General features: G+C 45.8%; 37 protein-coding genes and 3 tRNA genes (1 of these 40 cut by a window edge). 11 read left to right on the top strand and 29 right to left on the bottom strand.

Annotated elements, in window-relative coordinates; all coding sequences use genetic code 11:
- Positions 1-65 precede the first annotated feature (65 nt).
- From HMPREF1548_RS17525 to HMPREF1548_RS17480, 10 genes are all read right to left on the bottom strand, one after another.
- Positions 66-557, bottom strand: coding sequence for a tRNA (cytidine(34)-2'-O)-methyltransferase (locus tag HMPREF1548_RS17525; RefSeq protein ID WP_021637728.1), 492 nt, complete (start codon positions 555-557; stop codon positions 66-68).
- Between the two features lie 176 nt (positions 558-733).
- Positions 734-1,909: an aminotransferase class I/II-fold pyridoxal phosphate-dependent enzyme gene (locus tag HMPREF1548_RS17520; RefSeq protein WP_021637726.1), complete on the bottom strand. Its 1,176-nt coding sequence runs from the start codon at positions 1,907-1,909 to the stop codon at positions 734-736.
- Complete coding sequence (locus tag HMPREF1548_RS17515; RefSeq protein ID WP_021637725.1) at positions 1,906-2,397, bottom strand: Lrp/AsnC family transcriptional regulator; 492 nt, start codon at positions 2,395-2,397, stop codon at positions 1,906-1,908. The genes HMPREF1548_RS17520 and HMPREF1548_RS17515 overlap by 4 nt, the downstream gene beginning before the upstream one ends.
- Before the next feature lie 18 nt (positions 2,398-2,415).
- Positions 2,416-3,417 (bottom strand): AIR synthase family protein, encoded by a 1,002-nt coding sequence (locus HMPREF1548_RS17510; RefSeq protein ID WP_021637724.1) that lies wholly within the window; start codon positions 3,415-3,417, stop codon positions 2,416-2,418.
- A 37-nt stretch (positions 3,418-3,454) separates the two neighbouring features.
- Positions 3,455-5,044, bottom strand: coding sequence for a VanW family protein (locus HMPREF1548_RS17505; protein WP_021637723.1), 1,590 nt, complete (start codon positions 5,042-5,044; stop codon positions 3,455-3,457).
- A gap of 368 nt (positions 5,045-5,412) precedes the next feature.
- Positions 5,413-6,144: a 3'-5' exonuclease gene (locus HMPREF1548_RS17500; protein ID WP_021637722.1), complete on the bottom strand. Its 732-nt coding sequence runs from the start codon at positions 6,142-6,144 to the stop codon at positions 5,413-5,415.
- Entirely contained in the window at positions 6,141-6,818 is a 678-nt protein-coding gene (nth, locus tag HMPREF1548_RS17495; protein WP_021637721.1) for an endonuclease III, read from the bottom strand. The genes HMPREF1548_RS17500 and nth overlap by 4 nt, the downstream gene beginning before the upstream one ends.
- Before the next feature lie 13 nt (positions 6,819-6,831).
- On the bottom strand, positions 6,832-8,727 hold the full coding sequence (locus HMPREF1548_RS17490) for a B12-binding domain-containing radical SAM protein (RefSeq protein ID WP_035322700.1): 1,896 nt from the start codon (positions 8,725-8,727) through the stop codon (positions 6,832-6,834).
- A gap of 242 nt (positions 8,728-8,969) precedes the next feature.
- Entirely contained in the window at positions 8,970-9,506 is a 537-nt protein-coding gene (locus tag HMPREF1548_RS17485) for a zeta toxin family protein (protein ID WP_502690637.1), read from the bottom strand.
- Between the two features lie 131 nt (positions 9,507-9,637).
- Positions 9,638-10,240 carry a GNAT family N-acetyltransferase gene (locus HMPREF1548_RS17480; protein WP_021637715.1) on the bottom strand — a complete coding sequence of 201 codons (603 nt, stop codon included), beginning with the start codon at positions 10,238-10,240 and terminating at the stop codon, positions 9,638-9,640.
- 219 nt (positions 10,241-10,459) lie between these two features.
- Between HMPREF1548_RS17480 and HMPREF1548_RS17475 the strand changes: the two genes are divergently transcribed.
- The 6 genes from HMPREF1548_RS17475 (at position 10,460) to HMPREF1548_RS17450 (ending at position 17,572) form a co-directional block, all read left to right on the top strand.
- A complete protein-coding gene (locus HMPREF1548_RS17475; RefSeq protein WP_035322698.1) occupies positions 10,460-12,271 on the top strand; it encodes a cache domain-containing sensor histidine kinase in 1,812 nt (603 codons plus the stop codon).
- Positions 12,249-13,463: a response regulator transcription factor gene (locus HMPREF1548_RS17470; protein WP_021637712.1), complete on the top strand. Its 1,215-nt coding sequence runs from the start codon at positions 12,249-12,251 to the stop codon at positions 13,461-13,463. The genes HMPREF1548_RS17475 and HMPREF1548_RS17470 overlap by 23 nt, the downstream gene beginning before the upstream one ends.
- Before the next feature lie 102 nt (positions 13,464-13,565).
- A complete protein-coding gene (locus HMPREF1548_RS17465; protein ID WP_021637711.1) occupies positions 13,566-14,999 on the top strand; it encodes an extracellular solute-binding protein in 1,434 nt (477 codons plus the stop codon).
- Positions 15,000-15,075: 76 nt separating this feature from the next.
- Complete coding sequence (locus HMPREF1548_RS17460; protein WP_021637710.1) at positions 15,076-15,966, top strand: carbohydrate ABC transporter permease; 891 nt, start codon at positions 15,076-15,078, stop codon at positions 15,964-15,966.
- Between the two features lie 2 nt (positions 15,967-15,968).
- Positions 15,969-16,811: a carbohydrate ABC transporter permease gene (locus HMPREF1548_RS17455; RefSeq protein ID WP_021637709.1), complete on the top strand. Its 843-nt coding sequence runs from the start codon at positions 15,969-15,971 to the stop codon at positions 16,809-16,811.
- A gap of 47 nt (positions 16,812-16,858) precedes the next feature.
- Positions 16,859-17,572, top strand: coding sequence for an MBL fold metallo-hydrolase (locus HMPREF1548_RS17450; protein ID WP_021637708.1), 714 nt, complete (start codon positions 16,859-16,861; stop codon positions 17,570-17,572).
- A 497-nt stretch (positions 17,573-18,069) separates the two neighbouring features.
- On the opposite strand, the gene galT is transcribed toward HMPREF1548_RS17450, so the two are convergent.
- The 4 genes from galT to HMPREF1548_RS17430 all read right to left on the bottom strand — a co-directional run bounded on the left by galT (position 18,070) and on the right by HMPREF1548_RS17430 (position 23,055).
- The gene (gene galT, locus HMPREF1548_RS17445) at positions 18,070-19,596 is read right to left on the bottom strand and encodes a UDP-glucose--hexose-1-phosphate uridylyltransferase (protein ID WP_035322713.1); all 1,527 of its coding nucleotides are present in this window, start codon (positions 19,594-19,596) and stop codon (positions 18,070-18,072) included.
- A 112-nt stretch (positions 19,597-19,708) separates the two neighbouring features.
- On the bottom strand, positions 19,709-20,872 hold the full coding sequence (locus HMPREF1548_RS17440; protein ID WP_035322696.1) for a galactokinase: 1,164 nt from the start codon (positions 20,870-20,872) through the stop codon (positions 19,709-19,711).
- A gap of 138 nt (positions 20,873-21,010) precedes the next feature.
- Positions 21,011-21,913, bottom strand: a complete 903-nt coding sequence (locus HMPREF1548_RS17435; protein WP_021637704.1) for an AraC family transcriptional regulator — start codon at positions 21,911-21,913, stop codon at positions 21,011-21,013.
- Between the two features lie 8 nt (positions 21,914-21,921).
- Positions 21,922-23,055, bottom strand: a complete 1,134-nt coding sequence (locus tag HMPREF1548_RS17430; protein ID WP_021637703.1) for an aldo/keto reductase — start codon at positions 23,053-23,055, stop codon at positions 21,922-21,924.
- Positions 23,056-23,482: 427 nt separating this feature from the next.
- On the opposite strand from HMPREF1548_RS17430, the gene HMPREF1548_RS17425 reads away from it, so the two are divergent.
- Both HMPREF1548_RS17425 and HMPREF1548_RS17420 read left to right on the top strand, forming a co-directional pair.
- Positions 23,483-24,139 (top strand): trimeric intracellular cation channel family protein, encoded by a 657-nt coding sequence (locus tag HMPREF1548_RS17425; RefSeq protein ID WP_021637701.1) that lies wholly within the window; start codon positions 23,483-23,485, stop codon positions 24,137-24,139.
- A gap of 112 nt (positions 24,140-24,251) precedes the next feature.
- Complete coding sequence (locus tag HMPREF1548_RS17420) at positions 24,252-25,094, top strand: helix-turn-helix transcriptional regulator (RefSeq protein ID WP_276946383.1); 843 nt, start codon at positions 24,252-24,254, stop codon at positions 25,092-25,094.
- A 101-nt stretch (positions 25,095-25,195) separates the two neighbouring features.
- Here HMPREF1548_RS17420 and HMPREF1548_RS17415 read toward each other — a convergent pair.
- The 11 genes from HMPREF1548_RS17415 to HMPREF1548_RS17360 all read right to left on the bottom strand — a co-directional run bounded on the left by HMPREF1548_RS17415 (position 25,196) and on the right by HMPREF1548_RS17360 (position 35,639).
- A tRNA-Gly gene (locus tag HMPREF1548_RS17415) sits at positions 25,196-25,268 on the bottom strand.
- A gap of 84 nt (positions 25,269-25,352) precedes the next feature.
- Positions 25,353-25,423 (bottom strand) — tRNA-Gly (locus HMPREF1548_RS17410).
- 281 nt (positions 25,424-25,704) lie between these two features.
- A complete protein-coding gene (locus tag HMPREF1548_RS17405; protein WP_021637699.1) occupies positions 25,705-26,853 on the bottom strand; it encodes an immunoglobulin-like domain-containing protein in 1,149 nt (382 codons plus the stop codon).
- Between the two features lie 90 nt (positions 26,854-26,943).
- Entirely contained in the window at positions 26,944-27,480 is a 537-nt protein-coding gene (locus HMPREF1548_RS17400) for a zinc-ribbon domain-containing protein (RefSeq protein WP_021637698.1), read from the bottom strand.
- A gap of 582 nt (positions 27,481-28,062) precedes the next feature.
- Complete coding sequence (locus tag HMPREF1548_RS17390) at positions 28,063-29,658, bottom strand: hypothetical protein (RefSeq protein WP_021637695.1); 1,596 nt, start codon at positions 29,656-29,658, stop codon at positions 28,063-28,065.
- Between the two features lie 52 nt (positions 29,659-29,710).
- Positions 29,711-30,052 carry a hypothetical protein gene (locus tag HMPREF1548_RS17385; protein ID WP_021637694.1) on the bottom strand — a complete coding sequence of 114 codons (342 nt, stop codon included), beginning with the start codon at positions 30,050-30,052 and terminating at the stop codon, positions 29,711-29,713.
- 79 nt (positions 30,053-30,131) lie between these two features.
- Positions 30,132-30,204, bottom strand: a tRNA-Phe gene (locus HMPREF1548_RS17380).
- Positions 30,205-30,484: 280 nt separating this feature from the next.
- The gene (locus HMPREF1548_RS17375) at positions 30,485-32,002 is read right to left on the bottom strand and encodes an alpha-amylase family protein (RefSeq protein WP_021637693.1); all 1,518 of its coding nucleotides are present in this window, start codon (positions 32,000-32,002) and stop codon (positions 30,485-30,487) included.
- A gap of 12 nt (positions 32,003-32,014) precedes the next feature.
- Entirely contained in the window at positions 32,015-33,721 is a 1,707-nt protein-coding gene (locus HMPREF1548_RS17370; RefSeq protein WP_021637692.1) for an extracellular solute-binding protein, read from the bottom strand.
- 58 nt (positions 33,722-33,779) lie between these two features.
- Positions 33,780-34,685, bottom strand: coding sequence for a carbohydrate ABC transporter permease (locus HMPREF1548_RS17365; RefSeq protein WP_021637691.1), 906 nt, complete (start codon positions 34,683-34,685; stop codon positions 33,780-33,782).
- A gap of 12 nt (positions 34,686-34,697) precedes the next feature.
- The gene (locus HMPREF1548_RS17360) at positions 34,698-35,639 is read right to left on the bottom strand and encodes an ABC transporter permease (protein WP_021637690.1); all 942 of its coding nucleotides are present in this window, start codon (positions 35,637-35,639) and stop codon (positions 34,698-34,700) included.
- 229 nt (positions 35,640-35,868) lie between these two features.
- Here HMPREF1548_RS17360 and HMPREF1548_RS17355 point away from each other — a divergent pair, with 229 nt between their 5' ends.
- The gene (locus tag HMPREF1548_RS17355) at positions 35,869-36,927 is read left to right on the top strand and encodes a response regulator transcription factor (RefSeq protein ID WP_021637688.1); all 1,059 of its coding nucleotides are present in this window, start codon (positions 35,869-35,871) and stop codon (positions 36,925-36,927) included.
- An 18-nt stretch (positions 36,928-36,945) separates the two neighbouring features.
- A complete protein-coding gene (locus HMPREF1548_RS17350; protein ID WP_021637687.1) occupies positions 36,946-38,709 on the top strand; it encodes a sensor histidine kinase in 1,764 nt (587 codons plus the stop codon).
- 153 nt (positions 38,710-38,862) lie between these two features.
- On the opposite strand, the gene HMPREF1548_RS17345 is transcribed toward HMPREF1548_RS17350, so the two are convergent.
- The 3 genes from HMPREF1548_RS17345 to HMPREF1548_RS17335 all read right to left on the bottom strand — a co-directional run bounded on the left by HMPREF1548_RS17345 (position 38,863) and on the right by HMPREF1548_RS17335 (position 42,399).
- Positions 38,863-39,909, bottom strand: a complete 1,047-nt coding sequence (locus tag HMPREF1548_RS17345) for a hypothetical protein (protein WP_035322692.1) — start codon at positions 39,907-39,909, stop codon at positions 38,863-38,865.
- A 360-nt stretch (positions 39,910-40,269) separates the two neighbouring features.
- Entirely contained in the window at positions 40,270-40,872 is a 603-nt protein-coding gene (locus HMPREF1548_RS17340; protein ID WP_021637685.1) for a GNAT family N-acetyltransferase, read from the bottom strand.
- 87 nt (positions 40,873-40,959) lie between these two features.
- Positions 40,960-42,399, bottom strand: a complete 1,440-nt coding sequence (locus tag HMPREF1548_RS17335; RefSeq protein WP_035322690.1) for a phospholipase D family protein — start codon at positions 42,397-42,399, stop codon at positions 40,960-40,962.
- Between the two features lie 421 nt (positions 42,400-42,820).
- On the opposite strand from HMPREF1548_RS17335, the gene HMPREF1548_RS17325 reads away from it, so the two are divergent.
- Positions 42,821-43,633 (top strand): TraX family protein, encoded by an 813-nt coding sequence (locus tag HMPREF1548_RS17325; RefSeq protein WP_035322689.1) that lies wholly within the window; start codon positions 42,821-42,823, stop codon positions 43,631-43,633.
- A gap of 29 nt (positions 43,634-43,662) precedes the next feature.
- Here the strand turns inward: HMPREF1548_RS17325 and HMPREF1548_RS17320 are convergent, their stop codons facing one another.
- Positions 43,663-43,797: the end of a sulfatase family protein gene (locus HMPREF1548_RS17320; protein ID WP_276945658.1), read on the bottom strand. Its footprint extends 1,353 nt past the window's final position; the window shows 135 of its 1,488 coding nt (coding positions 1,354-1,488); its start codon lies off the right edge, out of view; its stop codon occupies positions 43,663-43,665.

Genomic DNA, 43,797 nt, shown 5'->3' with positions numbered 1-43,797 from the left:
GCGGTGCGTAACAGAGCGGTGGGCAGGAATCCCGCGGGGGAGAACTATAACGGGAAGGCGTCCCACTACCTCCAATAGAGTCTGTGGAGGTCGCCTTCGAGGAGCATTCCTTCGAAGCTGTTCTGGCGCAGGGCCTCATAAAGCACAATCGCAACGGAATTGCTTAAATTCAGGGAACGGATTTTATCCAGCATGGGGATACGGATACAGGTATCTTCATTTTCCACCAGGATTTCTTCCGGGATTCCCGCGCTTTCCTTGCCGAACATAATATAGTCGTCCGGGCCGAAGGCAACGTCAGTGTATACATGCTTTGCCTTGGTGGTGGCCATCCATATTTTCGCCCCGGGATTTTTCTCCAGGAAGTCTTCATAATTGATATAGCGCCGCACGTCCAGATCCTTCCAGTAATCCATGCCCGCCCTTTTGATTTCCTTTTCGTTCAGACGGAAGCCAAGCGGCTCTATGAGATGCAGGACGGAACCCGTGGCTACGCAGGTCCTGCCGATATTTCCGGTATTAGCCGGGATCTCCGGCTGATGCAGTACAATATTCATTTCAATTCTCCCCGATGTCTTTCGTTATATTTTTACAAAAGCGGCAGCCCCGTCTCCTGAATTATACAGGATACAGGGCTGCCGGAACCGCCGGCGTCCGGCGGCAGTATTACAATGCCAAAATGATAACTGTCAGCTCTTTCCCCACTGCCTGGAACAGCAGGCGCCACTGGCTGTTACCTTGCCTGTTCCTTCTTCAGCCTTGCCACGAAATCCGCCAGCCTGCCGATGGCAACCTTCAGATTTTCGAGGGAATAGGCGTAGGAAATACGGATAAAGCCTTCTCCGCAGTCCCCGAATGCGGTTCCAGGAACCACTGCCACTTTTTCCTCCTGCAGGAAGCGTGTGGCGAACTCATCGCTGGTCATGCCGAATTCCCTGATGCAGGGGAATACATAAAAAGCGCCGTAGGGTTCAAAGCAGGGCAGCCCCATTTCCTTGAAGGCATACATCAGGTAGCGCCGTCTCTGATTATAGGCTTCCCGCATCTCCACCACATCGTCGTCGCCGTTGCGCAGGGCTTCCACCGCCGCATACTGGCTTGTGGTGGGCGCGCACATGATGGCAAACTGATGAATCTTCAGCATCTGCTCAATGATGATCTTCGGCCCGCAGGCATAGCCCAGACGCCAGCCGGTCATGGCATAGGATTTGGAAAAACCATTGATCAGGATGGTTCTTTCCTGCATGCCCGGAATGCTCGCAATGGAGACATGATCCGCTTTATAAGTCAGTTCACTGTAAATTTCATCAGAAATAACGAACAGATCCTTTTCCAGAATCACCTCCGCAATCTCTTCCAGATCCTTCTTTTCCATAATCGCCCCCGTGGGGTTGTTGGGGAAAGGAAGCACAAGCACCTTGGTTTTGTCCGTAATGGCATCCCGAAGCTCCTGTGCGGTGAGACGGAATTCATTCTCAGCCTTCAGGTTGATGATGACCGGAACGGCATCGGCCAGCACGGCGCAGGGCTCGTAGGATACGTAGCTGGGCTGGGGAATGAGCACCTCATCCCCCGGATTGACCATGGTACGCAGGGCAATGTCAATGGCCTCCGAACCGCCTACGGTAACCAGCACCTCATTGGCATAGTTGTATGTAAGATGAAAACGGCGTTCCAGGTAATTGCAGATTTCAATCTTCAGTTCCTTCAGACCTGCATTGGAGGTGTAGAAGGTTCTTCCCTTTTCCAGGGAATAGATACCCTCATCCCGGATGTGCCAGGGGGTATCGAAGTCGGGTTCACCAACACCGAGGGAAATAGCATCATCCATTTCGCTTACGATGTCAAAGAATTTCCTGATGCCCGACGGTTTGATATCGACTATTTTATCGGACAGCGGATTTCTCATGGCGTAATTTTCTCCCTTGTATCTTCATTTTTCTTTGCAAGAATGGTTCCGTGGTCTTTGTATTTTTTCAGGATAAAATGAGTGGCCGTGCTCAGGACTCCGTCCAGCGCAGACAGCTTCTCAGATACAAAGCTGGAAATTTCCTTCAGGTTCCTTCCCTCCAGGGTTACCAGAAGATCAAAGCCGCCGGAAATCAGATATACGGCGTTCACCTCCGGATACTTATACACGCGCTCGGCAATGTTGTCAAAGCCCTGGCCTCTCTGAGGGGTTACGCGCACCTCTATCAGCGCGGATATTTTATCCAGGCTGGTCTTATCCCAGTCAATCAGCGTATGGTAACCGCAGATGATTCCTTCCGATTCCATGGCCGCCAGTTCATTCACCACATCTACTTCTTCCACGCCAAGTATCACAGCCAGCTCTTTTAAATCAATGCGGCTGTTTTTCTCAATAATTCCCAGTAATTGTTCTCTTAAATCTCTCATAATGACTCCCTTCCTGGTTCAGCTTTCGGCTTCTCCAAAGCTTATTTTGTAAAGCTCATCCGTTTTGGGCGGTTCAAGGAAGCGTTTTTCTTCCCCGTTCCGGATAACCCGGTCGTTCCCTCCGGTCGCTTTACCCACGATCGCGGCCGGGATATTTTCTTTTTCCAGATTCCGTATAAGATCTGTTCCATTATCCGCTGCAATCAGAAGACAGCCTCCTGATATCAGTTCATAAGGGTTGAGATCCAGCTGATTGCAGATTTCAACCGTTTCCTGACGGATGGGCAGCTTTTTAAGATCGATTTCCAGTCCGACGCCTGAGCTTTCCGCCATTTCCCAGAGTGCACCGAAGATGCCTCCTTCGGTTACATCTGTCATGGCACAAACGCCGGACTTGCCGGCGACTGCAGCCTCCGGGATAACAGAGAGATATTTGTCAAAGCCCTTCGCCTCCTCCACCAGGTATGCGGGAAAACGCTCCAGAAGCTCCTTCTCCTTTTCCCTGGCGGCGATGGAGGTTCCTTCCAGGCCGATCCATTTTGTCACTACGATATCGTTCCCCGGTTTTGCGGTCCCGGTGGCAACGGTATCTCCTTCTTTGGCCCTGCCTATGGCTGTTACAGTAAGGACAATACGGTTTACCGCGTCAGTGACCTCGGTATGCCCTCCTGCGATCTGAATGTGCAGGGAGGCGCAGACCGCTTCCGCCTGGGCCATCAGTTCCTTCAGCTCCCTTTCCTCACAGTCCGGGGGCAGAAGAAGGGTGAGGAGGACCGCCACCGGCTCCGCGCCGGCGGCTGCTATGTCATTGGCGGACGCATGTATCCCGTAAAGGGCGATATCCTTACCGGTGCCGGTTACCGGATCCGAGGAAAAAAGTACAACTTCTCCCCCGCCGGGTGCCAAAATGGCGCAGTCTTCCCCCAGACCTGCGCCAAGTACGATTTCATCCCTTCGGGTTTTCAGTTGTCTTAATACAGAGCGTTTTAAGACGCTCTCGGGCACCTTGCCGATTTTCATGCGCGTTCCCACCTGTATTCACACTGGTTGGCAGACATTACTGTCCTGCCTGCTGTTGCTGCTGTGCCAGCTGTTCATTGTACTGCTGGATCAGCGCCGCCTGTTCTTCAGGCGACTTTCCTGCCAAAATGGCCGCGAGCGCAGGATCCACACCGGGATTACCCGCCGGGGCACTACTCTGACCGTTCTTCAAAGCCGCTGCCACGCTCTTCACCTGGTCGATGCTTCCGGTGGCAATCGCCGCCTGCATTTCATTATAAGCGTTTGTGTCGTTCGTGGCAACACCTACCGTTGCCGTACGGGGAACCATCTTGTAGCTGCTGCTGTTGATCTGCTCTCTGCTGACCTCAACGCCGTTTTCCGTTACCACCTTCCACAGCCTTGCCTTGTAGCCCACATGCGCGGACTGTACATCCACGAAGCCTATGGGCTGGGAGGTAGTCTGTACGATGCTTTCAGAGGCAGGCTGGATGGTTTCCAGGACTTCGCTTTCATAGGTTACCACATGGCCCGGATCCCTTGTTTCCACGCCGTAAATGGTAAACGTAATATTTTTATTGCTTGTATAGCCTTCAATATATATGGGATAGCCCGTATTGTTGGTAAACCGGAAATCCTTCCCTGCGGATTCGGCGATGGCCGCGTCCATGGAGGGCTTTACATATCCAACAATCATGGAGTGGTTGTGCCTTTCCTCCACCTGAAGCTCCGCCTTCAGAACCGCATTGTAAAGGGTCGTGGATACCTGGCAGATACCGCCTCCGATACTGTCCACCACCTGGCCATTCAGGTAGGAACCGGCCATATAGTATCCGTTATCCGCAGTAAAGGGGCTGACGGTCTCATAGGTGGAGAAGGTTTCTCCGGGGTAAATGGTCGTTCCGTTAATCAGGCTGCAGCCATTGGTCACGTTGGCGCTCCTGTCCTTTCCTGAGGAAGAAAAGCTCGTGGTATAGCTGCCGAGCACATCCTTAACCTTCGCCAGCTCTTCTTTGTTTCCCTGGGGAACCTCTTCGGTAACCGCCAGATCCACGGCGGCATCCCCGCCCTTCCACTGGGTGGTCAGATAGTCATATATCGCATTCTCGGAAGCTGCGTTGTCAACTACAACGCCGGTCTGTCCGTCTTCAATCACAAAAGCGCCGTCCACTCTCTTCAGATGGGCGTTCACCGCCTCCACGTTAAAGGCGTCGCATTTATTTTCCACAACCGATGCAATCGCTTCCCGGTCAAAGGAAAAGGCGATATCATAAACCTTATTCTGATGCTCCAGATCCTTCAGGGCCTTATAGCGTACCACCACGTTGCCGGATTTCCCAAGGTTCACCGCTTCCTCAACAAGCTCCGGGTTAGCCCAGCCAAGTCCAAGCTCGGAGGCGGTTACATTCACCGTATTGCCTTCCACTACGTTCAGGGTAATGGTGCTGGCGGCCAGTGAATCCACATAGGACTGTATGGCGGCCTTCGCCTCTTCCCTGGTCATTCCTGAAAGTGAAATATCTCCGGCGTACACGCCTTCCAGTATCGTATCATCCGGCTTTGCCTGTGCCCGGGAGTGAAGTCCCGCGGAAAGCGCTGCGGCTCCTATGGCCAGTACAAAGACAAGTGTCCAAATCCATTTCTTCATAAGCTGCTCCTATCCTTACAGAAAATACAGCAGTGTCGGTACGACCATTGCCAGCACCAGTATGATGATGATGACTGAGGAAACAACTCTTCTCGTTTTTTTATTATTGAAATTAAACATTTTCTTATGCCTCCCGACATTTCCATGCTTATCCTACTTGTTCAGATGCTTATTATATATGAAAGCTTCCTGTTTTGCAAGCAAAGATAAGCCGAAAATCAACATCAAAGTAACAGTTCACCCTTCGGACAAACTGTTACTGCATCCACCCATAAAAGCCGACTTCGGCGAGGGGCGGATGCCTGCTGCCACCACGTTTTCTCACGGTTTGCGCAGTGAATGCGCAAACCCGCCTGGACTGTTACGCGTCAAAACTTCTCTTTCCCCGGGATTTTTCCGTATTGAGCCAGAATTTTGTCTATGGTGCGGCTGGCTTCGTTTTTCGTCATTTTTTCAATATCGGCGTCCAGTTCCAGTTTATGAGCCGCAGTCAGTTTATATAACCGTTCCTTCTGCGCGCTGCTGGCGGGGCCTTCCTTTTTCACCCGGTAAATAAGCGGCTGGGGCGCGAAATCCTTTTCATTCCCTTCCAGGAAAAGCCCGCACAGTACCTCATACAGCCGCTGCGTCGCCAGGGCATCCCCCAGCGCCCTGTGGGCCGTATGGCTGATTCCAAAATGCCTGCATAAAAACCCCAGGTTTTTGCTTTCCAGCTCCGGCAGGAATTTCCTCGCCAGCTTCAGCGTATCCACGCCTGTGCGTTCAAATGTCAGTCCCTGGTTCACCGCCGCTTTTTTCATAAAGGAATAGTCAAAAAGGACACTGTGCCCCAGAAGCGGGAGCTCCCCGGCAAAGGCCAGGAACTCAGGAAGCGCCTCCTCAATATACGGGGCCGATTCCAGATCCCGATCCGTAATCCCCGTAATTTCAGACGTATGCCCGGACAGCTTACGCCCCGGATGGACAAACGTCTGGAAACGCTCCGCAGCTACGCCGCCCAATACCTTAACCGCGCCTATTTCAATAATTTTATCCAGTCTGGGATACAGCCCTGAGGTCTCCAAATCCAGGCAGACATAGTCCTTCACCGGCCCGTTCACCTCGCACCTTCCGTCTTTTTGTTTGTTGTTTTCTTACCGCTGTTCTTCTTATAGTATGGACAGAACTCCGTTAAAAAACACGCCTCACATTTTGCGGTGGGCGCTTTGCAGATTTCCCGGCCCAGCGCGATAATCTGCAGGTTGTAAAGTATCCAGTGGTCTTTGGGCAAAACCTTCATCAGGTCATATTCCACCTTGACCGGATCCTCCTCCTTCGTCAGGCCCAGCCGGTTGGAAATTCTTTTTACATGAGTGTCAACCACAATGCTTGGCTCATTGTAAATATTCCCGCGGATTACGTTGGCGGTTTTCCGCCCCACACCCGCGAGAGAGGTGAGATCCTCAATGGATTCCGGCACTTCCCCACCGAATTTTTCAACCAGGTCCTGACAGCAGGCGATAATATTTTTTGCTTTATTATGGTAAAAACCGGTGGATCGGATATCCTGCTCCAGCTCCTTCAAATCTGCCCGGGCAAAGTACTCCACGCCCGGATATTTCCGGAACAGGTCTTTAGTCACCACGTTAACCCTGGCGTCCGTGCACTGGGCGCTGAGAATCGTGGCTATCAGTAGCTGCCATGCATTTTCATGATCCAGATAGCAGATGATATCTGTGCCATAGCGCTCGTCCAGAAGCTTCAGTATATTTTCTATTCTTTCTTTTTGTCTCAATTTCCATTCTCCTTTAAAGCGGAAGCAGGATGGTATGGGCTTCCTGATTCAGAGGGTTTCTCTTTCTGTAATCAAACAGCAGGAAATAAATTTTTTCTTCCGGGAATGTTTCCATCATCCCGGGGACAGGGCTTTCCCATACGGACAGGCGGAAGCATTCGATGTGGGTCATTCTTGCCATCTGCCGTGAATTAAAGCCATCGTCCACATAATCCTGCAGGAAAAGAGGTTCTTTTTCCTCTTTGCGGTAAAATCCGTTTATTTTTTCCTTGATTTCGGGAATCTCCTGTAAATTCAGGGCAAAATCCGGGCGGCTCTTCAGATTTTCCCTCAGATACATGTCCAGCGTCAGGAGCTGCCTGTAAAGGCTCTCCCTCTCCGGGTCCACAGAAAGGGCAAAGTCCAGAAGCACCTGGTAGCGGTAGCTTCTTGCGGGATTGTTGATAAAGTATCCCTTCTTTTCATAATAGGCCGCCAGCTCTTCGTAAAGACGGAAGGGATTTGGAAAAACAGCTTCCAGAACCGGCAGGGTATGGGTGAATTGGGCGCTGTTGTAGTACAGCTCAACCATTTCTTCGATTTTTTTAAGGGAAAGGACATCCCCATAGGGGAGCCAGCGGGTAAAAAGGACTTCATAGGGAGGCTTATCCGTATAATGTATCCCATATTCCGAAGCCTTCTCATGCATATAAGAGCCCTTCAGGACCTTCAGGAAGCCCAGCTGCAGCTGTTCCGGGCGGCAGGCATAAACATCATTGAAGGAACGGCGGAAGCTTTCCAGATCCTCGCAGGGAAGGCCGGCAATCAAATCCAGATGGATATGGATATTCTGTCCCTCCTGGATGGAGGCCACTATTTTTTTCAGCTTCTCCCAGTCCATGGCGCGCCGTATTTCCCGGATGGTCTGCGGATTGGTGGACTGCACGCCGATTTCCAGCTGCACCAGTCCCGGGCGCAGGGAGCGCAGGAGCCGAAGCTCTTCTTCGTTCAGGATATCCGCGGATATTTCAAAATGAAAATTGGTGACTCCGTTGTCATGTTCGCTGATGTAACGCCAAATCGCCTGGGCATGGGCATGATTACAGTTGAAGGTACGGTCTACGAACTTGACCTGAGGGACCTTTTTATCCAGAAAAAACTGAAGCTCTTTTTTCACCAGCTCCAGGCTGCGCAGGCGGACCGTTTTATCTATGGAAGAAAGACAGTAGCTGCAACGGTAAGGGCAGCCGCGGCTGGATTCGTAGTAAATGATACGGTTGTGGAAATCGCCAATGTCCTCTTCGTTGTAGAAAAAAGGGATGTCACTGATATCCGTGAGGCTGCGGGGAGCGGTGCGGCAGACGGAAAGGGCTCCTGCTGCTGTGCAGGTTCCCGGGGGTTTGCATGCAGCGGCGTAGGCCTCCGGAGTTTCGTCCGGCTTTTCCGGGGCTCTTCGGAAAACAATGCCGGGGATTTTCTGCAGTGTATCCTCTTCATCTGTATCCGGCTGCCCCGTTCCGGAGGAAAGCTTATCCTTATAAAATACAAGCAGCTCGTGGAAGGTCACCTCTCCCTCACCCACCATAACCCCGGTGAGAAAAGGCATTTTCCCCAGGATTTCTTCCGGATTGTAGGATACTTCCGGTCCGCCCAGCCAAATCGGCACATCAGGCAGGATCTTGGCAAGCTCCCGGGTGATATCCTGAATCATTTCCCAGTTCCAGATATAGCAGGAAAACGCAATACAGTCCGGCTTTCTAACATAAATGTCCGCCAGTATCTCCTGGAAGGGCTGGTTGATGGTGTATTCGGCCAGCTCCATATGCTCCTCAAGCGCCGGCTCCTTCCGGATGCTGTAGGCGCGCAGGCTGTAAATGGCCGGGTTGGAATGGATATATTTTGCATTCACTGCTGTGAGTAAAAATTTCATAGGTTATTCGTCTTTCTTCTGACAGGCTTTCTGCCGGATTGGTGATCCTTAAGGTGAACCTCAGCCTCAACGTAAGCTTTGCCGCATAAAGGCTTCTGTGGACCGAACCCCTGCTTTACACAGGATACCGCGAAAACGGTGTTGCGGCAAGAATGAAACTGCTTCCAGGAGGCATTCCGGCAGAACGCGTTATCCCGAAAGATACAGGGCTGCTCCGGGGGATCCGGCTGCTTAACAGTGCCTTACGGCTGCGGCCTCCAGGTAATTTCATATGTTTTATCAATTAGAACATATTCCAGGCCGTATGCCCTGCACTGCTCCAGGTTTTCCCTGTTCTTGTCAACCAATGGCTCCAGCTCCAGATATTCATCCTCCATGCGGTCTTCAATATCGCTTCCATGGGCCCTGATGTCAGCGAAATGGGCGCGGATATAGTTTTCGCTGAAAACAAGGCAGACATAACGGATCTCCTGCAGATATTCCGGTTCGAAATCCTTTTTAAAATCAAAGGGGATATAGCAGCCTTCAACTATCAGGTTCTGTTTGTTCTCAATGGCAGTTTTGATCATCTCCCGCACAACAGGCCACAGATAATCCGTCAGCAGCCTGCCATCGCTTTCCGGCGTCAGGGATGTGCGGCCGCTGCGGATCAGGCCCATTTTCAGGTGATCGATGGACAGATAAGGATAGGAATAGACTTCCAGAAGTTTCTGGGCAAAAAGGGTCTTTCCGGCGTGAGTGCTCCCGGCAATCAATATAATCATAAAACTCCTCCGTATATGGAACCGATTTTCATCGTCGTCCCGGCTTTTCTTTAGGATACAGCGAAAGCCAGCGGGTGGCAAGGGGTTCCGGGACAGCAGTGAAAAGAACTGCGGCCGTTTTTTGACTTGATGCGGTAAAAAAGGGCTTATACATCCTTCTCAATATAATGGACAGGGTAACGGTTCCAGTACTCCATGTATACCCGATCCTTCCTGCCGTCAAGATTCAGCTGGTACATTCGGAAGGTGACCAGGATATTTTTAGGCTGCCACGGTTCCTCGTAAGAATAGCGGTAGGTCATGCCCATGCGTTTCATCACGTTTCCGCTTGCCGGGTTCTTTACATCATGTGTCGCCGTTATGTATGGAATTCCGGCTTTTCTGATTTCCTCCAGCACCGCGAGGGCAGCTTCTGTCATAATGCCCTTATGCTGGCAGTCCCTTCTCAGGGCATAGCCGAAATCATGGCTTTCCCCCGCGTCCACGTTGATATAGCCAATGGGGATATTATCTGTCTTAAGACATATGGCATAATGGAAGCCGTCAGGTTCCTCACTGCGGCTCAGATAACGTTCTTCAAGGAACTGCTCCGCTTCCGCTCTTGTCTGTAAGGGGAACCAGGGGAGGAAGGTGTTTATCTCCCGGTCGGACATGAGCGCAAAAAACGCATCGGTGTCTTCAGGGGTGAAGGGGCGGATGAGCAGACGGTCTGTGGTGAGCTGGGTGGGGGTTTTGTGGATATTTACCATAGGGATGCCTTTCTTTTATATTGATGAAGATTTATATGTTTGTGTTGTAAATATTTTACTTCCATTTCATTAAGAATACCGGGAATCACTATTGGTGGCAAGTTTTTCCTGTTTTTTATCCTCAGAAAAATTTTATTTTATTTTCCTGTATGCTATACTTAACCCAAGCACTACATTTATGTTGTTTTCGCTTTTATTTTATATGCAGGGGGCTTTTCCATGAAACATCTGCTCAGAAAATATTTTCATGTCACCTCACTCCGACGTAAAATGATATTATCCTTTTCCTTGTTAATCATCTCCGCTCTGGCCGTGCTTCAGTCCGCCAATACCTACCAGACATATATTATCCTGGAACAGAATCTGACTGATTCCGTTCATGAATCACTGCGGTTGGGGCTATCAAATATTGATTATTTTTTTGAAGATATCAACAACCTGGCATCCGGTATTCTGCCCGAAGCTGAAGTGCAGACTGCTTTATCAGAAAAAGTGGATTACAGCAGTCTGGAAACAAAATCTACCCTCCGCGCGCTGGAACGAACCATTAAGAAATATTCTGCTACAAGGCCTTATGTTCCTAAGGTGTATCTTGTTAATCTGGATAACCAGATTCTGGACAACTCTCTGCAGGGAATGGCCGCCCCTGAAATAAATTGTGACCCGCAAACCTCTTCTCTGTGTTTATCAGACGTTCATTATGCACCATATATCAGCCAGCATACTCCTGTAATTTCCTTTGAGAAGAATATTTATTCTCTTTATACCGGGAACCAAAAGCTGGGCAGGCTTATTGTAGATATGGATACCCGCGTAATTAACCAGGTTCTGTATGACTTTTCGCTGCCCATGAGCGGTGAGACATTTCTTATTAACAATAAGAAAACCGTCCTGTGCCGTTCCGGAAAATATCCTCTGTCAAATGAAGCATTTGTTAATGCCCTGAACTTTTCAATATCAAAAAAAGATGGCTCCATAAAAATAAATAATGAGAAATTCTTATGCCTTACGGAAACCTCCCCTCTCACAGGCTGGACATTGTGCGCGCTTATTCCTTATAATCTGTTCGCCCGTTCAATTGTAATTCAGATGAATCTGACCCTGATTTTGTTTGTTATTTGTATTCTTGCTGCGATTATTATCAGCCGCCCGATTATTAATTCCATGTATAAGCCAATTGGCATGCTGATTACATCCATGAAGGAAGTTGAAAAAGGTAACCTGAACAGCTTTGTTTCCTACCATAATCAGGATGAACTCCTCTCTCTGGTAGAGGGTTACAATTCTATGCTTACCCAAATACGGAATTTAATTGAACAGGTAAAAAATAAAGAACGCAGTAAAAGGCAGGCTGAACTATATGCCCTTCAGGCACAGATTAATCCTCATTTTTTATATAATACCCTGAATTCAATACGCTACCTTGCGAAACTCCACAACACTCCTGACATTCGGGATATAACTGTGTCTTTGATACATCTGAGCAGCGCCAGCCTGGCTTCTGACGAATTTATTACGATATCCCAGGAGCTGGAACTGGCCAATGATTATTTACATATTCAAAAGGTCCGTTATGGAGAGGATGTTGTGGATTATGAGTGTCAAATTACATCACCCGATATTATCAATTACCTTATCCCCCGCTTTTCTATCCAGCCACTGATAGAAAATGCCCTTTTTCACGGCATACTTCCTAAAGGCAGCGGGAAAATTCATACCATGCTCACCAGGATGAGCAACGATATTATAATAGATATTTATGATAACGGCATAGGTATGTCCCCGGAAAAAATAGAGGAACTGAACTGTCTTCTGGAAGCAGATCAATATCAGGAATATGGTAATAACTCATTTGAGGTAAGAAAGTTGAAAAATATCGGCATAGAAAATATTAATCACCGTGTCAAAATCAATTTTTCAGCAGAATATGGAATCCTGCTAAAGGCCAACCCTGCCGGGGGAATTCATGTCCGGCTTAAAATACCTGCAATCAGGGAGGATAAACGATATGAAAAAAGTATTCATAGTTGACGACGAGCTGCTGTCACGGCAAAGCCTGAAATCCGGTATTATATGGGAAAATTTCGGATACCGGCTATGCGGGGAGGCCGCTAATGGAAAGCAGGCGCTTGAGCTAATAGCTACCCTCCGCCCTGATGTTGTCTTTACCGATATTAAAATGCCTGTCATGGATGGGCTGGAGCTTCTTCGTCAGCTTAAGGCGGTACAGAATCCTGCCAAGGTCATTGTTTTAAGCTGTTATGACGAATTTGACTATGTAAGGGAAGCGCTTCGCCTCGGCGCTGTTGATTATCTATTAAAGCATACCTGTGAAGAAACTGATCTCGCCGCACTTTTGAAAAGGCTGGATTCCATTTTCCGTAAGGAGTTGACTGCAGGAGAGGGGCTCAGGGTTTTGCGGCAGGAAATCCTCCATAAATTGATTCACAATGATTTGAGTGATTCTGAAATTCATAACCACATAATAAACGGCATCATTCCAGATCTTCAATCCTGTTATATGACAGGCTGTTTTCAACTTTCCTCATCAGGTAACGAAAACTTATCAGAAACAGATGCCCAGGAACTTTTTCGCTATATCAATAATTGCTGCCCCGAAGCTGCTTCCGGCCGTCTTCTGCTATTCCGTGAGGAAGCGAATATTTACTGTCTGATTCTTACAAATGACACACAAAGCAGCATTGCCGATCTGAAAACGGATTTGAAAGCTGTCCTTACTATGGTATATCAGTTCTTTGAAAGCAGAAATATCAGCTGGATTGCCGGTATCAGTACCCATGCCTATTCACACTGGAAAGATTTACAGGAAGCTTATGGTGAAGCATATGAAATGCTGGGGGAAGAAACAGAGTTTCTCGGATGCAGTTCAAAAATTTTGTCAGCAATTGACTATATGAAGACCAATTATTCCAGAGCTATTACTTTAGAAGACATTGCCGAATACGTAGGGATAAGCCGGATTTATCTCAGTCAGATTTTCAAAAAGGAAACCGGAATAAATATCAGTGATTTTCTGATTCAGTACAGATTAAAAAAAGCAAAAAAACTTTTACTGACCAGCAATCTCAAGGTATATACCATCGCAGAAATGTGCGGATTTGGAAGTGTTCAGTATTTTGGTCAGATATTCAAAAAAATGACAGGCTTCAGCCCTTACCAATTCAAGGATAATCAACTTGAGCAGCATCATAATATCTCTTAAAAAATAATAATATCTTCATCTATAAATAAATCCGGCCTTAAGTATAATAAAAATATCAACAGGGCGCCTTCACTTTTTACATATTTCTTAAGGAGGGATTGTATGAAAAACAGTATTTATAAACGTATTCTGGCCTTTACTGCGGCATCGCTTTTAATGGCTTTCTCCTGCATTGGCTGCGGAAGCAGTCCTGCTCCGTCAGTTCCTGCAAGCACCACTGCAGAAGAGGAAAAAACAGAAGCAGCCCAACCGGAATCTCCGGCGCAGGAAAGCACTCCTGTTGCCTCCGAAGCCTCAGCCGATACAGCAAGCTACATTCCGGCAGACGATGAATATTTTTACGTAAACGGAAAGTCACCGGAGGAAATTACAGGAAATATCTTATTCTGGAGCTGGGATCCCAATTTCTTTACCATGGTTGAGAAAATGAATGACATTTATCCTAACGTAACCTTCGAATTTGTTACTATAGCCTCTGCAGAGGACTATCTCCAAAAGCTCCAGACAGCCCTTACCAGCGGCGGAGAAATCCCTGATATTCTTGCGATGGAAATCGGTATGGTTGGCAAATTCTATGAAATGGGAATCTGTGAGGATATCAGCGCCGAACCCTATAATATTGATAAGGATCTTCTTATCCCTTATCTGGTGGATATCGGCACTGATAATGAAGGAACTTTTATCGGCATACCTAATACCGCTGCTCCTGGCGGACTCTTCTATCGACGGGATTTGGCAAAGGAGTATCTGGGTACGGATGATCCGGAAGAAATAGCAGCCATGATGCCCACCTGGCAGGATTTCATTGAAGTCGGCAAGGATGTGGTCGCAAAGTCAGGCGGCAGCGTGAGCATGATCCCCGGCATGGACTCCCTCGTTTATCCCATGGTAAACCAGACAGGGTTAAGCTGGAAGGATGGGAATAAGCTTATGGTTGCTGAAAACTTCACGGATACCTTCGAATTACTGAAAGAGGTTAAAGCGGCTAATATTGACAGTGGTATGGACATCTGGACTCCCGCCTGGAATGCTTCCTTTGCCCAGGGAAATGTATTATGTTATCCCGGCTCCTGCTGGTTCCAGAGCTTCGTTATAGAACCTAACGATCCTGACGGTGCAGGCAACTGGGGTGTTACCTCCGTACCCGGCGGCGCTTATAACTGGGGCGGCATCTGGTGGGGAATGTATAACCAAAGCCAGAATAAAGAGGCGGTGGCAGCCTGGATGAAATATGAGCTTTCTCCTCAGGGTGCACAGAATAAATATGAACTTATCCATTTTTATCCTGGAGTTAAAGCAGCTTATTCATCCGAATACCTATATAAGCCCAACGAGTTCTTTGCCAACCAAAATGTAACGGATTTTTATCTGAAGGAAATGGATGAAATGACGGTTCTCAGACCTTTGTCTGATGATTCCATGTTCTACAGCAGCATGTCCTTCTTTGCCCAGTCCCTGGATTCAGGAACGGCGCAGGAGCTTGCAGATAAGGTGGAAGAAGATTTGATTTCATCAAATCCTGATTATCAGAAGTAACATAAAGGGCCTGCCGCCGGTAGCATTCCGGCCGCAGGCCTCTCTTAAACCATATATACATCTCGGGAGGACTTATATGAAGAAAAAAAGAAAGACAAACTGGCCAGTTATTTTTATCCTGCCTTTTTTTGCAACCTACTTGATTTTTAATCTGTTTCCTATTTTGTTCAGTTTTTATATCAGTCTGACAAAATGGAAGGGGTTTGGTCCAATGGAATTTATAGGGTTCCGGAATTATTCCTCCCTTTTAAGAGACACCGCATTTTACCATTCTTTATTTAACAGCTTAATTCTGGTTCTGGAAGCAATGATACCGATACAGATCCTTGGACTGATTGTAGCTCTTCTTTTAAATTACGGCTTTATTAAATGGGGCAATACCTACGTGCGCAACGCCATGTTTCTGCCTTATGTAACCGCGCCGATTGCCATAGGAATTATTTTTTCCACAATGCTTGACAAGAACTTTGGCATAATCAATGTAATGCTGCGGGATTTGGGAATTATAAGTAAAAACATAGATTGGCTCCACAATCCTGCCATTTCCAAACCACTCGTGGCATTTATTACCAACTGGCGGTATATCGGTTATGTAGCAGTCATTTATCTTTCAGGTCTGCAGGGAATTTCAAGTGAAATTTATGATGCGGCAAAGGTTGACGGTGCCTCTGCTCCTAAAGCCATCCTATATGTCATACTTCCAATTATGAAACCTATTATCGTGTTCCAGACTACCATAGGGATCATTGGATGCCTGAAAATATTTGAAGAACCGCTGATGCTTTTCGGAGACTACAAGGGCGGAGTAGGAAATGCGGCACAGACGATGAATATGAAATTTCTTGACACTGCCTTTATATCAGGCCAAAGTGGTTACGGCGCTGCCACCGGATATGCAATGTTTGTCGTTATCCTGATTTTTTCTTTCCTGTATTTTTCCATTATAAACAGGAATAAGGAGGAATAGTTATGCAGAAATCAAACCAAAAGCAGAAAAAAATAAAACCGGTATCCGTCATAGTTAATCTTTTCATGGTATTGATTGCAACTATCAGTATCTTGCCTTTCATTTTAATGTTTGTAATGTCTACCCAGGATAACCAGATGATTTTCTCAGGGATAACCTTCCGTATTGGTACGGCTTTAAAGGATAACTTCCGGACAATCCTTGAGGCAGATTATTTTCGTTCCGTCATAAACAGTCTCATTGTTGCCGTATCCAGCACTGTGCTTACTGTTATCTTCAGCGCCATGGCAGGTTTTGCCTTCGCCAAGTATGAGTTCCGAAATAAAAAAATATTATTTCAGGTTGTTCTCATGACCATGATGGTTCCAATGGAAGTAGGGCTGGTTGCCTTTGCGTGGGAAATGCGCATTCTTCATCTGTCGAAAACCTTTCTCCCGCTCATTCTTCCCAACATAGCTAATGCTTTCGGTGTATTCTGGATGACACAATACATGAAGGATGCTTTCCCGTATGAACTGATTGAAAGCGGAAAAATTGATGGCTGTAACGATATGGGAGTATTTATACGACTGGTCCTTCCCATTATCCGTCCGGCAGTCTTTACCCTGAGCATTATTTCCTTTCTGCAGTCCTGGAACAGCTATCTGCTTCCTATGATCATGATAAATAATCCTAAAATGTATACGGTACCGCTGGTTATTGCATCCATTGGGAATATGTTCGTTGCAAACTACGGCGCCAGAATGCTGGGTGTTGTCATTGGGATCCTTCCAATCATACTTATTTTCATTATCTTTTCACGGCAGATTACCGAAGGTCTTGCTGCCGGCGCTGTAAAAGGTTAGAATAAAAACCACACTTACTCGCTCTAATATTTAACGGAGGAACAACTATGCTGCTTTTACCCGATCTCTACCAACTATGCGGCTCCTGCTATGGAAGCTATCAGAATGTATTTGCCGCCGCTTTCCCCATGGAAAAGCAGCTGATATTGTTTGATACCGGTCTGGACGCGGCAGATTTGGGGATAATCCGGGACAATCTTCTGCTCTGGGGCCTTGACTCCTTTCAGATTTCCCATGTATTCCTCACCCATTCCCATTTTGATCATACCGGAAATGCGCGCAGCTTCTTAAAAAACGGTACGCAGCTTCTGATAGGCGAAGAGGATGCAGATGCGGTGGAAAACGGCTCCGCCGGAACGATTCCCTATTGTTATGGTGTCCCATTTCCGGCCTGTCCTGTTTCCCACAGGCTTGTGGACCGCGAAAAAATCAATGTTCACGGTATTGTTGTGGAATGCCATCAGGTTCCCGGACATACCAGGGGAAGCATGGCCTACAGTTTCCTGTGGCATGGGAAAACGGTTCTTGTAACCGGTGACTTTCTTCAGACAGGAAGCGATATTTATACACCTGTGCTTGGAATCCGTGTGGACGAGGAGTATTGCTATGAGGAATACCGGAAATCCCTGAAAAAAATGGCCGTGTTTTCCTGTGATGTCATTCTTCCCGGACATTTCCAGGTATGCATGAAGGGCGGAAAAAGATTGCTTGGAGCCGGATACCGGGAGATATTGGTTAACCGGGGACTGTATAAGGATTAAATTAACTAATCAGTTAACTGATCAATTATATAAAACTAATATATTTTAGCTTTTAGATAATATATTAATTTTTAGCCGCAGGTTTTCCTCTGATTTCCATCGATTATTCATATATTCTTTATCAAAAACAGGTGATTACTACCATAATTATCATTGTAATCGCTATCCTTTCATGATAAAATGTCTGTGTTTAATCGAAAAGAAGTCAGAGGATAGTCTGGTGATTTCCTTCGGAAATAAACGAAGGAGGAAATGAAGCATGAATACACTTGAAGTGTTGACATTGGTGCTGGTAATTTTTGCAGCACTGGCTTACATAGATAATCATCAGGACAAAAAATAGCTATCCTCTACGGCCAATAGAGGATAGCTTGAAACTAAAAATTATACAGTTATCCGAAGCGCAATCATCGGACCCGAAATATCCTTTGATTACTTCTAAATAAATTATGCACTGGGGACTTGAATCTTTCAAGTCACTTTTTATTTTCGCTGCCTTACTGGTTCAAAACCGCCGTAAACCTGTCAAATGCCGCCTGACCTTCCGCCGTTCTCTTATAAACGCCGGCATCCTCCAGAACTTCCATGAATACCTGGCCGATTTCTGTCTGTATGATTTCATGGATGTTGTCTGCCGTCACATTCTCATATCTGGGAAGGAATTCCTCCACCCAGTCCGCATGCTTGCCAAGAACCTCATCGCCGCGGATATCCGCGCCTTCCAGTATTGCTTTTTCCAGAGCGGCCATTTCACCGTCCAGACGAGAAGGAAGCACAGCAAGACCCATAACCTCAATCAGGCCGATGTTTTCCTTTTTGATATGGTGCAGCTTTGCATGAGGATGGTAAACGCCCATGGGATGTTCTTCTGTGGTAATGTTGTTGCGCAGCACCAGATCCAGTTCGTAGTTGTCACCGCGTTTTCTTGCGATGGGGGTAATGGTATTGTGAGGCTCCCCATCTGTTTCAGCATAGATAAATGCCTCTTCGTCTGTGTAGCTGCGCCATTTATCAAGAATCACGTCGGCAAGGGCAATAAGCCTGTCGCTGTCAGGACCGGAAATACGGATAACGGACATGGGCCAGTTCACAATTCCCGCTGTTACATCTTCAAAGCCTTTTACCGTGAAGGTTTTGTCCACGCCGGCTTTGGCCATGGGGAATTCATAGTGACCGCCCTGGAAGTGGTCATGGCTTAAAATGGAGCCGCCTACGATAGGAAGGTCCGCATTGGAACCAAGCATATAATGAGGGAACAGCTTCACAAAATCAAACAGCTTCACAAAGGTGTTGTGTTCGATTTTCATGGGAATATGCTGGGAATTGAAAACAATGCAGTGTTCATTATAGTAAACATAAGGGGAGTACTGGAAGCCCCACTGACCGCCGTTGATGGTGATGGGAATAATCCTGTGGTTCTGTCTTGCGGGATGGTTTACGCGTCCTGCATAGCCTTCATTTTCCACGCACAGCTGGCATTTGGGGTATCCGCTCTGTTTTGCGTTTTTGGCGGCTGCAATCGCCTTGGGATCCTTCTCCGGCTTGGACAGGTTGATGGTGATATCCAGATCTCCGTACTTTGTATGGGCAATCCATTTCTGGTCACGGCATACGCGGTAGCGTCTGATATAGTCTGTATCCTGGCTGAATTTGTAAAAATACTCCGTTGCAGCTTCCGGGGACTGGGCATAGTAAGCATTGAATTTTCGAATAATTTCACTGGGACGCGCCACAAGCACGCTCATGATTTTTGTATCGAACAAATCCCTGTATACAACGCTGTTGTTTTCAAGAAGTCCGTTCTGTGCCGCGTAGTCAAGCATATCCTTAAGGATGCTTTCCAGTTCGCCTGTCAGCTGTGCTTCTTCGCTTTTGTCGGCTGTAATCGGCGTATCCGCATCCTCAAGCTCCTCCAGGCCGAACAGCTCCAAAAGGCGGTTAGCGGTGTAGATGGTATCCTCCGGCTCCACAAGTCCGGTCGCAAGACCATATCTTACTAATTCCCTGATACTTTTCTGAATCATATTCTCCCTCATTTCTGCGGTAATCCCGCGCAACCTGTATCTGTGTAACTCCATAAGCCTGCCGGCTCTGTGTATAAAGAGGGGCGGCCTGGAACCCAGCCGCCCGTACTGATTAGATTAAGCTCGGTCCGTCCCCGATCTCCACAACATAGAAATCAGCAGCATAACCAATTTTCTTCAGATATTCCGCTCCTACCTTTTCGATGAAGCCGTCGATGGCTTCCGTCTTAACGATGCTGACAGTGCAGCCGCCGAAGCCTGCGCCTGTCATACGGGAACCGATAACGCCGTCCACCTTCCAGGCTTCTTCCACCAGGGTATCCAGCTCAATGCCGGTAACCTCATAATCATCACGAAGGGATACGTGGGAAGCATTCATCAGCTGGCCAAACTGTGCGATATCATTCGCCTTCAGAGCGGCAACAGCCTTGATGGTGCGCTGGTTTTCATAAACCGCATGCTTTGCGCGTTTTGTGCGTACATCGTCTTTGATTGCAGATTTATACTGTTCAAACTGCTCTTCCGTGAGGTCTCCCAGAGAGTTGATTCCCACAACCTCCTGAACCTCAGCCAGAGCTGTCTCGCATTCGCTTCTTCTTTCGTTATATTTGGAATCTCCCAGGCCGCGCTTCTTATTGCTGCAGGCAATGACAATCTTGGCGCCTTCCAGATGGATGGGCGCATATTCAAAGCTCAGATCCGCAGTATCCAGGAAAATGGCGTGATCCTTTTTGCCCATGGCAATAGCGAACTGATCCATAATTCCGCAGTTGACGCCGTTGAAATTGTTCTCGGAATACTGCCCGATAAGCGCCAGATCCTGATTGGTCACGTCAAAGCCAAACATATCCCTGAGAATAAATCCGGTCAGTACCTCAACGGATGCGGAGGAAGACAGGCCGGAGCCGTTGGGAATGTTGCCGAACAGAAGCAGATCCATTCCATAAGGGATCTCAAAGCCTCTCTTTTCAAACGCCCACATAACTCCCTTGGGATAATTGGTCCAGTCAGCTTCCTTCTCAGGTTTTAAGCCGTCCAGGCTGCTTTCAATCACTCCCAGATGTTCAAAATTCATAGAATAAAAACGCAGCTTCCTGTCGGCTCTCTGCCTTGCCACGCCATAGGTTCCGATAGTCAGCGCACAGGGAAAAACATGTCCGCCGTTATAGTCCGTATGCTCCCCGATGAGATTCACGCGTCCCGGGGCAAAGTAGGTTCTCGCTCCTGTGGTATCCCCAAAAACTTCCCCAAATTTCTGCAGAATTTTTTCTTTCATGCTCCTTCTCCTTTTCTTTATGGCTATGTATCGTTTCGTTATGGCCGCAAAATGTGCAACCGCTTTCACCTGAATTTATCATATAACAAAAGACAGATACCGGCAAAGTGATATTTGTTGCAAGTACCTGTCAAAATGTTAACTGTTTAATTTATTGACCTGGCTGATGAAATCTTCCACCTGTCTTAAGTATTCTTTATTTCTGCGGCTTTCCTTATTCTGCATCTCCCGCCGGTAGCTGGAGGGAGACATTCCTTTCATCTGTTTAAATGCCTTTGTAAAAACCAGAGGGTCATTATAGCCACAGGAAAGCGCGATGCTCTCCACGGGAAGCGCCGTCACGGCAAGCAGTTCCGCCGCCTTGGTAATCCGGTAGGTAGTCAGAAACTGCTGGGGCGACATCCCCATGGAATTTTCAAACAGGGTATACAGATAGCTCCTGTTGATGCATACATAATCCGCCACATCCGTAACCTTCACCGGATTGCAGTAGTTGCGCTGGATGAATTCCACCGCCCTTATCACATACTGGTTCGCCTTATCCTCTTCCGCCTTGTCCTGCGGTCTGGCATTTTCCGCAATAAGGGACAGAAAAATCTGGAGCTGGCCGTTGCGCCGCAGCTCATTTGTAAGGCCGAAGGTGTTGTGCTCCATCATATCCCTCACGCTTCCGTAAAGCTCGTCCGAACGTTCGGAATGAAAAACCGGATGATGCACTGAAAGCCCCATATAGTTCACGAAGTTCCCGGCGCCGCTTCCGGAAAAGCCCACCCAAACGTAGGTCCAGGGCTCTCTTTCATCCGACTGGTAAAAGGCCAGCTCTCCGGGTGTAATGAGGAAGCCGCTCCCCGCCTCCAGCGGGTACTCTCTTCCGCCTATCCGGAAAATTCCCTTTCCGCTCAGAACATAGTGAATCATATAATGGGGCTTAAGCGCCGGGCCGAAGCTGTGCAGCGGCTCCGTTTTGGAGCAGCCGCAGCAGTTTACAGCCAGCGTTCCTGTCTGTTCATTGATAAATTCCAGCTTATATGCTTTTTCCATAGTCTGTTTTACTTGAAGATTCTTTCATCCAGATCCTTCTGCACCTGTACCAGATTATCTCTGATAGAAAGCTTCTGAGGGCAAAGTGTCTCGCATTTGCCGCACTTAATGCAGTTCTTTGCTTTTTCTTCTTCTTTCAGTTCTTTTTCCCAGGACCATTTTACATGATCATATGTACGGTACATGTGATAATTGTTCCAAACCTTGAAGTTGCCCGGAATGTTGACGCCTGCAGGACACGGCATGCAGTAGCGGCATCCGGTGCAGCCATTCTGAACGCGGGAACGCAGCTCCGTCACGATGCTCTCGATTTCTTTCTCTTCCGCTTCGCTTAAAGGGCTGAAATCCTGGAAGGTCTTCAGGTTGTCTTCCACCTGTTCCATAGTGGACATTCCGCTCAGAATAACCTTTACATTGGGATGGCTTCCCACCCAGCGAAGCGCATAAGAAGCAACGCTTCTGTCGGGATCCATCTTATGGAATCTGTCGTTGATGTCTTCGGAGAAGTTGGCAAGGCTTCCGCCCTTAATGGGTTCCATGATTACAAGCGGCACGCCCAGGCTTTCTGCCAGCGCATAGCCCTTATCCCCAGCCTGTTCCTGAGTATCCATATAGTTATACTGAATCTGACAGAAATCCCAGTCACGGTAATGGAGGATTTCGTCAAATACCTCATAGTCATCGTGGAAGGAAAAGCCGTAATATCTGATTTTTCCCTCTTCCTTCAGCTTGGCGCAGTACTCCACAACGCCCAGTTCCTTCATGGCATCCCATTTTTCCTTATTTACCGCATGAAGCAGGTAAAAATCAATATAATCTGTCTGAAGCCTCTGCAGCTGTTCTTCAAAAATACGCTTGGCATCGTCTACGCTGTTAACGGCCCACAGCGGCAGCTTGGTTGCCAGGAAGAAGGAGCTTCTGTCATACTTTTTCAGCACCTTGCCCACCAGGGGTTCGCTTTCCCCGTTATGGTACGGATAAGCGGTGTCAATATAGTTTACGCCGGAGGCAATGGCTTTATCCAGCATTCTTTCAGCCTCCGCTTCATCTATTTTCCCATCGGGCAGTGTGGGAAAACGCATGCATCCAAACCCCAGCAGCGATGTTTCAATCCCCAGTTTTTCCAGTTTTCTCTTTTCCATTTGCTACACTCCTTTTTGTTGTAATACACTAAAGTCCGACTGTGGAAATGAACCACATGGTATTATTATAAATGATTCCGAACACATTTTCTATAGCTTTTAAAAAGATATGATTCTCAGATATGGCGATTTGTACCTCAGGCTGTCCCGCCGCCCTGTAACAGCATCTGCCTGTCCATAGATACCCCGCGAAAACATCGGATATTGGCAACGATCTGATTCCTTTTCCCCTTTCCTATCTGCATCCATACTTTCCCATAAACAGCATATTCCCTGGAGTGCACTCAAAGTCAAGAGTTTTTCCATATTTCCATATTTCCTTCCATATTTACCTTCTATATTTATAATTCCATATTTATAAAAGGGAATTGAGCCCGGGGTAATTTCATGCTATTATTAGAACGTTTAAAATCCCTGAAAGGTACGAATGATTATGCAGCTGCAGCCAAATATTATATTTATTGTAGAAATTATAGGTACGATTGCCTTTGCCTCCTCCGGCGCCATGGTGGCGGTACGGAAGCGGCTGGATTTGTTCGGGATTATTGTCCTGGGCGTCATTACGGCGGTGGGCGGAGGTATGCTCCGCGACCTGATGATCGGAAATATCCCGCCCAATATGTTCCGCAACCCGGTTTATGTGCTGGCGGCGTTTCTTACCGTGCTCGTTCTTTTTCTGCTGTTCCGCTGTTGGCCTTTCCTGCTTGGCAGCCGTTATATTGAGGGCTACGAAAAAATTATGAATATCCTCGATGCCATCGGCCTTGGGGCCTTTACGGTAATTGGCATTGACACCGGCGTGGAAGCCGGATATGGCGACTATCATTTCCTGATTATTTTTCTTGGGGTAATTACGGGAATCGGCGGAGGAATCCTGCGTGATATCATGGCCGGGGAAACGCCATATGTTTTAAAAAAGCATATTTATGCCTGCGCTTCCATTGCCGGAGCCTGCCTGTATGTAGTTCTGCTTCAGGTAACCCGTTCGGACTCCGCCATGATAGGCAGCGCGCTGCTGGTTGTGGCAATCCGCATTCTGGCAAGCCATTTCAGGTGGGATTTGCCGGGAATTGATATGGATTAGGGCTGTTACCATTCTGTTTACATCCCCGTTCCAGGTGTTTCTTTCCTTCTATGCCTCAGGCTCCTATAATAAAAGCAGGCCGGCAAAAAAAATAAAAAGGAGTGTATATGTGATGGTGGAATTTGGTGAAAAGGTTAAGAAGCTCCGTGAAGAAAAGGGAATGACACAGCAGACTATGGCGGATCAGCTGTACGTAACGAGACAGGCTGTCTCCAGATGGGAATGCGGTGCCCGTTTTCCGGATCTTCTGACAGCGAAAAAAATTGCACAGATTCTGGAGGTTTCCGTAGACGAGCTTCTGTCCGGGGAGGAACTGAAGAAAAGTATTGAAAGGGATCCCGTTCTGTCTGCTCCAGTGTCAAATATGATTCAGACAATACTTTATGCAGTCGCCTCAGCCGCATACTTATTAATGCTTGTGTTCAGCCTGTATTCTTTTTATCCTGCACAGGCCCTGAAAGGAACTCCAGCCGGGAAAATAACGGCGATAAACGTTATTACTGCGGTTGGGTATCTCATAAATCTGTGTGCCCTGGCGGCCGGGCTTGTTTTTTCGGCCCGGAACAGTTTATCTGCTGCAAAAACAGGCGCTGTCATGTGTACGAATTATATCGTTTCATCATTGACGTTCCTTGCGGTTCTCATGGATATGACAATAAAACAGAACGGCCATATGGGCCTGTCCGGCTGGCTGGATCTGTTTATTCCCGTATTATCTGCGATATGTATCCTTGTATTTTTCAGCAGACGCGGGGAAAAGCTATCTCCTGTCATTATCTATGTGACTGCCGCCGTGTCGTTCATTGAAATTGCACAGGGCTTCATAATCTCTCTCAGAAACATGACGGATTTGGGCTTTGCAGTGACGAGCGTCCATTTACTGGGAAAGGCCGGGCTGGTGGTTCTGCTTGTTTATCAGGCGTATACCCTGGACAGGAAACGGAAGCTGCTTTGAAAAGTGAATGGGAAAAGAGTGAAATGAAAGAGCAGAAAATTTTTTAACTAAAAACAGCGGCCCGGATTTTCCGGAAACCGCTGTTTTCCTGATTCTGTGAGAGCGATAGACGGGGCTCGAACCCGCGGTCTCGACCTTGGCAAGGTCGCGCGTTACCAACTACGCCACTATCGCATTTGATATAGCAGTGACTGCTTCTTTCTGGAAATCAGTCACCTGAGTACAGGAATTAACCTGCTTACGGATAATTCATCCGCAAGCGGGTGATGGGAATCGAACCCACGTATCCAGCTTGGAAGGCTGGTGTTCTACCATTGAACTACACCCGCATATATGTAAAGCGTTCCACGCCCGGCGTTCACCGCCAACAGCGCTTCCCGCGAGATGCCAAAACCCAATCAAACCTGCAGCCAAAGCATTTTGTATGAATTGTGTTTCGAACGAGTTATATATTACCATGCGATAATTTAATTGTCAACTCTAAAAAATATTTTTTTCAGATGTGTCCGCCCTCCGGCAGCTGTGAAGGGACGGAACCATTATGCAGCTTAGGATAAGTGTAAAAAAACTAAGAAGGCAGGCCTGCTGCCTGCCTTCTGCCGTCCCTTGATTAATTCAGCCCTGTCCCTTCCGGATGATCGAGGGTATTGGAATCATAGATCATGGCAAAGCTTATTTCGTAATTGTCGCTCCCCAGATACAGAACAATGTCCACATCATCGCTGCTCCATAGATTTCTGAATTTTACCTCCCCGATGCTCAGGGCCTCACCCTCGGAACTACAGTAGCCATACAGCCTTCCCTTACCCTTTTCTTTCTTAGGTTCTCCGTAATCAAGCGTCAGTTTTTCCGTAATGGAATCAAACTTGTTTATGTAAATATCATAATCTGTATGAGGCTGCATAAAAATAACCGTTATACAGCACAGCTGATCCTTATCATTCATCTGGTAGTAGATATAGGCATCCTCGCCCTCCACGGTATCTTCATAAATGATCAGGCTTTCCCCATTATCCTCATCCTGCTTTGTAAAAAGCTCTCCTGTTTCGTAACGCTGTATCACCTCCGCACTGTCGCCCAGTTTGGCATTTCTGAAAAGACAGTCATCCCTGTTTTCCACGATTAATGTCATGCTTTTCTTCTCTGATTGATTTCCGCTGCCGTCTTTTGCGGTAAAAACAATTTCATAGGTCCCTTCCGCATTCAAATCGTAATCGCCGCTGACTTCCACGGTACAGCTGTCTGCGTCAGCAGCCTCCGCATTGCTTTCCGGCTGATATGAGCTTCCCTTTGCCACATATACGGTATCCTTAAGCACCGTCAGCTCCGGGGGCACTGTGTCCGTCACATGAAAATCATATTGAACCTGCTTAATATTGCCTCTTTTATTTTTTACATTGAAAAGCACCTGATAATCACCGGCCGCATTACAGTCAAAGCCGCCGTCATCAACTATGGTGACATCAATAATATCTTCCGGACTATACTCCAGATATTTTATCAAATCCACATCCGTTCCCAATTCAATGGTATCCTTGCCTTGTGAAATCTGAAAGCTTCCCTTATATACAAATTTATAGATGAAAAAAGCAGCCAGAATCAGCAGCAGAACTATTGCCGCAATGACAACAGGTATTACCTTTTTCTTTTTATTGCTTCCTTCATCCTTCTTATTATTGACAGGGAAACCGCAGTGTGGGCAGTTATTCACCTGATCAGAAATTTCTTTCCCGCATTCCGGGCAGTTCATAAGCGCCATTTTTTATTCCTCCGTATTATATGGTAATCAGGTAAAAGCAATGTCATCCGGGATCACAGTATCTCATTTTCTTCAAAATACATTATCCCTCTAATCTATATTTACCCAGATTTCTTCATTATCCGTACTTGTAAGGGCAGGGGATACTATCATTGCTTTTTTATCATCACTGAGTTCAACCCTGATGGTTTCCCAATCATCTCCATAACGCAATACTTTAATTTTATTACCGCTTATAACTTTATAATCGTATGTAGCCACAGTCGTATCCATCCATGCGTATCCTGTTTCCAGCCGGTACTCGATTTCATCCTCTGAAAAATCTAATACACATAGAATATACGCCCCTTCTTCACCTTCAACCTTGCACCAGCCACGCTCCAGCTCTTTTTTCAGGTTTGACGCCTGTACCGCATTCACAATAACAAAAACCAGAACTACTACTGCAACCGCCGCCGCTGCAATTATAATTTTCTTTTTATTTTTCTGCCAGAAACCAGGCGCCTGGGCTGGCTGCTCTTGCTCTGTACCCGGTCCATCCCCCTCGATTTTTGTTCCGCATTTCATGCAAAAAGATGAATCACCAGGTAATTTTTCACCGCAATTAGGGCACACCTTCTCCATCATATTTTCCACAGCAAATTCCCCCTCATAAAATTCAATTACTTATTATCATTTGCAAACGTGCCATTTCCCACAGGCCTGATAACTGCTGTCATTCCATAAAAATGTTCCTGCTTCTTTACCAATAGGGCTGCAATGAATCAGCTTTATCTGGCCAGATATTATTTTTCCCTGCATATAATGCCGTAACCCAGATTAAGGGGATTGGCTCCTCTGCATACTTCATACTTTCTTCCAGCTATTTCGACTTCATCATCCCCCGTAAATACGCAGGATTCCCCGCTTGCTTCACAATACCTGGAAATTGCCTCCATTGCTTTTGCAGGTGTCGGATATTCTGAGATTTCCTCATACGGAACATCAAATGTTACATGAACATAAAAACACTTCCTTTCCTTAAATTGGGCGGCACGCTTTAACGCCCTGAAGCGCATGCCATTAACTTATCAGATGAAGCTATTATACGGCATATAGTGAAAGAATACTACATATTTTGTGTTTTTCTGATACTTTAAATTATGGTAATTTCTTGAAAACACAATAAAAAAGGACTACGGTGTTATCCGTAATCCTTTTTTATTTTAATTATCTATACATCGCTTCAAACTGTGCTAATAAATCTTTCGGCTCATGTGTTCTTTTAAACTCTGAAATTTCATTTACTTTAGCATCAATAGTTGCAGTCATTTCTTTTTTCTTTGAAAATGCAAATAATCCCAAACTATTCTTTTCAGACCTTAAAACATTTAATTCGTCATATTTCTGCTTTAATTCCTTCTCATATATATCCATTGCTTTATCATAAGCATCATAACGTTTCTTTGCTTCTTCAATATATTCCATAACACAATCAGTTAAAGCATTTCTGATTTCACCATTTATATCATTTAAAGTAGTTGCAGAACTTCCTGACATTCTAATGATTTCCGGCGAAAGAATACCCATTCCAACAAATTCATCATATTGTTTTTCAGAAACCAATGCTAACATCTTTTTATCAATGTTCTTGATAACATCTTCTCTCGATTTTTTCACAACTTCCTTCATCGAACTACTGATATTATCTCTAATGAATCTGTCAAGTTTTTTCTTATCTGATAAAGCGGTATTGATTATCTTGTATGAACCCTCGATATTTTCTAATGTACCTTCATATATCTTTTTCCATATTCCAATTTCATCAGTTCCACGATATGTAGCAAGAATTGATATTGGCACTGTTACTTTTTCTGTGTTTTTCAGATTCTTTTTTACATAATCATCAAGCACTTCTGTAAGAACTTCATCTTGATAGTAGTATTGTGCAGTTTTAAAAGTATCAAGATCACACAAACCCATTTCTAAAACCTTTGCATATATATCCGGATTATAAGGGCAACTTTTAAATGCTTGAATCAAAACACTCTTTTTATCTTCAACTAAAGACATATTATTAAGTATTTCTGATGAACGCTTTATATCATATTCCTTTGTTTTAGAATAATCAAATATGTTATTTTGTTGTAATTTATTTAAAAAGGTATCCATCAATTCAGATATGAACATACCAAAAGCATTTGCAATTTCTGCAAATGTTTTAATCATAACTTCTGCATTTTTCTTTTCTGTTACCGATGTACCTCTTGCCGATAATGCGTCCATTGCTCTTTTATAATCTCTATCGGCTTGCTCACATTGTTTTTTTATTGTGCTTGTTTCAAATGCCGCCAATGTCATATGTGCAATCATACTGTTAGAATACATTGATATTCCTGTTCCCGTAACTTGTGAATATGCAGATTGTTGCGCATCTTCCCAATCATCTAAAAAATTCTGCAGTTCTTCTGCTAAATTAAGTCGCAAACCACGCATCATTATATTCTGATAAACATCGTTATAATAAATATATCCTTTATTATTATCTACTAAATCGCTTTCGGTCACATCGAAAATATTATATTTAGCAAGCATAGATATGACTTTTTTACCCTCTTTACGCATATCTTCTTTTAATTTTGTCTCAACTTCTCCTGCTTGGCTAGTTTCACCACCAGTAATAGTCGGTCTATTCATTGTAACCAAAAGGGCTTGTGATAATCTCTTGTTAATTTTTTCAAACTCATTACAATACGATACATAATCTTTTAATTCTTCTGGAAAAGAATAATTTTCACCAAGAAATTTTACTGTAACATCAGCCATATCCCAATACCTCCTACATAAGTATTATCTGTAATTATACTCCTACAAGCCATCAATTTCCACAATTTTCACATCTGATACCCAAGACTGACATGAGAATTATATCTTTTTGCTGTATTTGCATACCATTTTCTAAGTATCTTCCGCTCTCCATCCGTTCATTTTGTCTCTCTGATATTCTTTCTTCTTTTGAAGCTGTTTCCTCCTCTAATGTTTTTTCTTCCTCTGATTCTCTTTCTGCACTTAGAACACTTTCCTCTTCTTCCAGCCTCTTTTCGTTTTCTTCTTTTACTCTTTCATAATGTGCTCTTACATTATATCCGCAGTCAGGACATGCTTCGGCCGTATCCGATACTCTTTCCCTGCCGCATTCAGGACATTTAACCAGCGCCATAATTCAATCCCCCCAAATCACTGTTTTTCTATACAAAAAAAAGGTAATTACCACATATATCAGTAATTACCACTGTAACTGCCCAGAACCGGAATCGAACCAGTGACACGAGGATTTTCAGTCCTCTGCTCTACCAACTGAGCTATCTGGGCCTGCCGCATATAATATTTTATTTGCAACATGGATTATTTTATCGGCTTTTCTTTTAACTGTCAAGCGTTAGATTGTATTTTCATGGATATTTTGTTACAGTTCAGCTTTCGGCTGAATCAATATTCAAAAGTTTTGTGAATATCAAAAAGCTATTATGGGTACGCCGTTTTTTAGCCGGTGCATCGTTCGTTAGTTCAACTGAAGGCTGAACCGTAACAAATTAATCAATTGCAAAAGGAGCCGGTGTCCGGCTCCTTTCACTTCCCTTTTCAGAACCTTCTATCCCAACTGACAAATCATAAATCCCGGCGCTGAAACATCCCCGCAATCATTATCCAGCCATCCTTTGCCCTGTATTTTATCAAAGTCCAGCACCAGCTTACGTTTATTTTGCGCAAGCATCTCCGTGATATCATGGGCACGATCCCTGCACAGGTCCTGCAAGTAAATTCTGCCCTGCAGTTCTTCCTGAAAAGACAGGGTCAGCGTATCAAATTCCCCTAAAACTCCAATCGGCTCTGTAAAAGCCTTCAAATCAAAAGCTACCTTTGCTCTCGGTGTGTAATGTTTCCTTTCCCCCAATGTCCTCGGCAGAAAAGCGATGCTTACCGCCCCGGTTTGGGGATGTTTGCTGCAGACAAGGAAGGGCATTTCTTTTCCGTCTGATGTGACTGCAGGGAAATCCATATCCCTTGTAATCATCCAGGGAGCAAACTCCTCGATTTCCTCACAATCATCAAAAACATGGGAAAGCCATCCTTCTCCGTCCGGTCCGTCTATGGACGTTGTCCAGTCTCTCAGCATTTTCACGGTTGCCCGATTTCTGCTTTCCCCTGTCCCAAACGGCGGCGCTATTCGCTGCCAGCAGACAGCTCTTTCCACTTCGTTGTATTTTCGCCCAAAGTCCAAAACATCAGTTTTTGTACCGCCCCATGCCGGATGGCGCATAATTCCCATGGAGCATCCCAGTCCCGCCGCCAGATACGGCGCATCTTCAACATTCACGATACACTCGCATCCGTGCCGGCCATTTACGGTAAGCCGAAGCGCCTCCCAGGCCCTTCTGATCGCCGTGCTGTAATTAAACTCCCGTGTCACATCATAGGTTCTGAAAAAATCACTGCTTTCCAGCACTTTTGTCAACACAGACGACTCCGTTTCCTTTTCATCCATGGGTCCGCGGCAGATTGCATGTTCAATCCTGACTCCCGGCGCATATTGTTTTACAACTTCAGTCATCATATCCCTGTAGGCGCTGTCACCCGCATGATATCCCCAGTCAACCTTCCAGTATGAGACGCCTGCCTCCTGACACCAGAGAGCCTTTTCTTTCCAGTACTCTCTTGACTGTTCCATAGAATACGGCTCTTTCGACGCCTCTCCGGCGGCATTCGCACAAATCCACAGTCCAAGTCCTCTGTATCCCAGCTGCGTTATTCTTTCTTTCATTTTACGCAGGCGTTCCTGCGGCTCTCCGGGAAAGCCAGGAAATCTTTCTTCATTCAAAATAAGGCTCCCAAAAGCGCTTATCTCTCCATTTCCGGGGATGTGGCGGGGCACATCCCAACCGTCATCCAGCAGCACATAAATATCTTTTCTGATATGCTCAAAATAACCGTTCAGAAGCCCCCGTCTGCCAAACAAAAATGATTCATCCAGAATATCCCGCAGATTTAACGTATTTTTTCCGTCTTCCACCGTATTCATGCGATATTGTGTATCCCATGTGCACCAGTAATTGCCGGTATCCGCTCCCGTTTCCGGAAGCAGGTTCACGTTAGAATTTTGTTCTTCCATTCCCTGTGCTCCTTATTTCATCGCTCTGTCGTATCTTCCCTGGTTAATTGCAATCAGCTCATCCAGTCCCAGATCCTTCAGATCCTGAATATAGGCATCCCAGTCATCCAGGCTCTTTTCACCCATAATCAGCTTTGTGAGCAGTTCAGAAGAATATGTGCTCAGATCACTGCTGATCTCACTGATTTTACTGATTTCATCCAGCGTAGGAACTGCATATGCCGTTTCGTCATGGAACAGCCGGTGTGTGGGATCATTGAAGCAGTCAATATTATAATCTTCTTTACCGGATGCATTGTTTTTAACACCTTTTTCTTTTGCGATCTGCGTGGAGGTCACCATCTCTCCATTGACGTCCTTGTTTAATTCAAAGCGGGGGAAAATACCTCCGTTTGTCCATAGAGCGATGCCAGTCGCATCCGTATTTTCCAGAGATGCATCGATAATATTGCTGTATTGTCCGTCTACCATTTCATAGCTGACGCCTTCAATGCCGTACTCCGTTAAAAGAATGCACTCGTCCGATACCAGGTAATCCAGCAGTTTTCCAACCGCATCCTGTTTGTCGCTGCTTGCAGGCACAGCATATGCCCGGAATCCGGGATTATAGACATTAGGCCCTCTGAAAAGCGGAACCTGTCCTTCTACCGCCTGCGCTCTGAAAGGCACATACCAGGGATACGCCGCGCCCTCAGGCAGGCTGATTGTGGCTTCCATCCAGGTCATGGTTGTCCAGTCCGCAATCCCTGCAACCTGATTGTTTGCCAGATAAGTATTGAATTCATTCCCGGACATTTTTAATACGCCTGCCGCATATAATTTCTGCATATATGTGATATATTCTTTTACATGTTCCTGATACCAGGGAGATGTTACTGTATTATTGTCCTGGGTGTTGATAAATGTCAGGCCGGTTCCCAGGCCAAACCACTGTGCGATGTCCGTGGAAAAATTATCGAACCAGACACAGATAAATTCATCCGCCGCACCGCTTTTGTTCACATCCTGTTTCTGGAACTCCATAAGATCCTCATAAAGCTCCTCTGTTGTTTTCGGAATTTCTCTGCCGATCGCATCCAGCCAGTCCTGCCTGATGGAAAATCCAAGCGCGAAGTTTGTTTCCATTTCTCCTTTGTAAGTGGAAGATCCAAAGTCAGAAATCCAATAACATTTTTCGTCTTCCAGCTTCAAATGGTTATAAAAATATTTGCCGGCATCGCTCTCAAAAAACTCCTTTGCAGGCCCTTCGGAATGCTGTTCCCAAATGTCGCTGATGGGCTGAAGCTGTCCCTGCCTCACCAGATTAATCTTTGTCTTGTCATCGAGCGGCGTGATCTGAATCAAATCATAATTTGAAAACTCACCGCTGGCAGCCATTGTCTGGCAGGTTGTTTCAAACTGGTCAGATTCAATCAGATCCAGCTCCAGTTTGATTCCTCTTTCGGCAAGATCCTCTGTCAGCTTCTGCCACCGTTTGCTCTTTCCCTCTTCAGCCCAGTCCTTTAAGGTAACTGTTCTCCCATTCGCTCCCGTAAATGTGTAATTATTTCCGAATACGCGCACAACTTCAAGTTCTTCCCCCGTTCCTGCCGCTTCCTGCGCTTCAGTGCCGTTATCCGTTTTCACCTCTTTTGAAGGTTTCTGCCCGCATCCTGCCATTCCCGCCGCCAAAACAACGCTCATTGCAATCGCCAGCATTCTTTTCATTTTCCTTCTCATTTTGTAAATCCTCCTCTTTTATTTTCAGCCTGTTTGGGCTGCTTAACATGGTTGATTATCATTCTTTCAGCGAGCCGAGCATAACACCCTTTACAAAATATTTCTGAAAGAACGGATATGTAAACAGTATCGGTAATGTTGTAAATATAATCATGGCATATTTCAACTGAGCCCCTGACATCTGTTTTCTCATCATCTCAGCCGCCAGTTCCGGTGTGAGAATTTCCGTAACCTGACGTGTGCTCTCCACCAGTATCCTTCTCAGGAAAAGCTGCAGCGGCTGCCAGTCCGTCCGCGGCAAATAGACCAGCGCTGAAAACCAGCTGTTCCACGTTCCCACAATCGTATAGACAGAAATCACTGCCAGGATCGGTTTGGACAGCGGCAGATAAACATCTTTTAAAATCCGCAGGATGCCCGCGCCGTCAATTTTGGCCGCCTCTCTCATCCCTTCAGGAATGCTGGAAAAGAACGCTTTCATAAGAATAATATTCCAGATGGAAAAACAGGCCGGTATAATCTGGGACAGCGGGTTTGCATACAGGCCGAGTTTTGTAATGAGCAGAAACGCGGGAATCATTCCTCCGCTGAAGTACATCGGAATCAGTAAGAACAGATTCAGATATTTTCTTCCCATCAGCCTTTTATATGTCAGCGGATAAGCGATCATCACGCTGGTTGCGAGCATCAGTAAAGTGGTCGGCACCGTATACAGAATTGTATTCAGATAAGCTCTCCACATTTCTTTATCACCGATCAGCATTCTGTATGCATCCAGTGAAAATCCTTTCGGGAACCAGTAAACATCCATTCTTGCCGCAATTTCCGGCGCGCTTACGGAAAGAATCAGCACATAATACATCGGATAAAGCGTGACCGCACATATCAGAATTACTAATAAATAGAGAATACCTGTGACGACCGGATTTCCTTCTCTGATTCTGTTTCTTTTTCTGCTTCTCATCCCACAGTCCTCCTACCACAATCCGTATCCTGTCATTTTATTGCTTATTTTATTCGCAATAAATGTCAGGGAAAAACCGATGGCTGACATAAACAGCCCTGCTGCCGCCGTATAGCTGTATTCACCGGAAATAATACCGGTTCTGTATGTATAGGTTCCAATCACATCCGCTACATCATATGTGGCCGGCGAATACAATAAAAGAATCAAATCGCTGTTCGTGCCCAGAATTCCGCCAACGGCCATGATCAGATTGATTGCGATAATATTCTTTATCCCAGGCAGTGTAATGTATCTGCATTGCTGCCATCTGTTCGCACCGTCAATTTTTGCCGATTCATACTGACTCTGGTCAATAGAGGTAATGGAAGAAATATAAAGAATGCTTCCAAACCCGAATCCCTTCCACACATTTGTGATCGTATAAACGGCCGGGAAAGCCGCCGACTCAATTCTCCAGTTCTTATTCGGCAGTCCGAATGCCGCCGAAAGAAAATTCGTAATCATCCCTCCTTCATCAATAAAGGATATCACCATACCGGCAACCACCACCGTGGATATAAAATACGGCATGTAGCTGACTGTCTGCGCAAACTTCTTAAACTTTGTCCGCTTAATCTGATCAATCAGCAGAGCGAACAGAATGGGCGCCGTAAACCCAAACAGCAGATTCAATCCGCTCAACACCAGCGTATTTCTGATTAAACGCGCAAAATACTTTCCTTCAATAAACCGTTTAAAATGGTACAGGCCAACCCATTCCACCCCTTCTCCCCAGAAAGGCGACCCCGGCATGTAATCCTGAAATGCAATTACCAGGCCAAACATGGGGCCGTATGCAAACACAAGAATCAGTAAAAATACCGGAAGCATCAATAAATACAGCTGGATATTTTCCCGAACCACAGCATGGGATGCCCTGACTTTTACTTTTCTTCCTTTCCTTTTTTCCAATCGTATCCCTCCATTCCAGATTATCTAAAATTTTTATTTTCTTTCCTTTCTGTTTTTATTCTAACTTTTAACTGCCGCGTTCTCAATTTGAATAATTTTATCCCAGTTTGAATTTTTTTAACTACGGCTCCTTTTCGTTGACACTCCAACCGGTTCTGTTACAATGTATGCAGAAAGGGAAAACTACTGGAATTGATACTCATAACGGAATGCACAGAGAGGGAACAAAATGGACTTTAAGGTTTTATTAGTGGATGATCAGCAGCTTGTTTTAGATGGGTTAAAAGAACAATTGAACTGGGAACGATTTCACGGCACGCTTTGCGGAACCGTCACAGATGGCGCAGAAGCGCTTTCATTTATCCAGGAATGCCGTCCGGACGCCATCATTTCCGATATTAAAATGCCGCATATGGATGGAATTGAGCTCGCCAGACAGATTGATGAGTCTCCTCTTTTATCCGGCATCCCCATCATTCTGTTATCCGGCTATCGGGAATTTGAATACGCTAAAGGCGCCATGCGCTACCATGTGAATCATTATATTTTGAAACCTGTCACACGAAAAAAAATAGAAGAGCTGGAAAATATTCTGCTGGAACTGTACCATGCCAGAGAATCCTCCAGGGCCAAATTGCTTGAACTGACAGACAACTCCTACCAGCAGGAAATTGCTTCCGCCCTCCGCCATAATGATATCAACAGAATTGAAGATTTTTTCAAATCTCCTCTGTACCGTGAATGCATAAATGGGAAATATTGCGATATCATGGGAATGCAGCTGCTTTCTCTTTTATACAATTATCTGGAAGATATTCATTTTACGCCGAATGCGCTGAATACTTCCCGAGCCCATACCATGAAGCTGTTTTCTGAGCTGCCGAACTGCGCATTAAAAGCTAATTATGTAGAAAGCACCTATTTCGATGTCTTGAATGTTATACATCAGCAAAAGGGAAATAACACCGAAGCTCTGTATCGTTATGCAATACAGTTTATTGACCAACATTATACGGATCCGGATTTTACAATTTCCTTCCTCGCTTCCGAAATGAATATTTCCCTTTCCTACCTGAGTACCTTGTTCAAACAGTCTTCCGGGAGAAACCTGAACAACTATATCACGGAAAAGCGGTTGGAATATGCGAAAACGCTCCTGCGCTCTCATCAGTATTCCATCAGAGAGATCGCACACCTGTCCGGCTATGACGACGCCGGGTATTTTTCTTCTCTTTTCCGCCGGAAAGTCGGAATGAATCCGACAGAATATCGTAACTGCCAAATATAACAATCCGAGGTTTTATATATGCGTAAAAAAATGTTTTTAACACTGTGCCTTTCCATTTCCGCAATCCTCCTGCTCTCCTATTGCCTCATTTATGTTACCTTTCGTTCTCTGCTAAGGAATGAAATTCAGGAAAAGCAGCAATATATACTGGATTTTAACGAAACAGTATTTACAAACTATATTGACTCCTTTAACCTGATTCCTTTCCAGCTCGTTGACAATCATGAAATCGGGAGTGCCCTTAATACCAGCAGTTCGGACTACCTCGACATGTTTCGTGCAAGAGAAGCTCTGAAAAAAGAGTTTAATAAATACTTAAAACTGCTGGTTTTTACTTCAAACCTGGATGGACGGCTGATCCTATATCTGAACAAGAATATTCCGCTCTCCGCCTACTGCGATTCCGCCTCCCTGTCGAAGGATGTTTCCCTGAAATCGATCCAGATTTATGCCGATACAAAAGTAAAGGAGGAAAAATGGTATCAGCGCGCAGCCTCTCATAAATATTCCCCCTATTTTTTCCTGAACGAGAGCACAAATGAAATCTGCTTTGCCAAATGTGCGCAGAGCTATTACCTATATCCGCCTTCTGCCGAGGGGATCGGACTGGTTGTCATCAGCATTCCGACCGCTTCTATTCTGGAAAAGCTGATGATGAAATCCATCACCCCAAACAGTAGCATTATCCTGATGAATGAATACCACGAAATCCTCTATCAACATGGTTCCACAGTTCCGGCAGATGCTGTCACGCTTTTTTCCAGCCAGTCTTCAGAGCTCCTCCTTGACGGCCATAAATATCTTGTGAATACCGCTTCTGTGAAAAATAATCTATACCTCACTTTTCTGACTCCGTATTCCGATATTGAAACTGTCATCCGCAGTTCTCTGCGCCCTTATATTGCCTTTTCCCTCATAACATTTGTGGTTTTGATTTTAATCCTGTATGTACTGTCGCGCAAAATCACCGCCCCTATCATCTCTTTTGCAGACTTATTATCCAAAATTGAAGATACCAGAACTTTCAATCCTGAATTACTGACGCATTATAAGGACGCCGAACTTGTCAGGTTATGTAACAGCTTCCAAAATCTGATAAGCCGTGAAAATTCCCTGATTGCACGCATTGATGAAGAAAACAAAGCGAAAAGAGCCGCCGTCCTGCATGCTTTGCAGGCCCAGATCAATCCACATTTTCTGTACAATGCACTGGATGTGGTCAGCTGGATGGCGTTATCCAAACGTGAAGATGCGATTGCTGACGTTGTCTCTTCCATTTCCAATATGATGCATTACAGCATCTCACATCCGGACGCCCTGGTAGCCTTACCCAGTGAATTGGACAATATTCAGGAATTCATACGCATCTTTCAGCTGGAACGTCCCACAAAAATATATTTAACGATAAGCAGCAAAAACGATTTAAATCCAGCGGATATAAAGATCCCCAAATTCACACTGCAACCTCTCGTAGAAAATGCAGTTTTACATAATCCGGACAAGTCCTGCCTTCACATAGAAATTGAAATCGCCCTCCGTTCCAACCTGCTTTCTATCTCCGTTGTGGATGACGGTATTGGCGCTGATCCGCAGAAACTCAACGCCTATCTAAATTACGAAGAGACCGACCTTGCTGTCAGCAATGGCTTTGGAATTCGGAATGTAAATGAAAGGCTCCAGATGCATTACCCTGAGATCGGCTCCCTGTCCTATTCAAAATCTCCATCCGGCCGACTGACTGCAACGCTCATCATCAGCCTGGAAAGCAATGGGGAAAAATGACAAAGAAGGCAGGATGAAAGTCCAAAAAATGAACTTTCTTCCTGCCTGCTATCATGGAATGCTTCACTGCGGAGGCGCTGTCAGGGGGCCTCCTTCATGCGATATTCCCCGTCAATGGCAAACAAAACCACCCCACAGCAGGCATTATCTGGCTCAGTGTCTTGCATCTTTTATCCCTTCCAGTCCCGATTTCCATACTCTTAAGATATCTTCCGCCACCTCCGCGCACTCACGAATTTTAGCAGCAATTTTTTTCCGCTGTTCCTGGTCCTGAAGAGTTTTAAGCGTTATGTTAAAACCGCCGCCAAGGGCTTCCAGGCTGTCAGCTTCATTTTGGCTTCCTTCACCTCCCCAGATTTCAGCCATTCTGTGATACTTTGCGCTGATCTCCTCTAAAAATCCAAAATCCGGGTTCAGTTTCTGCGCCCTCTTTAAAAAATTATGACAACAGCAGCCGTTCGTTGCAAGTACGCACACATAATTCGTATAATGTGCCCAAGTATCAAATTCTTCCGCTTTCATCACGTCAAACCTGCCGCTTTCAATGTCTTTTGCCCATTCTGAAAAAGCATCCGGCCCAAAACAATAGCTTTCAGTATTCACGCACATGTTCTGCGGTATTTCGATAACTGCTTCGCGATAAATTTCCACAAGCGGACGGTTCGTTTTTTTCGCTCCTACAAACGTCCAGCCCTCCATCTCGTCTGCTTCTTCGTAGATTTCCTTTTCCAGTAAAATACTTTCCGGTATGGCGCTATTGCCCGTAATATAAAGCAATGTCTTTCCATAATCTTCATATCCCACAAATACACTGTCCCGCCGTCCGGCAATGACTGGAACTGACTGGTCAATATAGGAAATCAGGCGGTCAAGATACAACTCCCTATTGTTCCGCAGTTCCTGATTGGAAACATATGTCGCGTCATACCCGCATTTTTTAAAAAGTTCTTCTATAAATTCTGCTGAATTCTCTTTGCGCCGATACGTAGAAACTGCATCATACTTTGATATATTGCGGGCAAAATGCTGCGTAAACAGATCGCCGGTGATTCCTGCAAAAAACCAATAGTCATAATCCTTTTCACCAAGGCACTCCATTACATACTTTGCACAACCGTTAAACCAATAATTTTCACCGTTTTCATCTGTTACAAGGCGGTGAATTATTGGAATAAGGTTGCTCTTTTTCCTTTCACTCATACGTGTTCCCTCCCCGGCCATTTACCATAAAATTCCAATCAGTCTCTCCATGCCGAATCAGATAAATCTCCAAAATATTACTCCCTGCATTTGGATTTTCACTTATTATTTATGTTTTCACTTGCCTCATTCACAAAAGAATAATGATAATAAGATACCTTGTATTTATCATTTTTTACTATTTACAGTTTTCTCTTTTATATAATGCTATCCAGCTGAAAAACAAAGTAATTTATTTTTCCGCTTTATTTGGAAAATAGCTTATCTTCAAGCTGTTTTTTAGAGTCCGTTTTCATGGAAGGGCTTGGGCAAAAGTAAGGGGCTGCCCTCCTAAAGAGTATCCCAATGTTTTGCAGTTCCTCACTGTTTTCCCTGTATCCGCCCTAAAATCGCCGCAATCCGCTCTTCTCCCACCGCAGAACAAGGGATGATTTCCGCCGGCTGTGGATCATGTGGGCCAATTGCCTTGACATAGCTGGATACATCCAGCCATTTGCCCATCTTATATCCGGTATTATGGGACACTCCCTCAAGCGTAAAGCCCATTGATTTATGGAGGGCATCGCTTTTTTCATTGGGGCTTGTTACCAGGGCATATGCATTTTTTACATTCTGGCATTTCAGTATTTCTATCAGGGCCTGATACAGGGCTTTTCCCATGCCCATCCCCGTGCAGTTCTCATCCACATATACGGAAAGTTCTGCGTTCCACTGGTAGGCCGCCCGCTCCTGGAAGCGGTGGGCATAGGCATAGGCCGCGATTTTTCCGTCCATTTCACATACCAGATAAGGGTATGCGCCGAGAATGCCGGCCATCCGCTGTCGGAAGGCCTCCACTGTGGGCACCTCATATTCAAAGGTAATCGTTGTCTTGCGTATATAGGGTTCATAAATCGCCAGTATTTCAGGCGCGTCCTCCATAACAGCCATTCTCATGGTAAAATTTTTTGCGTTTGTTTCCATACCGAATTTTCATGCCTTCCTTTTCGCTTTTTTCTTATGTTAATTATTCAGGGGAAATCTGTAACTGTTCAGCCTCTTCCGGGATTCTCAGGCCAGCACACGCACCGGCTGGAGCAGAAGCCCCACCACCTTCCAGGCCGCTCTTTTCCAAAAGGGGACTTCTGCCACAGTCACATGATCGGGGACGATATAATTATGTGTATCCACCACAGTGCGGCAGTCCTTTTCGATTTCGCCCATATAGCCCAGGAGCTGTCCGGTCAGTTCTTCGCTCTGGATTACCAGCATAAGCTCCGTATCCATATAGGTACTGCGCAGGTCAAAATTATAGGAACCTATGGCGCACAGATCGTCATCTATCACCAGGGATTTTCCATGGGTGGAGTAGCCGCCGTCATACTCGTACAGCTTGATGCCTGTAGCCACCACATCCTTTTTATGGTACTGATAATCGCTGGAGGCCACAAAATTATCTCCGTTTTCCACGGAGTTGATGACCATTTTCACATCAGGGACCGTGTTGACGATTTCAGAAAGCGTCTGATTCATATAGTCATTGGTCACTACATACGGCGTGTGGATGACCACTCGTTTTTCCGCCCGTTTCATCAGCTCGGTCAGCGTGTAAAATACGTCCGGCTCCTTGCCGTAGATTCCCGTGGGGCCTGATACAAGGCGTATCCGGTTCGTGGGCACAGTATGGGACAGATAGTCATAGGAGCCGTCAAAAAGCTCCTTATAATTTTCCTGAAGAGCTTCATATCTTTTCTCAAGGAGCGCCGTCTGCTCTTTTATGCGCTTTTTGTCCCGCAGGCTTTCATCATCATGGAAAAGCCTGCATTCCGGCATATTCCATACGCCTTCAAAGTATTCCTCCACCTGAAAAAGCGAGCTTTCATGGCTGTCAGCGCCGCCCTGACCGGTATTGTAAACCAGCACCTCCCGGTCCAGGCTCTTATTTTTGGTATCATAATCTCCCAGAAAATAATCGAAGGTATTGCGTCCGCCCAGAATATAGGCGCCGTCGTCCACTATAACATATTTATCATGCATCCTGCCCTGGCTCTTCCAGGGGGCAAGCAGGTTGATGGGATTGTATATTTTAATCCGGATATTGGGATGGGAGGATACTGCGTAAAATAGCGGGTCAGGCTCCATCCTGATCAGGCCGCTGAAGCCGTCCACGAGAATCTGTACCTGCACGCCCTCTTCCGCCTTATGTAAAATTACGGAAAGCAGATCCTTTGTGCTCTCCCCATTGCGCATGTCAAAAGTACTCAATATAATACGCGACTTCGCACCGTCCAGCAGACGGAGACGGTGTTCCCAGGCACTTTGGCTCGTTTCCAGAATCATGGCCCTGTCCATGCCCGTTTCCCCGCTGCGGAAGTCTTCCGGCCGGAAGGAATCCCCGGCCTGGCTGCTGACCTCCTTATATTTTATAAAAGGCGCCATTGCCCCTACTACCAGGTAAACAACGGCGGATACCACAATTATCAGTATCATCTGTTTTACTTTGATTCTCACGCTATTCACTCCTGTTGTTACAGATTGTACATTCTTAGCCCCGCCGGAGATTCTTTCTTCCCGGCGGCATGTTGAAGAATATTATAGCGCACATTTCGGTAAATTCAACTGACGCAGGAAGATTTAATATAATTTTTTGAATTTGCCGGAAGGATGCTGGAACAGAATGTCTTCCATACTGTATGAAATGCGCTTCTGTAAGTTCTTCCGAAATATACCCCTTTTTAACTGCAGCAAGGTGACAAAAATGTAAGGTATATGAAAGGCAGCATTAAGGTATAAATGTTCATTTTCAATTATACTTATAAAAAGTGCGAGAAGCATCCAAAGAAGGTTCGTCCTCAGCTTCATATTTGTGGCTATGGCGGCCTCATACCCGAAGTTGCGGACGAACCCCAAAGTAAAAGAAAAGGAGAAAGAAATGTCACAGAAAGGGCTTAACAGCTTTCAAATCAAAGTAATTGCATTGATACTTATGGTCTTCGACCACATCCACTATATATTTTCCGGGATCTGGGATATTCCAATGTGGTTTACCATGCTGGGGAGGGTGTCCGCCCCGCTGTTTATTTTCATCTCGGCAAATGGGATTCGGTATACAAGGCATCCCGAAAAATATATGCTGCGTCTGTGGGCCGGCTCCGTGTTCATGAGTTTTGGGAATAAGCTGATTAATACTTATTTTCCTCTGCCCGGCGGGGGGATTGTTATGAACAATATTTTTTCCACCCTGTTTATCAGCTCCCTGGTAATCTACTGTATCCGAAAAATACGGGAAAGAAAAAGGGAAGGGCAGCCGTTTATACGCTATCTGCTCCTGATGTCCATTCCTGTTGTCAGCAGCATTCTGATAGTCCTTACAATACTCGTACCCAGGCTTACCGCCGTTTCCACAGCTATCATGGCCTTCGTCCCATCGCTCCTGTTCTGTGAGGGGAGTTTTGCATTTGTCCTGCTTGGCGTGGGCTTCTACTTTTGCCTGGACAGTAAAAAGAAGCTTTCCCTGTTTTATACGCTGTTCTGTCTGTTTATCTTATTCACGGGCCACCGCTCAGGGGAGGGCCTGCTGAGCGTTTTCACCACGGATATCCAATGGATGATGATATTCGCCCTGCCCGTCATGCTGCTTTATAATAAACAAAAAGGCGCGGGGATGAAGTATTTTTTCTATATCTTCTATCCCGCGCACATTTATCTTTTTGCCATACTTGCTTTTTACTGCGCCGGCAGGTAATTTCCTGCCGGATGCTGCTGCAGTCTTGCTTAATTATCAGGCCAGTCAGGCGGGCACGCCCCCTTGCAGGGGATATAGTTCTTCCTCCCCTTTGCATAAACGCCCGCCCTCTCGGTCTGCCCCATCCCGTAAACGCCTTCACGGCTGCCATCCATGGCGGGGTT

The organism is Clostridium sp. KLE 1755, assembly GCF_000466465.2.
In the GTDB taxonomy this organism is placed as follows: Bacteria; Bacillota; Clostridia; order Lachnospirales; family Lachnospiraceae; genus Eisenbergiella; species Eisenbergiella porci.
Note: the sequence above shows the minus strand (reverse complement) of the source record. Positions and strands in the feature narration are given on the sequence as shown.

Bases quoted from the DNA above. Each gene is read 5' to 3' on its own strand.
- HMPREF1548_RS17465 (WP_021637711.1), top strand. From the start codon at position 13,566: ATGAAAAACAGTATTTATAAACGTATTCTGGCCTTTACTGCGGCATCG.
- HMPREF1548_RS17365 (WP_021637691.1), bottom strand. From the start codon at position 34,685: ATGAGAAGCAGAAAAAGAAACAGAATCAGAGAAGGAAATCCGGTCGTC.
- HMPREF1548_RS17345 (WP_035322692.1), bottom strand. From the start codon at position 39,909: ATGAGTGAAAGGAAAAAGAGCAACCTTATTCCAATAATTCACCGCCTT.
- HMPREF1548_RS17350 (WP_021637687.1), top strand. From the start codon at position 36,946: ATGCGTAAAAAAATGTTTTTAACACTGTGCCTTTCCATTTCCGCAATC.
- HMPREF1548_RS17455 (WP_021637709.1), top strand. From the start codon at position 15,969: ATGCAGAAATCAAACCAAAAGCAGAAAAAAATAAAACCGGTATCCGTC.
- HMPREF1548_RS17435 (WP_021637704.1), bottom strand. From the start codon at position 21,913: ATGGAAAAAGCATATAAGCTGGAATTTATCAATGAACAGACAGGAACG.
- HMPREF1548_RS17355 (WP_021637688.1), top strand. From the start codon at position 35,869: ATGGACTTTAAGGTTTTATTAGTGGATGATCAGCAGCTTGTTTTAGAT.
- HMPREF1548_RS17480 (WP_021637715.1), bottom strand. From the start codon at position 10,240: ATGGTAAATATCCACAAAACCCCCACCCAGCTCACCACAGACCGTCTG.
- HMPREF1548_RS17440 (WP_035322696.1), bottom strand. From the start codon at position 20,872: ATGAAAGAAAAAATTCTGCAGAAATTTGGGGAAGTTTTTGGGGATACC.
- HMPREF1548_RS17425 (WP_021637701.1), top strand. From the start codon at position 23,483: ATGATTATGCAGCTGCAGCCAAATATTATATTTATTGTAGAAATTATA.
- HMPREF1548_RS17470 (WP_021637712.1), top strand. From the start codon at position 12,249: ATGAAAAAAGTATTCATAGTTGACGACGAGCTGCTGTCACGGCAAAGC.
- HMPREF1548_RS17430 (WP_021637703.1), bottom strand. From the start codon at position 23,055: ATGGAAAAGAGAAAACTGGAAAAACTGGGGATTGAAACATCGCTGCTG.
- HMPREF1548_RS17375 (WP_021637693.1), bottom strand. From the start codon at position 32,002: ATGGAAGAACAAAATTCTAACGTGAACCTGCTTCCGGAAACGGGAGCG.
- HMPREF1548_RS17385 (WP_021637694.1), bottom strand. From the start codon at position 30,052: ATGGCGCTGGTTAAATGTCCTGAATGCGGCAGGGAAAGAGTATCGGAT.
- HMPREF1548_RS17325 (WP_035322689.1), top strand. From the start codon at position 42,821: ATGTCACAGAAAGGGCTTAACAGCTTTCAAATCAAAGTAATTGCATTG.
- HMPREF1548_RS17400 (WP_021637698.1), bottom strand. From the start codon at position 27,480: ATGATGGAGAAGGTGTGCCCTAATTGCGGTGAAAAATTACCTGGTGAT.
- HMPREF1548_RS17515 (WP_021637725.1), bottom strand. From the start codon at position 2,397: ATGAGAGATTTAAGAGAACAATTACTGGGAATTATTGAGAAAAACAGC.
- HMPREF1548_RS17390 (WP_021637695.1), bottom strand. From the start codon at position 29,658: ATGGCTGATGTTACAGTAAAATTTCTTGGTGAAAATTATTCTTTTCCA.
- galT (WP_035322713.1), bottom strand. From the start codon at position 19,596: ATGATTCAGAAAAGTATCAGGGAATTAGTAAGATATGGTCTTGCGACC.
- HMPREF1548_RS17405 (WP_021637699.1), bottom strand. From the start codon at position 26,853: ATGGCGCTTATGAACTGCCCGGAATGCGGGAAAGAAATTTCTGATCAG.
- HMPREF1548_RS17490 (WP_035322700.1), bottom strand. From the start codon at position 8,727: ATGAAATTTTTACTCACAGCAGTGAATGCAAAATATATCCATTCCAAC.
- HMPREF1548_RS17505 (WP_021637723.1), bottom strand. From the start codon at position 5,044: ATGAAGAAATGGATTTGGACACTTGTCTTTGTACTGGCCATAGGAGCC.
- HMPREF1548_RS17510 (WP_021637724.1), bottom strand. From the start codon at position 3,417: ATGAAAATCGGCAAGGTGCCCGAGAGCGTCTTAAAACGCTCTGTATTA.
- HMPREF1548_RS17370 (WP_021637692.1), bottom strand. From the start codon at position 33,721: ATGAGAAGGAAAATGAAAAGAATGCTGGCGATTGCAATGAGCGTTGTT.
- HMPREF1548_RS17460 (WP_021637710.1), top strand. From the start codon at position 15,076: ATGAAGAAAAAAAGAAAGACAAACTGGCCAGTTATTTTTATCCTGCCT.
- HMPREF1548_RS17520 (WP_021637726.1), bottom strand. From the start codon at position 1,909: ATGAGAAATCCGCTGTCCGATAAAATAGTCGATATCAAACCGTCGGGC.
- HMPREF1548_RS17450 (WP_021637708.1), top strand. From the start codon at position 16,859: ATGCTGCTTTTACCCGATCTCTACCAACTATGCGGCTCCTGCTATGGA.
- HMPREF1548_RS17340 (WP_021637685.1), bottom strand. From the start codon at position 40,872: ATGGAAACAAACGCAAAAAATTTTACCATGAGAATGGCTGTTATGGAG.
- HMPREF1548_RS17525 (WP_021637728.1), bottom strand. From the start codon at position 557: ATGAATATTGTACTGCATCAGCCGGAGATCCCGGCTAATACCGGAAAT.
- HMPREF1548_RS17475 (WP_035322698.1), top strand. From the start codon at position 10,460: ATGAAACATCTGCTCAGAAAATATTTTCATGTCACCTCACTCCGACGT.
- HMPREF1548_RS17420 (WP_276946383.1), top strand. From the start codon at position 24,252: ATGGTGGAATTTGGTGAAAAGGTTAAGAAGCTCCGTGAAGAAAAGGGA.